The 57,477-nt window shown below is 69.6% G+C and carries 46 protein-coding genes and 1 pseudogene (2 of these 47 cut by a window edge); 21 read left to right on the top strand and 26 right to left on the bottom strand.

Translation table 11 applies throughout. The features are described from left to right. From ACAV_RS20870 to ACAV_RS20830, 9 genes are all read left to right on the top strand, one after another. Positions 1-936: the 3' portion of a CaiB/BaiF CoA transferase family protein gene (locus ACAV_RS20870; protein ID WP_049791165.1), read on the top strand. The gene continues 345 nt to the left of window position 1, outside the view; only the last 936 of its 1,281 coding nucleotides appear in the window; its start codon lies off the left edge, out of view; its stop codon occupies positions 934-936. 88 nt (positions 937-1,024) lie between these two features. Further along, the gene (locus ACAV_RS20865; RefSeq protein ID WP_013596567.1) at positions 1,025-2,035 is read left to right on the top strand and encodes a Bug family tripartite tricarboxylate transporter substrate binding protein; all 1,011 of its coding nucleotides are present in this window, start codon (positions 1,025-1,027) and stop codon (positions 2,033-2,035) included. 143 nt (positions 2,036-2,178) lie between these two features. Then, a complete protein-coding gene (locus ACAV_RS20860) occupies positions 2,179-3,210 on the top strand; it encodes a Bug family tripartite tricarboxylate transporter substrate binding protein (protein ID WP_013596566.1) in 1,032 nt (343 codons plus the stop codon). A gap of 67 nt (positions 3,211-3,277) precedes the next feature. Continuing rightward, positions 3,278-4,027: an electron transfer flavoprotein subunit beta/FixA family protein gene (locus ACAV_RS20855; RefSeq protein WP_013596565.1), complete on the top strand. Its 750-nt coding sequence runs from the start codon at positions 3,278-3,280 to the stop codon at positions 4,025-4,027. A 26-nt stretch (positions 4,028-4,053) separates the two neighbouring features. Beyond that, positions 4,054-4,986 carry an electron transfer flavoprotein subunit alpha/FixB family protein gene (locus tag ACAV_RS20850; protein ID WP_013596564.1) on the top strand — a complete coding sequence of 311 codons (933 nt, stop codon included), beginning with the start codon at positions 4,054-4,056 and terminating at the stop codon, positions 4,984-4,986. Between the two features lie 57 nt (positions 4,987-5,043). After that, positions 5,044-5,814, top strand: coding sequence for a class II aldolase/adducin family protein (locus ACAV_RS20845; protein ID WP_013596563.1), 771 nt, complete (start codon positions 5,044-5,046; stop codon positions 5,812-5,814). A 57-nt stretch (positions 5,815-5,871) separates the two neighbouring features. Then, positions 5,872-6,867 carry a tripartite tricarboxylate transporter substrate binding protein gene (locus tag ACAV_RS20840; RefSeq protein ID WP_013596562.1) on the top strand — a complete coding sequence of 332 codons (996 nt, stop codon included), beginning with the start codon at positions 5,872-5,874 and terminating at the stop codon, positions 6,865-6,867. Between the two features lie 108 nt (positions 6,868-6,975). Next, on the top strand, positions 6,976-8,562 hold the full coding sequence (locus tag ACAV_RS20835; protein WP_013596561.1) for a methyl-accepting chemotaxis protein: 1,587 nt from the start codon (positions 6,976-6,978) through the stop codon (positions 8,560-8,562). A 117-nt stretch (positions 8,563-8,679) separates the two neighbouring features. Beyond that, positions 8,680-9,060, top strand: coding sequence for a YXWGXW repeat-containing protein (locus tag ACAV_RS20830; protein WP_013596560.1), 381 nt, complete (start codon positions 8,680-8,682; stop codon positions 9,058-9,060). Between the two features lie 137 nt (positions 9,061-9,197). Here the strand turns inward: ACAV_RS20830 and ACAV_RS20825 are convergent, their stop codons facing one another. The 5 genes from ACAV_RS20825 to cysK all read right to left on the bottom strand — a co-directional run bounded on the left by ACAV_RS20825 (position 9,198) and on the right by cysK (position 15,404). Further along, positions 9,198-10,931, bottom strand: coding sequence for an NAD(P)/FAD-dependent oxidoreductase (locus ACAV_RS20825; RefSeq protein WP_013596559.1), 1,734 nt, complete (start codon positions 10,929-10,931; stop codon positions 9,198-9,200). 142 nt (positions 10,932-11,073) lie between these two features. Further along, entirely contained in the window at positions 11,074-12,153 is a 1,080-nt protein-coding gene (locus ACAV_RS20820; protein ID WP_013596558.1) for a lysylphosphatidylglycerol synthase transmembrane domain-containing protein, read from the bottom strand. Between the two features lie 25 nt (positions 12,154-12,178). Further along, entirely contained in the window at positions 12,179-13,561 is a 1,383-nt protein-coding gene (gene clsB / locus ACAV_RS20815; protein ID WP_013596557.1) for a cardiolipin synthase ClsB, read from the bottom strand. After that, the gene (locus ACAV_RS20810; RefSeq protein WP_041828838.1) at positions 13,558-14,337 is read right to left on the bottom strand and encodes an endonuclease/exonuclease/phosphatase family protein; all 780 of its coding nucleotides are present in this window, start codon (positions 14,335-14,337) and stop codon (positions 13,558-13,560) included. Before ACAV_RS20810 ends, clsB begins: the two co-directional genes overlap by 4 nt. A 149-nt stretch (positions 14,338-14,486) precedes the next feature. Next, positions 14,487-15,404: a cysteine synthase A gene (gene cysK / locus ACAV_RS20805; RefSeq protein WP_013596555.1), complete on the bottom strand. Its 918-nt coding sequence runs from the start codon at positions 15,402-15,404 to the stop codon at positions 14,487-14,489. A 400-nt stretch (positions 15,405-15,804) separates the two neighbouring features. Between cysK and ACAV_RS20800 the strand changes: the two genes are divergently transcribed. Together ACAV_RS20800 and ACAV_RS20795 are read left to right on the top strand one after the other, a co-directional pair. After that, complete coding sequence (locus ACAV_RS20800) at positions 15,805-18,114, top strand: glycoside hydrolase family 98 domain-containing protein (RefSeq protein ID WP_013596554.1); 2,310 nt, start codon at positions 15,805-15,807, stop codon at positions 18,112-18,114. 75 nt (positions 18,115-18,189) lie between these two features. After that, a complete protein-coding gene (locus ACAV_RS20795) occupies positions 18,190-19,002 on the top strand; it encodes a Crp/Fnr family transcriptional regulator (RefSeq protein WP_013596553.1) in 813 nt (270 codons plus the stop codon). Positions 19,003-19,082: 80 nt separating this feature from the next. Here ACAV_RS20795 and ACAV_RS20790 read toward each other — a convergent pair whose 3' ends face one another. Further along, the gene (locus ACAV_RS20790; RefSeq protein ID WP_013596552.1) at positions 19,083-20,699 is read right to left on the bottom strand and encodes a methyl-accepting chemotaxis protein; all 1,617 of its coding nucleotides are present in this window, start codon (positions 20,697-20,699) and stop codon (positions 19,083-19,085) included. Positions 20,700-20,992: 293 nt separating this feature from the next. Between ACAV_RS20790 and ACAV_RS20785 the strand changes: the two genes are divergently transcribed. From ACAV_RS20785 to ACAV_RS20775, 3 genes are read left to right on the top strand one after another with little or no spacing between them, the layout of a single operon-like run. Further along, on the top strand, positions 20,993-21,619 hold the full coding sequence (locus tag ACAV_RS20785; protein ID WP_013596551.1) for a hypothetical protein: 627 nt from the start codon (positions 20,993-20,995) through the stop codon (positions 21,617-21,619). Further along, a complete protein-coding gene (locus tag ACAV_RS20780; RefSeq protein ID WP_013596550.1) occupies positions 21,616-23,955 on the top strand; it encodes a putative bifunctional diguanylate cyclase/phosphodiesterase in 2,340 nt (779 codons plus the stop codon). The genes ACAV_RS20785 and ACAV_RS20780 overlap by 4 nt, the downstream gene beginning before the upstream one ends. A 4-nt stretch (positions 23,956-23,959) precedes the next feature. Further along, on the top strand, positions 23,960-25,003 hold the full coding sequence (locus tag ACAV_RS20775; RefSeq protein ID WP_013596549.1) for a pseudouridine synthase: 1,044 nt from the start codon (positions 23,960-23,962) through the stop codon (positions 25,001-25,003). Here ACAV_RS20775 and ACAV_RS23885 read toward each other — a convergent pair whose 3' ends face one another. Beyond that, positions 25,004-27,499, bottom strand: coding sequence for a PAS domain-containing protein (locus ACAV_RS23885; protein WP_244875495.1), 2,496 nt, complete (start codon positions 27,497-27,499; stop codon positions 25,004-25,006). It lies immediately after the preceding gene. A gap of 201 nt (positions 27,500-27,700) precedes the next feature. Here ACAV_RS23885 and htpG point away from each other — a divergent pair, with 201 nt between their 5' ends. Next, positions 27,701-29,650 (top strand): molecular chaperone HtpG, encoded by a 1,950-nt coding sequence (gene htpG, locus ACAV_RS20765; protein ID WP_013596547.1) that lies wholly within the window; start codon positions 27,701-27,703, stop codon positions 29,648-29,650. Between the two features lie 123 nt (positions 29,651-29,773). Here the strand turns inward: htpG and ACAV_RS20760 are convergent, their stop codons facing one another. From ACAV_RS20760 to ACAV_RS25155, 5 genes are all read right to left on the bottom strand, one after another. After that, complete coding sequence (locus ACAV_RS20760; RefSeq protein ID WP_157768801.1) at positions 29,774-30,139, bottom strand: hypothetical protein; 366 nt, start codon at positions 30,137-30,139, stop codon at positions 29,774-29,776. Between the two features lie 187 nt (positions 30,140-30,326). Beyond that, positions 30,327-30,962 (bottom strand): hypothetical protein, encoded by a 636-nt coding sequence (locus tag ACAV_RS24780; RefSeq protein WP_157768800.1) that lies wholly within the window; start codon positions 30,960-30,962, stop codon positions 30,327-30,329. Next, complete coding sequence (locus ACAV_RS25250; RefSeq protein WP_353611306.1) at positions 30,941-31,039, bottom strand: hypothetical protein; 99 nt, start codon at positions 31,037-31,039, stop codon at positions 30,941-30,943. The genes ACAV_RS24780 and ACAV_RS25250 overlap by 22 nt, the downstream gene beginning before the upstream one ends. A gap of 270 nt (positions 31,040-31,309) precedes the next feature. Next, a complete protein-coding gene (locus ACAV_RS20755; protein WP_167539387.1) occupies positions 31,310-31,714 on the bottom strand; it encodes a hypothetical protein in 405 nt (134 codons plus the stop codon). Next, on the bottom strand, positions 31,663-32,136 hold the full coding sequence (locus ACAV_RS25155) for an RHS repeat-associated core domain-containing protein (protein WP_244875566.1): 474 nt from the start codon (positions 32,134-32,136) through the stop codon (positions 31,663-31,665). Before ACAV_RS25155 ends, ACAV_RS20755 begins: the two co-directional genes overlap by 52 nt. Between ACAV_RS25155 and ACAV_RS25205 the strand changes: the two genes are divergently transcribed. Beyond that, positions 32,131-32,256 (top strand): hypothetical protein, encoded by a 126-nt coding sequence (locus ACAV_RS25205; protein WP_280512901.1) that lies wholly within the window; start codon positions 32,131-32,133, stop codon positions 32,254-32,256. The genes ACAV_RS25155 and ACAV_RS25205 overlap by 6 nt on opposite strands. A gap of 18 nt (positions 32,257-32,274) precedes the next feature. Continuing rightward, positions 32,275-33,306: pseudogene (locus ACAV_RS24245) on the top strand (IS5 family transposase); the annotation flags it as partial. Position 33,307: 1 nt separating this feature from the next. On the opposite strand, the gene ACAV_RS20750 reads toward ACAV_RS24245, so the two are convergent. Further along, a complete protein-coding gene (locus ACAV_RS20750; protein ID WP_244875494.1) occupies positions 33,308-37,930 on the bottom strand; it encodes a DUF6531 domain-containing protein in 4,623 nt (1,540 codons plus the stop codon). A gap of 243 nt (positions 37,931-38,173) precedes the next feature. Between ACAV_RS20750 and xrtH the strand changes: the two genes are divergently transcribed. The 3 genes from xrtH (at position 38,174) to ACAV_RS20735 (ending at position 41,082) form a co-directional block, all read left to right on the top strand. Then, positions 38,174-38,716: an exosortase H gene (gene xrtH / locus ACAV_RS20745; RefSeq protein ID WP_013596545.1), complete on the top strand. Its 543-nt coding sequence runs from the start codon at positions 38,174-38,176 to the stop codon at positions 38,714-38,716. A gap of 15 nt (positions 38,717-38,731) precedes the next feature. Beyond that, the gene (locus ACAV_RS20740) at positions 38,732-39,553 is read left to right on the top strand and encodes an exosortase H-associated membrane protein (RefSeq protein WP_013596544.1); all 822 of its coding nucleotides are present in this window, start codon (positions 38,732-38,734) and stop codon (positions 39,551-39,553) included. A gap of 86 nt (positions 39,554-39,639) precedes the next feature. Beyond that, positions 39,640-41,082: a carbohydrate porin gene (locus ACAV_RS20735; protein WP_013596543.1), complete on the top strand. Its 1,443-nt coding sequence runs from the start codon at positions 39,640-39,642 to the stop codon at positions 41,080-41,082. Positions 41,083-41,094: 12 nt separating this feature from the next. Here the strand turns inward: ACAV_RS20735 and ACAV_RS20730 are convergent, their stop codons facing one another. Both ACAV_RS20730 and ACAV_RS24775 read right to left on the bottom strand, forming a co-directional pair. Next, positions 41,095-43,968 carry a hybrid sensor histidine kinase/response regulator gene (locus ACAV_RS20730; RefSeq protein ID WP_013596542.1) on the bottom strand — a complete coding sequence of 958 codons (2,874 nt, stop codon included), beginning with the start codon at positions 43,966-43,968 and terminating at the stop codon, positions 41,095-41,097. A gap of 71 nt (positions 43,969-44,039) precedes the next feature. Beyond that, complete coding sequence (locus ACAV_RS24775; RefSeq protein ID WP_174270283.1) at positions 44,040-44,213, bottom strand: hypothetical protein; 174 nt, start codon at positions 44,211-44,213, stop codon at positions 44,040-44,042. A gap of 235 nt (positions 44,214-44,448) precedes the next feature. On the opposite strand from ACAV_RS24775, the gene ACAV_RS20725 reads away from it, so the two are divergent. Continuing rightward, positions 44,449-48,138: an IPTL-CTERM sorting domain-containing protein gene (locus ACAV_RS20725; RefSeq protein WP_049791161.1), complete on the top strand. Its 3,690-nt coding sequence runs from the start codon at positions 44,449-44,451 to the stop codon at positions 48,136-48,138. 154 nt (positions 48,139-48,292) lie between these two features. On the opposite strand, the gene ACAV_RS20720 is transcribed toward ACAV_RS20725, so the two are convergent. The 11 genes from ACAV_RS20720 to ACAV_RS20670 all read right to left on the bottom strand — a co-directional run. After that, positions 48,293-49,003, bottom strand: a complete 711-nt coding sequence (locus ACAV_RS20720; RefSeq protein ID WP_013596540.1) for a response regulator transcription factor — start codon at positions 49,001-49,003, stop codon at positions 48,293-48,295. Between the two features lie 177 nt (positions 49,004-49,180). Next, positions 49,181-50,224, bottom strand: a complete 1,044-nt coding sequence (locus ACAV_RS20715) for a serine/threonine protein kinase (RefSeq protein ID WP_013596539.1) — start codon at positions 50,222-50,224, stop codon at positions 49,181-49,183. Further along, complete coding sequence (locus tag ACAV_RS20710; protein WP_013596538.1) at positions 50,193-51,638, bottom strand: serine/threonine protein kinase; 1,446 nt, start codon at positions 51,636-51,638, stop codon at positions 50,193-50,195. Before ACAV_RS20710 ends, ACAV_RS20715 begins: the two co-directional genes overlap by 32 nt. Positions 51,639-51,654: 16 nt before the next feature. Next, complete coding sequence (locus tag ACAV_RS20705) at positions 51,655-52,413, bottom strand: metallophosphoesterase family protein (protein WP_013596537.1); 759 nt, start codon at positions 52,411-52,413, stop codon at positions 51,655-51,657. Between the two features lie 290 nt (positions 52,414-52,703). Next, positions 52,704-53,120 carry an organic hydroperoxide resistance protein gene (locus ACAV_RS20700; protein ID WP_013596536.1) on the bottom strand — a complete coding sequence of 139 codons (417 nt, stop codon included), beginning with the start codon at positions 53,118-53,120 and terminating at the stop codon, positions 52,704-52,706. A gap of 58 nt (positions 53,121-53,178) precedes the next feature. Further along, positions 53,179-53,649 carry a MarR family winged helix-turn-helix transcriptional regulator gene (locus ACAV_RS20695; RefSeq protein WP_013596535.1) on the bottom strand — a complete coding sequence of 157 codons (471 nt, stop codon included), beginning with the start codon at positions 53,647-53,649 and terminating at the stop codon, positions 53,179-53,181. Positions 53,650-53,743: 94 nt separating this feature from the next. After that, positions 53,744-54,550, bottom strand: a complete 807-nt coding sequence (locus ACAV_RS20690) for an aldolase/citrate lyase family protein (RefSeq protein ID WP_013596534.1) — start codon at positions 54,548-54,550, stop codon at positions 53,744-53,746. A gap of 40 nt (positions 54,551-54,590) precedes the next feature. Further along, a complete protein-coding gene (gene hpaH / locus ACAV_RS20685) occupies positions 54,591-55,421 on the bottom strand; it encodes a 2-oxo-hept-4-ene-1,7-dioate hydratase (RefSeq protein WP_013596533.1) in 831 nt (276 codons plus the stop codon). After that, positions 55,418-56,287 carry a fumarylacetoacetate hydrolase family protein gene (locus tag ACAV_RS20680; RefSeq protein WP_013596532.1) on the bottom strand — a complete coding sequence of 290 codons (870 nt, stop codon included), beginning with the start codon at positions 56,285-56,287 and terminating at the stop codon, positions 55,418-55,420. Before ACAV_RS20680 ends, hpaH begins: the two co-directional genes overlap by 4 nt. Then, on the bottom strand, positions 56,284-57,174 hold the full coding sequence (locus tag ACAV_RS20675) for an amidohydrolase family protein (protein ID WP_013596531.1): 891 nt from the start codon (positions 57,172-57,174) through the stop codon (positions 56,284-56,286). The genes ACAV_RS20680 and ACAV_RS20675 overlap by 4 nt, the downstream gene beginning before the upstream one ends. Before the next feature lie 45 nt (positions 57,175-57,219). Next, positions 57,220-57,477, bottom strand: partial view of a RidA family protein gene (locus tag ACAV_RS20670; RefSeq protein WP_013596530.1) — the 3' portion only. It continues 159 nt past the right edge of the window; the window shows 258 of its 417 coding nt (coding positions 160-417); the start codon falls outside the window, past its right edge; its stop codon occupies positions 57,220-57,222.

Below are 57,477 nucleotides of genomic sequence, written 5' to 3'. Positions count from 1 at the left end.
TTCAAGACCGGCGGCGCCGAGAAGCTGGGCCTGGGCTACGAGCAGCTCAAGGCGATCAAGCCCGACCTGATCTACTGCGCCGTCGCCGGCTACGACGTGACCGGCCCGGAGGCCAAGCGGCCGGGCTACGACCTGGTGATCCAGGGCGAGACGGGGCTCATGGCGCTCAACGGCGAGGCTGGCCAGCCGCCGCTGAAATTCGGCGTGGCCGTGGTCGACCTGATGACCGGCATGTACGCCGCGCAGGCCGTGCTGGCGGCGCTGTTCCAGCGCAGCCGCACCGGCCGGGGCCGCCTGATCGAGATGGCGCTCTACGACTGCGGCCTCATGGTCACCGGCTACTACGGGCTCGACGCGATGCAGTTGGGGCACGATCCGGCACGCTACGGCAACGCCCATCCCTCCATCGTGCCCTACGGCATGTTCGAGGCGGCCGACGGCCCGCTCATCATCGCCGTGGGCAACAACGCGCAGTTCGACAAGTTCTGCCGCCAGGTGATCGAGCGGCCCGACATCGTGGAAGACCCGCGCTTCGCCACCAACGTGCAGCGCGCCAAGAACCGGCAGGAGATCGGCCCGATGCTCACGGAGCTGATCCGCGCCTTCCCGCGCGACGTGCTGCTGGAGCGCATGACCGCCTGCGGCATTCCCTGCGGCAAGGTGGCCGGCCTGCACGAAGCGCTCACCAGCGAGCGCACGCGGCGCGGCGGCCTGCTGCAGGACATGCCGCACCCCGTGGTGGGCACCACGCCCGTGTTCGCGCCGCCTTACCGCATCGACGGCCAGCGCCTGCCGATCCGCCATGCGCCGCCCACGCTGGGCGAGGGTACGCGCGAGGTGCTGCAGCGCCTGCTGCAGCTGAGCGACGAGGCACTGCAGGGCCTGCAGCAGCGCGGCGTGCTGACCCTGCCGGAGGTGCCCCTGCCGCCCGCTTGATTCCCCCCGCCGGCCCGGTGCACCAGGCCGCCCGCAGAGGCGGCGCACCGGGGCCGATCTTCCCCAGAGAACCCCCGGAGACAACACCATGACAGGTTCCCGATTCAACCGCCGCGCCGTGCTGCACAGCATGGCCGCGCTCGGCGGCGCCGGCTGGCTGGGCACGGCCCCCGCCCAGACCACCAAGGCGGCCGCCTGGCCCACCAAGCCCATCAAGCTCATCGTGCCGTTCAACGCTGGCGGCGCCACCGACATCATCGCCCGCAGCGTGGGCGAAGCCCTGTCGCAGCGCCTGGGCCAGCCGGTGGTGGTGGACAACCGGGGCGGCGCGGCCGGCATCCTGGGCACCGACGCGGTCGCCAAGGCCGCGCCCGACGGGTATACGCTGCTGCTCTCGCTCAGCACCTCGATGCTGATCAACCAGTTCCTCTACACCAAGCTGCCCTACGACCCGCAGAAGGACCTGACGCTGATCACGCAGATCGCGGCCGCGCCCGTCACGCTGGTGGTGCACCCTTCGGTGCCGGCCAGCAACATGAAGGAACTGCTCGCCTACGTGAAGGCGAACCGGGGCAAGGTCTCGTACGGCTCCTGGGGCGTGGGCTCGTACGCGCACCTGGGCGGCGCCTACATGAGCAAGACGCAGGATGCCGACATGGCCCACGTCGCCTACAAGGGCGAGGCGCCCATGATCCAGGACCTGATCGGCGGGCAATTGCAACTGTGCTTCTCCAGCGCGCAGAACACCAAGCCCTTCATCGACTCGGGCCGACTGAAGGCCATTGGTGTGACCGGCACGGAGCGCATGGACATCCTGCCCCAGGTGCCTACCATCCACGAGCAGGGCGTGACGGACGACGCCTATGCCGTCTTCGGCTGGGTCGCCATGGGCGGCCCCGCGAACCTGCCCAAGGAAGTGATGGACGTGCTCCAGGCGCACCTGCGCGAGATCGCCCGCGATCCGAAGCTGCTCGAGCGCATCCGCGGCGCGGGCTTTATGCCGCTCATGAACAGCCCCGAAGCCTTCCAGGCCAACTATCGCCGCGACATGCCGGTCTGGAAGGCCCTGGTCGAGGCGGCCGGCGCCAAGCTCGACTGACCATGGGGCGGGCCTGCGCGCAGCCGCGCCGGCCGCGTGCCCGGTGAGTGCGGGCCCCTGCCACGGCGGCGCTGGAATGGCGCCGCATCCATTGTTCTTTCCCTGCTTTTCCTGAACCCAGAACCGAACCGGAGACCCGACGAATGCCTTTGTTCCCCACCGCCCCCCTGGCCCGCGCGACCCGCCGCACGCTGCTGGGCTTCGCCGCTGCCGGGCCGCTCGCGCTGCTGTCGGCCGGCCACGCCGGGGCGCAGCCGTCCGCGCCGGGCGGCGCCTGGCCCGGCAAGATGATCCGGCTGGTGGTGCCGTTCCCCGCGGGCGGGCCCACCGATACGGCGTCGCGCATCGTGGGGCAGAAGCTGGCCGAGCGGCTCGGCCAGGCCGTGGTGGTGGACAACCGGCCGGGCGCCTCGGGCTCGATCGCCGCGCTGCAGGTGGCCAAGTCCGACCCCGACGGCTACACGCTGATGATGCTCGCCACGCCCACGTTGCTGGCGCCGCACCTCTACAAGAAGACCGGCTACGACACGCTGAAGGATTTCACGCCCGTGGCCACGGTGTACGACCTGCCGATCGTGGTGGTGGTCAATCCCGCGCAGCTGCCCGACGTGAAGACCCTGCCGCAGCTCATCGCCCACGCCAGGGCGCAGAAGACGCCGATGAACTACACCAGCTCGGGCACCGGCAGCTTCGGCCACCTGAGCATGGAGCTGCTCAAGCAGATGGGCGGCTTCGACATGCAGCACGTGCCCTACAAGGGCGGCGTGCCCGCGATCACCGACACCATCGGCGGCCAGGTGCCCGTGATGTATGCCGACCTCGTGGCCGCGCTGCCGCACGTGCAGGCCGGCAAGCTGCGCGCCCTCGCCGTGGGGTCGCCGCGCCGCGTGGCGATGCTGCCCGACGTGCCGACGATCGCCGAGCAGGGCTTCCAGGGCTACGACGCGGTCTCGTGGGGCGGCCTGATGGCGCCGCGCGGCACGCCGAAGGCGGTGGTGGACCGGGTGGCCGGCGAGGTGCGGCAGATCCTGGCCGAGAAGGATGTGCAGGACCGGCTGCTGGGCGCAGGCGCGATCGCGCACTTCCAGGATCCGGCGCAGATGGCCGAGCGCGTGCGGCAGGACTACGCCAAGTGGGGCGCGATCATCCGCGACAAGGGCATCGCATCCGAGTGACCGGGCGCCCTGATTCCACCTGCATCTCCTCCTTTTTCTTCGATTCTTTATCCAACGAGGTCATCCCATGAAAATCCTGGTCCCCGTCAAGCGCGTGGTGGACTACAACGTGAAGGTCCGCGTGAAGTCGGACAACACGGGTGTGGACATCGCGAACGTGAAGATGAGCATGAATCCGTTCGACGAGATCGCGGTGGAGGAGGCCGTTCGGCTGAAGGAAAAGGGCGTGGTCACGGAGGTGATCGCGGTCTCGTGCGGCGTCACGCAATGCCAGGAGACGCTGCGCACGGCGATGGCGATCGGTGCGGACCGCGCGATCCTGGTGGAGACGTCGGAAGAGCTGCAGCCCCTGGCCGTGGCCAAGATCCTCAAGGCCCTGGTGGACAAGGAGCAGCCGCAACTGGTCATCCTGGGCAAGCAGGCGATCGACGACGACTCGAACCAGACCGGCCAGATGCTGGCCGCGCTCGCGGACCTGCCGCAGGCGACCTTTGCCTCCAAGGTGGAGGTGAGCGGCGACAAGGTGAACGTGACGCGCGAGGTCGACGGCGGCCTGGAGACGCTGGCGCTCACGCTGCCGGCGATCGTCACCACCGACCTGCGCCTCAATGAGCCGCGCTACGTGACGCTGCCCAACATCATGAAGGCCAAGAAGAAGCCGCTGCACACCGTCAAGCCCGAGGACCTGGGCGTGGATGTGAAGCCGCGCCTGAAGACCCTCAAGGTGACCGAGCCTGCGAAGCGCGGCGCCGGTGTAAAGGTGCCGGACGTCGCCACGCTGGTGGACAAGCTCAAGAACGAAGCCAAAGTGATCTGAACGGACTGGGACAAGGAACACACGACATGACCGCACTCGTCATTGCAGAACACGACAACGCTTCGATCAAGCCCGCCACGCTCAACACCGTCACGGCCGCTGCCGCCTGCGGCGGTGACGTGCATGTCCTGGTGGCAGGCCAGGGCGCCGAAGCCGCCGCCCAGGCTGCCGCGCAGATCGCGGGCGTCTCCAAGGTCATCCTGGCCGACGGCGCCAGCCTGAAGGACGGCCTGGCCGAGAACGTGGCCGCCCAGGTGCTGGCCATCGCTTCCAGCTACAGCCACATCCTGTTCCCGGCCACGGCCGGCGGCAAGAACGTGGCTCCGCGCGTGGCCGCGAAGCTGGATGTCGCGCAGATCAGCGACATCACCAAGGTGGACGGCCCCGACACGTTCGAGCGCCCGATCTACGCAGGCAACGCGATCGCCACGGTGCAGAGCAGCGACGCCGTGAAGGTGATCACCGTGCGCACCACCGGCTTCGACGGCGCGGCCGCCACGGGCGGCTCGGCGGCGGTGGAGAAGGCCGATGTGGCTGCGGATTCGGGCAAGAGCCAGTTCGTGGGCCGCGAGGTGACCAAGAGCGACCGGCCCGAACTCACGGCGGCGAAGATCATCGTCTCGGGCGGCCGGGCGCTGGGCAGCGCGGAGAAGTTCAACGAGGTGATGACGCCGCTGGCGGACAAGCTGGGTGCTGCGATCGGCGCGAGCCGCGCGGCGGTGGACGCGGGCTACGCGCCGAACGACCTGCAGGTGGGGCAGACGGGCAAGATCGTGGCGCCGCAGCTCTACATCGCGGCGGGTATCTCGGGCGCGATCCAGCATCTGGCCGGCATGAAGGACTCCAAGGTGATCGTGGCGATCAACAAGGATGCCGAGGCGCCGATCTTCAGCGTGGCCGACTACGGGCTGGAGGCGGATCTGTTCACCGCCGTGCCGGAACTGGCCGGCCGGCTCTGAGAGCCGCTCCAATGCGCGTGCCAGCGCACCCGTCCTGAATGCAAGAAAGGTTCCACCATGAATGCAATCCCTGAAGCTTCCAGCGTGCGCAGCCAGGTCACGCCCGAGGAATGGCAGACCCGCGTCGAACTGGCCGCCGCCTACCGGCTGGTGGCCCATTTCGGCTGGGACGACCTGATCTTCACGCACATCTCGGCGCGCGTGCCGGGCCAGGCGGACCAGTTCCTCATCAACCCCTACGGGATGCTGTTCGACGAGATCACGGCGTCCAGCCTGGTCAAGGTGGACCACCACGGCGAGCCCGTGATGGCGACGGAGTACGACGTGAACCCGGCGGGCTTCCTGATCCACAGCGCGATCCACGAAGGCCGGCCCGAAGTGCAGTGCGTGCTGCACACCCACACGCAGTACGGCGTGGCGGTGTCGGCGCAGGAAGGCGGGCTGCTGCCGATCTCGCAGCAGTCCATCTTCCCGCTCGCGCGGCTGGCCTACCATGGCTACGAGGGCGTGGCGCTGCGCGACGACGAGCGGCCGCGGCTCGTGGCCGACCTGGGGGACGCCAGCTTCCTGATCCTGCGCAACCACGGCCTGCTGACCTGCGGGCGCAGCGTGCCCGAGGCCCTGCTGTCGATGTACACGCTCGAATCGGCCTGCCGCATCCAGATCCTGGCGCAGGCCGGCGGCGGCGCACTCACGCGCATTCCCGACGAGATCGTGGCGACCTCGGTAGAGCAGTCGCGCCAGGTGACCAAGGGCAAGGGCGCGGGCCTGGCCTGGCCGGGGCTGCTGCGCCGGCTGGACCGCATCGATCCGGGCTACCGGACTTGAACCGCCAAAGCCGCCAGAGCCGAACGATAGAACGAGAACGACAGGAGACAACACCGCATGCCGTCCATATCCTCCCGACGCCACTTCCTCCAGGCGGGCTCCGCCGTCGCGGCCGGTGCCGTGCTGCCGCTGGCGCCGGCCCGTGCGCAGGGCACTTGGCCCGCCAAGCCCATCCGCATCGTCGTGCCCTACACGGCCGGCGGCTTCACCGACCAGATGGCGCGGCTGCTGCAGGTCGGCCTGCAGCAGCGCCTGGGCCAGCCCGTGGTCGTGGACAACAAGCCCGGCGCCAACAGCATCATCGGGGTGGATGCGGTGGCCAAGGCCGCGCCGGACGGCCACACCTTCGGCGTCTTCATCGCCGCCTACGCCGCCAACACCACGCTCTACCCCAGGCTGCCCTATGACCCGAAGAAGGACCTGACGGGCGTTTCGCTGATGGGCGTGTCGCCGCTGGTGGCGGCCGTGTCGATGAACGCGCCCTTCAAGACGATGGCCGAACTGGTCGCCTACGGCCGCGCGAACCCCGGCAAGATCAGCTACGCCTCGTCGGGCAGCGGCTCGGCCGCGCACCTGACGTCGGAGCTGATGCGCATGGTCACCGGGGTCGAGATGGTGCACGTGCCGTACAAGGGCGCATCGCCCGCGCTGGCCGACCTGATGGGCGGGCAGGTGCCGCTGTTCCTGGATCCGCCGCCCAACCTGATCCAGCCCGCCAGGGCCGGCAGGATCCGCCTCATCGGCGTGGCCAGCGACAAGCGCGTGCCGGCGCTGCCCGACGTGTCCACCTTCGCCGAACTGGGTTATCCGGCCCTGGTCGGCAGCACCTGGGCCGCGATGCTGGCGCCCGCCGGCACGCCGCCTGACATCGTGCAGCGCATGTCCGCGGAGGTGGCGCGCATCATCCGCAGCCCGGAGGTGTCGCAGCGGCTGGAGCAGGCCATGGGCACCTTCCCCGAGGGCTCCACGCCCCAGGAGTGCAATGCCTTCATCGCCGCGGAGACCGCCAAATGGGCCAAGGTCATCCAGGCGGCCGCGGTGGTGGTGGACTGAGCCTTCCGGCCGGCAGGGGCGAAAGACCTTGACGCAGGCATTGCTGTCATCAAGTCTTCAGCCGGCGTGCCGATAAGCTGAGCACCGGTTACACCCCCCCTTGCTTCCATGTCCCTGAACAACGCCCGCCTTTCCCTTCGCCTGGCCCTGGCCTTCGGCGCCATCTGCCTGGTCATGTCGCTGGCCTCAGGCGTCGGCATCTGGCGGCTGATGAACCTGCAGGACATCGCCGACGACCTGGGCGGCGACTCGGCCGAGCGCGCGCTGCTGGCCCGGGAACTCCATTCCATCGTGGTGCTGAGTTCGGCGCGCGCCGAGGCGCTGCTGGAAGTCGGCAGCCCCGAATACACCGCCCGGGTGGATGCGGACCGCAAGCAGACCTCCGCGCGCTCCACCGAAGTCCGCAAGCGGCTCGAAGCGCTGGCCGAGGATGCGGAGTCCCGGCGCATCTTCAAGGACATCGACACTGCCGGCAATGGCTTCCGCGCCGCGCGGGACGACCTCGTCAAGCGCCGCCGCTCCGGAGAGACGCTGCCGCCCGACGCCGTGGGCAAGCTGCTGCGGCCTGCCGCCGACCGCTATGCGGCCGCCGTGGAAGAGATGGCCGACTACCAGCGCAAGCGCGTGGCCGAGGCCCGCGCCCGTGCCGAGGCGAGCGAACAGCAGGGCATCGTGCTGCTCGTGGGCGGCTGCCTGCTGGGGCTGCTGCTGAGCCTGGGCTGCGCCCTGCTGCTTTCGCGCTCCATCCTTGTGCCGCTGGCGCGGGCGTCTTCCGTATCCGACCGCATCGCCGAGGGCGACCTGACGTCGTCCGTCCCGCCCGCGGAGGCCGGCAACCGCGACGAGGTGCGCGCCCTGCTGGAGCGCCTGGGCGGCATGCAGCAGCGGCTCGCGGGCCTGGTGGTGGGCATGCGGCAGGCGAGCGCCTCGGTGGCGGGGGCCAGCGCGGAGATCGCGGCGGGCAACTCCGATCTCTCCGCGCGCACCGAGCACACGGCCTCCAACCTGGAGGAGATCGCCGCGAGCATGGAGGAACTGATTGCCACCGTGCGCCACAGCGCCGACGCGGCGCAGCAGGCGAGCGCCCTGGCTGCCACCGCCAGCGATGTCGCGCGGCGCGGTCGCGACGCCGTCGGCCAGGTGGTCTCCACCATGGATGGCATCGCGCAGGCCTCCCGCAGGATCGCCGACATCACCGGCGTCATCGACGGCATCGCCTTCCAGACCAACATTCTCGCCCTCAACGCCGCGGTGGAGGCCGCCCGGGCCGGCGAACAGGGGCGCGGCTTCGCCGTCGTCGCGGCGGAAGTGCGCAGCCTCGCGCAGCGCTCGGCCACGGCCGCCCGCGAAATCGGCGCTCTCATCGGCGACAGCGTGCGGCAGGTGGGCGAAGGCACGCAGCAGGTGCATGCCGCAGGCAGCACCATGGGCGAGATCGTGGGCTCCGTGGAGCAGGTGGCGACCATCGTCGGCGAGATCAGCACTTCCGCGCGCGAGCAGAGCACCGGCCTGGGGCAGGTGGGCGAGGCCGTGAGCCAGCTCGACCAGATGACGCAGCAGAACGCGGCCCTGGTGGAGGAGTCCTCCGCCGCTGCCCAGGGCCTGCGCATGCAGGCGCAGCAGCTGGCCGACCTCGTGGCCGCCTTCCGGCTGCCCGAGGGCGCGCCCGGCCAGGCGCCGGCCCTGCCGCGCTGAAGCCGGCCGCGCGGGCGGCTTCGTCCATCTTTCCTTTTCTTTACACGGCGGTTGTCGGCGGGAGGGATACGGCCGCGTTCAATGGGCATGCGTTTTCCTTCCCGATGGAGCCCAACGATGCCCTTCTCCCTTCCCGCATCCCCTGGCCGTGCATCCGGCCGCATCCGCGCCGCAGGCGCCCTGGCGATCCTCGCGGCCGCAGCAGCCCTGTCCGGCTGTGTCGTGGCGCCGCCCCGGCAGGTCGTGGTCGAGCAGCAGGGTGCCGTGGTGGTCGCCCCCACCGCGCCCCCGGCACCGTACGTGGAGACCGTGACCGTCGCCCCCTCGCCGGTACACGTCTGGGTGGGCGGCTTCTGGGAATGGGGCGGCGGCCGCTATGTCTGGCGCCCCGGCCACTGGGCCGCCCCGCCGCGGCCGGGCTGGGTCTGGGTTCCCCACCGCTGGGAGCCGGGCCCGGGCGGCTGGCACATGCGCCCGGGGCACTGGGCAATGCGCTGATCCGCCTGCGTCAAGATCCACTGCGGCCTCACCCTTCGAGAGGCCGCGGAGCAGGCCATGCCAGCAGACGCCGTGGAACCGGCTCCGCCGGGCCACCGGCGGCGTCCCCCTTCCAGGGGGAAGGCACCGCAGGCGACTCAGGGGGTGAACATCTTTTTGGCCACCGCCTCGCCCACCTTGATGCCGTCCACGCCGGCCGACAGGATCCCGCCGGCGTAGCTCGCACCTTCGCCGGCGGGGTAGAGCCCTGCAGTGTTCAGGCTCTGGAAATCCTCGCCGCGACCGATCTTGAGCGGTGACGAAGTGCGCGTTTCCACGCCCGTCAGCACGGCGTCGTGGCGGTCGAAGCCCTGGATCTTGCGGCCGAAGGCCGGCAGCGCTTCGCGCAGCGCGGCGATGGCGTAATCCGGCAGGGCGGCGTGCAGGTCCGCCAGGGTGACGCCGGGCCGGTACGAAGGTTCCACCTCGCCGAACTCGCGCGACACGCGGCCCGCGATGAAATCCCCGACCAGCTGGCCGGGTGCGTTGTAGTTGCCGCCCCCGAGCGCGAAAGCGCCGGACTCCAGCTGCCGCTGCAGCACGATGCCGGCGAGCGGGTGGGCCTGGCCCGGGGGCAGGGCCTCGACGCCATGGGTGTCCCCCAGCGCCGCTTCGAAGGCGGCCGGGTCCGTGGGGTAGTCGGCCGGATCGATGCCCACCACCATGCCGGCATTGGCATTGCGCTCGTTGCGTGAATACTGGCTCATGCCGTTGGTCACCACGCGGCCGGGCTCGCTGGTGGCGGCCACCACCGTGCCCCCGGGGCACATGCAGAAGCTGTACACCGCGCGGCCGTTCGCCGCATGGTGCACGAGCTTGTAGTCGGCCGCACCCAGCAGCGGGTGGCCGGCGTGCCGGCCCCAGCGCGCGCGGTCGATGAGCCCCTGCGGATGCTCGATGCGAAAGCCCACAGAGAACGGCTTGGCTTCCATGTGCACGCCGCGCCCGTACAGCATCGCGAAGGTGTCGCGCGAACTGTGGCCCAGGGCCATGACGACGTGCGACGCTTCCAGTTCGTGGGTCTGGCCGGTGGCCTGGTCCAGCACGCGCAGGCCGCGCAGGTGCCGGCGGCCGGCGGCGTCGGTATCCACCGCGATGTCGGTCACGCGCTGCTGGAAGCGCACTTCGCCGCCCATGGCGATGATCTGCTCGCGCAGCGTCTCGACCACCTTCACCAGCTTGAAGGTGCCGATGTGGGGATGCGCCGCATAGAGGATCTCGGGCGGCGCGCCCGCCTGCACGAATTCCTCCATGACCTTGCGGCCGAGGTGGCGCGGGTCCTTGATCTGGCTGTAGAGCTTGCCATCGCTGAACGTGCCCGCGCCGCCCTCGCCGAACTGCACGTTGGATTCGGGCTGCAGTTCGCGGCGGCGCCACAGGCCCCAGGTGTCCTGCGTGCGCTCGCGCACGGCCTGGCCCCGCTCCAGCACGATGGGGCGCAGCCCCATCTGCGCCAGCACCAGCGCGGCGAAGATCCCGCAGGGGCCGAAGCCCACTACCACCGGGCGCTCGCGCAGGCCGCCGGCCGGGGCATGGCCCACGGGCTTCCAGGCCATGTCGGGCGTGGGCTGGATGTGCGGGCGGCCCGCATGGCGCGCCAGCAGCGCGGCTTCCTGGCCGGGATCGGCGAGGGCGACGTCCACGATGTAGACGGCCAGCAGCTCGGGTTTGCGCGCGTCGAAGCTGCGCTTGAAGACGTTCAGGCGGGCGATGTCGCCGGGCGGGAGGTCCAGGATGCGCGCGACGGCGGCGCGTAGCGCGGGCTCGGGATGCTGTGTGCCATCGGCCGGCAGGGCGGCCAGCGGCAGCTTGATTTCAGAGAGGCGGATCATGGGGCGTGCGGCCCGTGGTCATCGGGCGGTGCGGGGAAAAAGGCCAGAAATCATACGCCTGCGCGCGGAAATGCGCTCATCTGCCGCGCAAAGACGGCCCTAGAGGCAGGGCGGGCCGCCCAGCCCGCGCAGGCGTCTGCGGTCAGGCGGGGGCTTCGCCAGGTTCCTTGCTGGCAGGGCTTGTTTCTTCCGTTTCCGCCTTCTGTGCCGCGCCGCGCCCGAACCATTCCACCGCGCCGAAGGCCAGGGCCGCGAGCACCAGCGGAGCGAAGAAGTAGAGCGCCCGGTAGGCCAGCACCGCTGCCAGCGCCTGGGAGGTGGGGATGTACGCCGAGAGCACGGCCGTGCCCACGGCCTCCAGCACGCCCAGGCCCGCCGGTATGCGCGACACCAGTCCCGCGACGGCGCCCAGCAGCACCGTGGCGAGCGCGGCGGCATACGGCGTGTCGCGCCCGGCCAGCACCCACACGGCGGCGCCCATCACCGCCCAGTTCACCGTGGACACCAGCACCTGCAGCAGGGCGACGCGCCAGTCCGGCAAAGGAAAATCGTGCCCGCGCCAGGCGATCGGCCGGCCGCGCCGCACGGCGCAGGCGGCGACGTAGGCCGCGGTGAGGGTGGCCAGCGCGGTGCCGGCCCAGCGCAGTTCCTGCGGCCCCACGTGCCAGCCTTCCGGCAGCTTGGGCGACCAGATCCAGAACACCGCGCCCGCCAGCACAAAGTAGCCCAGCCAGTTGGTGACGATGCTCTGCCCGATCACCTGGCCGATCGCGCCCACGGACACGCCCTGCCGGGAGTAGAGCCGGTAGCGCACCGACACCCCGCCGATGATCGAGCCGAGGTTCAGGGTGAACGGATAGGCGATGAGCGTGATGCCCACCGTGCGCCCCACGGACAGGCCGTGCCGCGTGAAGTACCGGCCGAACAGGTCGAAGGTGCTGTAGAGGCCGTGGCTCGCGAGCGCCAGGGCGGCGGCCGTCAGCAGCGTGGGCGTCGGCAGCGCGAGGAAGGCTTCCCATACCGCGCCCCAGTCCACGTTGCGCGCCTGCCGCACCAGCAGGGTGATGACGAAGGCGATGAACGCCCCGGTCACCAGCGTCATGGCCCAGGGCCACCAGCGCTGCGAGCGCAGGCGCTGCCACCGGCTCTTCTTCTCGCCGGCCCGGCCCGCGCCATCGGCGTGGTCGCGGGGAAGGGCGGGCGTGGGCGAGGCGGGGGGCATGGAGGACCGATCGGGCGCCGCGCGCTCAGGTCGTGGATGGCCGGTGGCCGTGGTCGCCGCCATGCGCGTCGGGCTGCACGAGCGAGATCTCCGGTTCGTGGCGCGGCAGCCATCCGGCCCACGCCGGGAACCAGCGCATCAGGTGGAACAGGCAGTAGCTGCGCAGCAGCCGCAGGCCGTCCCAGCGGCCCGGCGGCGTGGGCTCGACCTGCCGGCAACTGTGCTCCATCAGGTGCGCGAGGCGCCCGTGCAGCGTGGCGTTGAACTCGCGGTCGCGGATGACGACGTTGGCTTCCAGGTTCAGCGACAGGCTCAGGGGGTCGAGGTTGCTCGACCCCACGGTGGACCACTCGCCGTCCACCAATGCGACCTTGCCGTGCAGCGGCCGGTCGCAGTATTCGTAGATGCGCACCCCGCCGCGGATCAGGTGGTCGTAGAGCATGCTCGCGGCCACGCGCACGATCGGCATGTCCGGCTGGCCCTGCAGGATCAGGCGCACGTCCACCCCGCGGCGCGCGGCGCGCCGCATCTCGCGGATGAAGCGGTAGCCCGGGAAGAAGTACGCATTGGCGATCACCACGCGCTCGCGCGCCGCACGCAGCGCGACACGGTAATGGCGTTCGATGTCGTTCGTGTGGGCGTGGTTGTCGCGCGTGACGAAGATGGCGTCGGCATTGCCGGCGGCGGGATGCCGCTCCACGGCGGCGCGGGCGCCGAAGGGCCACCGGCGCCGCTCGGCCGCGGCGCGCGGCCCGCCTGCCGGCCTGCCTGCCTGGAACGGGGGCCGGGCTGTGTCGCCAGGGTGCGCCGTGCCGGCCCCGGCTTCCGGCTCGGCGCTGGAGGTGGCCTGCGGGTTGGAGCGCCGGCCGTCCTTCCTGTCGCCTTTGTCCACCACGCTGCGGGCGAAGGCGCGCATCTGCGCCACGATGGGGCCGCGCACCTCGACGGAATAGTCCTGCTTGGCCTCGGGCCCGAAGTCCGCGACATGGTCGGCGGAATAGTTGATGCCGCCGATGAAGCCGACCTCGCCGTCCACCACGACGATCTTGCGGTGCATGCGGCGCAGCAGGTTCAGCCGCTGGCCGAAGATGCGCAGCCCGCCCGGATCGAAGATGCGGAAGCGCACGCCCGCTGACACGAGCGACCCGACGAAGGATTCGGAGAGGTCGGGCGAGCCGAAGCCATCCACGAGCACATGCACCTCGGCGCCGTTGCGGGCCGCCTGCAGCAGCGCGGCGTGCAGGCCCTGGCCGATCTTGTCCTCGAACAGGATGAAGGTCTCCAGCAGCACTTCGCGCTTCGCCGCGGCGATGGCCTCGAACACGCGCGGGAAGAAGGCCTCGCCGTTCTCCAGCAGTTCGAAGCGGTTGCCCGGCACCCAGCGCGAGGAACGGCCCGGCCGTGTCATAGCGCGATCTCCGCCGCCAGGGGCGCGTGGTCCGACAGTTTGTGCCAGGGCTTGCGCGGCAGCACCACGGGCGCATGCACCGACGCGTTGCGCACGTAGATGCGGTCGAGGGCCAGCAGCGGCATCGAGGCCGGGAAGGTGCGCACGGCCCGCCCGCCCGCATGCACGAACACCTCGTGCAGCCCCGCGCCCTTGCGCAGCACCTCGTGGGCGCGGCCGCGCCAGTCGTTGAAGTCGCCGGCCACGATCACGGGATCGTCGGCAGGGAAAGTGTTGACCAGGTCGCACACGCGCCGCAGCTGGCGCTGACGGTGCGCCTCCTGCAGGCCCAGGTGGACGCAGATGGCATGTACCTGGCGGTCATGCCCCGGCGGCTGCAGCACGCAGTGCAGCATGCCGCGCCGCTCCGGGCCGCTCACGGAAATGTCGTGGTTCTCGTAGTGGACGATGGGAAACTTGGACAGCAGCGCATTGCCGTGGTGCCCGCTGTCGTACACCGCATTGCGGCCATAGGCGTACTGGCCCCAGATCGTGTCGGCCAGGAATTCGTAGTGCGGCTCCTGCGGGAAATTGGCCACGCGGCTGGCGTGGCGCTGGTGCGTGCCCAGCACTTCCTGGAGGAAGACGATATCGGCCGCCACGCCGCGCACGGCCTCGCGCAGCTCATGCAGCATGAAGCGGCGGTTGAAGGAGGTGAAGCCCTTGTGCACGTTCACGGTCAGCACCTTGAACGCGACGGGCGAGGGGGATTCTGCGTGGGTATCCATGGATGCCATCGGTGGAAGGGCACCGCAGCCATGGCGGACGGGCCGCCGGCCGCGGCGCGGGGTTCAACCGATTGTTCCGACCCCTGCACAGCCATGCTGTAGGACTGCGGGCCGACCGCGTGCGCGGCCCATGAACCGGCGCGGCACCTCCGGGGGCATCAAGCCGGGAGAAAACCCTCTACCGAGAGGTAGCGCTCTCCCGTGTCGTAGTTGAAGCCCAGCACCCGCGCGCCCTGCGGCAGCTCGGGCAGCTTCTGGGCGATGGCCGCGAGCGTGGCGCCGGAGGAGATCCCCACGAGCAGGCCTTCCTCGCGGGCGGCGCGGCGGGCGTATTCGCGGGCTGGCTCGGCATCGACCTGGATCACGCCGTCCAGCAGGCTGGTGTCCAGGTTCTTCGGCACGAAGCCCGCGCCGATGCCCTGGATGGGGTGGGGCGCCGGCTGGCCGCCGGAGATCACCGGCGAGGCGACGGGCTCCACGGCGAACACCTTGAGCTGGGGGAATTTCGGCTTGAGCACGCGCGCCACGCCCGTGATGTGGCCACCGGTGCCCACGCCCGTGATGAGCGCATCGATGCCTTCGGGGAAGTCGGCGAGGATCTCCTGCGCCGTGGTGCGCACGTGCACGTCGATGTTGGCAGGGTTCTCGAACTGCTGGGGCACCCAGGCGCCGGGCGTCTGCGCGGCCAGTTCCTGCGCGCGGGCGATGGCGCCCTTCATGCCCTTTTCGCGCGGGGTGAGGTCGAACTGCGCACCATAGGCGAGCATCAGGCGGCGGCGCTCGATGCTCATGCTCTCGGGCATCACGAGGACGAGGCGGTAGCCCTTCACCGCGGCGACCAGCGCCAGCCCGATGCCGGTGTTGCCCGAGGTGGGCTCGATGATGGTGCCGCCGGGCTGCAGCGCGCCGGAGCGTTCGGCGTCCTCGACCATGGCCAGCGCGATGCGGTCCTTGATGGAGCCGCCCGGGTTGCTGCGCTCGGACTTGACCCAGACATTCGTCCCCGCCCCGAAGAGCCGGTTGATGCGCACGTGCGGCGTGCTGCCGATGGACTGCAGGATGTTGTCGATCTTCATGGCGTCTCCACGATGGAAAAAGGTTCCTGAGGAACGGGAACGGGCCATTGTGGACCAGTCCAACGACACGGGCTGCATATGGATATGCCGCAGCCGACGTCCGACGGGATCGTCATGAAAGCCAAAATTTAATTTATGTAATACATAGATTGAATGTAGAGAAATTCATCGTTTCACGATGGATGAGCGTCCGGGCGCGCGGATATTCTCCGAGCCGCCCGTGCAGGGGAGCCCTTCCTGCAGACACGCGGACCGTGGCATGCGCCTGCATGGCGGAGCGCCGGGCGGGCGGCGGCACGCCGCCCGGAAACCGCCACCGGAGGCGGTGGAGGAGACAACCGCCCGCAGTGTCCCGGCCCCGCCGTGGCCTGCGCCCTGCATCCGTCATACGAAATACACCATGCGGAAAAACCTGCTCCCGCGCTCCCGCGCTCCCCTGGCCCTCGCATTCGCCGCCGTGCTCACGGCCTGCGGCGGCGGCGAATCTTCTTCCATGCCGTCCGGCGCGGCCGCGGCGACGGCCGACACCCGTGTCAGCACAAAGGACTCCGCGGCGCCGGGCGCACCGCTGCGGCGCCCCGTCTCGCCGCAGCAACCGATGTTCCTGGTGCATGTGGACACCTGGAATTCGGCGGATCCCCAGAAGATCATCGACCTCATCCCGCAGGACGTCCGTCCCTACACGGTGCTGGTGCTCTCGCTGTCCATCCTCCACGATGACAAGACGTCCACGCCCACCCAGTGCCGCTGGCGGCAGGTGGAGAACGGCATCGAGACGGCCCGCTCCTGGATCAAGGTGGCTGCCGACAACCGGATGTGGGCCATGGTCCAGCCGTCCAGCGGCGGGTTCACCCATTTCCCCGACTACGACGGCAGCGCCGACCTGGAATCGACCGTCTACGGCGAGTTCTTCCGGGACTATCCGAACTTCCTCGGCTTCAACTACGCCGAGCAGTTCTGGGGATTCGACCAGACCTGCTCCCCGTCGGCGGACAAGCGCTGGGAGCACTGGGCGAACCTGCTGAAGCTCACCAACAAGTACGGCGGCTATCTCGACGTGAGCTTCACCGGCGGGTTCTGGGGCGCGGCACTGAATCCGCTGGCCATGGCCAAGCGCAGCCCCGTGCTCGAAGGCGCGCTGCGCACGTATGCCAGGAATTTCATCATCGAGGAGAAATTCACGGCGAACTACGGCTTCCACGACAACGAGAGCGTGAGCCTGGGCATGTACCTGTCCGGCTACGCCGGCAACTACGGCATCCGTACGGACCGCACGGGCTGGTACAACGCCGACGGCTCCACCACGTACCCGGTGCCCGCGGGAGCGCCCCACCTCGTCGAGCACCTGGCGCTGACGGGGCAGACCGTGTTCGACGGCCCTGAACTGATCATGCTCGACATGGTCAGGAACCTGCCCAACGGGCAGACCGCCGACGGCTACTCCACGCGGCGCTGGGATTTCCATCCCCAGTTCCGGAACATCCACCTGGACATCTACCGCAAGATCCTCGACGGCACGCTGCGCATTCCCAGCCGCAAGGAAGTCATCGACCGCACGCGGATCGCCATCGTCAACGACGTGTCCTCGGGCAGCGACCGCGCCCTCTACTCCACGCCGGAAACCCTTTTCTCCGGGCTGTACGCGATGGACGGCGACGGCACCTACCTGAACCAGCACAGCTGGACCAAGAAGACCGGCCGGTATCCCGCCATCCCCACGGTCTGGCGGCTGGCGGATGACCTGGCGCAATCGTTCCAGACCACCGTGAAGAAGTCGGAGTACGCGAGCCGCTGGTCCAGTCCGGCGGCCAAGGTCGCCGAGTTCGACGCGCTGTTCCCGCAGGAGTACACGGGCGACATCTATGCCGGCCGCCTGGAGAACACCTGGGTGACCTACAACCCCTACCGCACCAGCCAGGCCGCGAGCGGCAGCATTCCCTTCAAGTACAACACCTGCGCAGGGCTGGACGTGACATATCCGCCCTTCACGACGGGCGTGGTGAAGGAGTATCCGGACAAGGTCACCATCTATCTCACGAACTACGATCCGGACAATGCCGCGCTGAAGAAGAGCCGCATCGCGTTCCGGGGTGCCGCTGCGCAGCCGGCCTTTTCCTTCCAGGACCGCGGCGACCATCCGGCGAGCCAGGTGTCGGGCACCTGGGCGGACGGCGTGCTCACGCTGGACGTGGCGCACAACGGAGCGCTGGATCTCACGGTGAACTGCTCGGGGACCGCTGGCGGCCGGCTTTCCGGCGCCACGGACGCCGCGATCCTGGCACCCGAACAGCCCCCGGTCTATACCGGCACGCACCAGTACGAGGCGGAGCATTTCGACTTCCGGAACACCGCCCGGGTGGTCGCCAACGGGGTGAACGAGGCCGTGCGCAATTACCAGGGGCTGGGCTACGTGAATTTCGGCACCAGCAGCGCAGCGAGCCTGCGCGGCCGCGTCCAGGTGCCCTCGGCCGGGAGCTACCAGCTCCTGACCCGCTACGCGGTGGCGGGTGCGGATGTGGGAACGATCGACGTGTACGTCAACGGCGTGCGCGCCGGTTCGCCGGTGTTCACGCAAACACCGACGGCCAGCGACTGGGCGGTCGTTCCGCTCACGGTGACCCTGCAGGTCGGAGTGAACACGATCGAGTTCCGGGCGCGGGCAACAGCGCCGGCGTCCGTGTACATCGACAACGTCGCCTTGCAGCAGTGACGGCGGGGATGCGGGTGCCGGGCCTCGTGGTTTCCCCTGAACCACCCGGGCCCGCGTTTCCACCATCCTCGGCGCATGTCCGAAGAACTCTCGCTCCACCAGCGCCGCCGGCGGCCCACGCCGGCCGAGCTGCAGGGAATCCCCTGGCTCGCCGCCCTCGCACCCGCTGAACGCGACCGGGCGATGGATGCGCTGGTGGTGGGCGATGCGCAGGTTGGCGACTTCGTGTGCCGGCGCGGCCGGCCCGTCACCTACTGGTTCGGCGTGGTGGAGGGCCTGCTCAAGATGAGCACCGACAACGCCCAGGGGCAGACCATGACGTTCGCGGGCGTGCCGCCCGGCGGCTGGTTCGGCGAAGGCACGGCCGTGAAGCGCGAGCCCTACCGCTACGACATCCAGGCGCTGCGCCGCAGCGTGGTGGCCGGGCTGCCGATCGACACCTTCCACTGGCTGCTGGACCACTCCCTGGGCTTCAACCGCTTCGTGATGCAGCAGCTCAACGAGCGGCTGGGCCAGTTCATCGCCGCGCGGGAGATCGAGCGCCTGGGCAGCCCGGACGCGCGCGTGGCACGGGGGCTGGCGGCGCTCTTCAATCCGCTGCTCTATCCCGGCGTGGGCCACGTGCTGCGCATCACGCAGCAGGAACTGGGCTACCTGGTGGGCCTGTCGCGCCAGCGCGTGAACGAGGCACTGGCCGCGTTACAGGCGCAGGGGGCCATCCGCGTCGAATATGGCGGCCTGCGGGTGCTGGACCTCCAGGCCCTGCGCGAGAGCGTGTTCGCGGCGGCGGCAGGAGACGGCGTGCCACCCGCAGGCACGCCGCCAGCGAAGCCCGTCCCCCGCCGGACGCCGCGCCACCACCCGGTCCGCGGAGCGGCGCGGGCTTGAAGGGCGGGCGGGGGCCGTGCTCCCACCACGTTCCGGGCCGATCCGCAGAGCGTGGCCACGCTGGTGAGCGAATAACCCCTTCAGCCCGGAAGCGCGGGCACCGTGCCCGCTTCGCCGGGGGTGCGCTGCAGGCGGAAGGCGCCCACCATCTCGGTCAGGCGGCCTGCCTGCTCGCGCAGGCTGCCCGCCGCCGCGCTGCTCTCTTCCACCAGCGCGGCGTTCTGCTGGGTCATGTTCTCCAGGGCGCTCACGGACTGGCTCACCTGGCCGATGCGGTCGCTCTGCTCGTGGGCCGAGGTGGTGATCTCTCCCATGATGGACGACACCTTCTGCACGGATTGCACGAGTTCCCCGATGGTGGAGCCGGCCTGGGCGACCAGGCTGGAGCCTTCCTGCACCTGCCCGGAGCTGGCGAGGATCAGCGCCTTGATCTCGCGGGCAGCCTCGGCGCTGCGCCCCGCCAGGGCACGCACCTCGCCCGCCACCACGGCGAACCCACGCCCCTGTTCGCCTGCGCGGGCGGCCTCCACCGCGGCGTTGAGCGCGAGGATGTTGGTCTGGAAGGCGATGCCGTCGATTACCCCGATGATGTCCGAGATCTTGCGGGAGCTGGCGCTGATCACGTCCATGGTGCGCACCACCTGGGAGACCACTTCGCCGCTGCGCGTGGCGACCTGGGCGGCCGAGGCCGTCATCTGGTTGGCCTGCCGGGCGGCGTCGGCGCCCTGGTGGACGGTCTGGGTCAGGTCTTCGAGGGCGGAGGCGGCCTCCTGCAGGTTGCTGGAGGTCTGCTCCGTGCGGTGGCTCAGGTCCAGGTTGCCGGAGGCGACTTCGGAACTGGCCAGGAGGATGGAGTCGGCGGTGGTGCCGATGTGCCCCACCAGGGCGCGCAGTTGCTCCTGCATCGCCGCGATCGCGTCCAGCAGGCGGCCGGTCTCGTCGTGGATGCGGACTTCCACGCGGGAGGTGAGGTCCCCGCGCGCGATGCGTTCGGCCACCACCACGGCGCGCCCGATGGGCTGGGTGATGGTGGCAGTGGTGCGCCAGGCGATGAACAGGCCCAGGGCGATGGCGATGGCCACCAGCGCGCCGCCGGTCAGGCGCGAGCGGGTCTGGGTCTGCTGCGCGTCCGCGGCGGCGTCGGCGTTCAGGGTGTTCTGCAGTTCCACGAGCTGCGCCAGCTTGTCGCGCCATACGGCCTCGGGCGGCGCCACCCGGGTCATCAGGCCGAGCGTGGCGCTGACCGTGTCGCCGTCGGTGACCAGCTTGACTGCGCCTTCGATCTCGGGGCGGGTCTTGCGGGACTGCGCCTGGATGTCCGCCATGAGCTGGCGCTCCTCGGGTGTGGCACCGCCGGATTCCAGCAGCGCAGCGAGTTCGGCCTCCTGTTTGGCGTAGCGCTGCAGGGTGTCGGCCGCCTTGCGGGCCTGGTCCTCGGCGTTGCGGGGATCGATGTCGCCCAGCATGGCGGCCGAGCGTGCATGGATGCCCGTGGCGCTCACGGTCTGCAGCATGCCGTTGGCCAGCCGCGCCTTGGCCGCGCCCGGGCCGGTGATCTGCTGCATCTGCCGGGTCATGGCCGACATGGAGAAATGGCCCAGGGCCGCCACGGCCGCCAGCAGGGCCAGCATGCATCCGAAGCCGAGGAACAGCCGGCGCGAAATCGAGAGGGAGCGAAGGAATGTGACGGCCTGCATAGTGTGTTTCCGGTAGCCTGTTCCGATGTCAGGGGTTCATTGCAAGATGAGTGCCAGTAGAAAACCTGGTGTTGTTACAAATACGGGGCGCAGGCCTGGCACTTTCACTGGCATGCTCCGCATGGCGCGAGCTGCGTCTGGCGAAACCATTGGATCATCCTGTGCACCGCCTGCCCCATCGTTTTACGCTATTTTTTTGATAGCTTTCTTTCGCATGAAGGCCATCGTGCCAGAGTCCGGGGGCACCCAGGCCCGGCTTGGTAATTTTGTTACATATGTCCGCTGGAGGTGACATGGTGAAGACAGGTGTGATGCGCTCGGCGTGGATCTCCACCCTGCTGCTGGCGTTGTTCGCCGGCACCGCTGCGCGGGCCGCACTGGTCCAGGTCCTGGTGCAGGACGGCACGGGCAAGCCGCTGCAGGGCGCCGTGGCGTTCCTGGACTCGGCGCAGGCGCGGCGCCAGGCGAAGCCGCTGGCGTCCGCCGAGGTCGCCCAGGAAAAACGGACCTTCGTGCCCGACGTGCTCGTGGTCACGGCCGGCACGCAGGTGCAGTTCCCCAACCACGACACGGTGCGCCACCACGTCTATTCCTTCTCGCCGGCCAAGAAGTTCGAGCTCAAGCTCTATTCGGGCACGCCCGCCAATCCCGTGCTGTTCGACCAGCCGGGTGTGGTGGTGCTGGGCTGCAACATCCACGACCAGATGGTGGGCTGGATCCTGGTGGTGGAAACGCCGTACTACGGGCGCTCCGATGCGTCGGGTACGGTGCGCCTCGACAAGGTGCCGCCGGGCGAGTACACGCTGCGCGTGTGGCACCCGGGGCTGCCGGTGGGGGCTCCCGCCCTGGCCCAGCCGATCGCGGTCTCCGAGCCGGGTGGGGCGCCGGTGGCCGTGCGGCTGGCAGGGGCCGTGCAGTGACCTGGCGCGCGTTCGGCCAGAGCCTGATGTTCCGGCTCGCCGGGGTGTCGCTGCTCCTGCTCCTGCTGGTGCAGGCGGCCGGCTTCCTGGTGGTACGCGCGTCCATCGAGCGCAATGCCCGGGCGCAGATCGCCGTGGGGCTGGATGCGGACGAGCGGGTCTGGCGGCGCCTGATCGGGCAGAACGCGGAGCGGCTGCAGCAGGCCTCGGCGCTGCTGGCGGCCGATTACGGCTTCCGTTCGGCCGTCAACTCCGGCGATGCCGAGACCATCGCGTCGGTGCTGGCCAACCACGGCGGTCGCATCGGTGCGGCGGTCGCGGCCCTGCTGGACACGGAAATGCAGCTGGTGGTGTCCTCCGCCTCGGACGCATCCAGTGATTCCCGCTCCGTGCTGCTCGGTGTGCTGCCCCTGCTGGCGCAGCACCCGGGCCGCAGCCAGATCGCGGTCGTCGGCGGCGTGCCTTACCAGTTCGTGATGGTCCCCATGCGCGCGCCCCTGCTGATTGGCTGGGTGCTGATGGGATTCCCGGTCGGGCAGGCGCTTGCCGCCGAAATGCACCAATTGCAGTCGATCGAGGTGGCCATCGTGGTGCGCGGCCCCGACGGCCAGCGGTCCGTGCCCGTGACCACCCTGCCGGAAGACGACCGGCAGCGGCTCGGCGGGCTGGCGGGCGACGGCGAAGTGGAAACGGAGGCTGGCCCGATGCTGGTCCGCCGGGTGCCCCTCGAGAGCGCCAACGGCGAGACCGAGGTCATGCTGATGCGCTCCCTGGACGGCGTGCTGGCGCCCTACCGCCACCTGCAGGTGCTGCTCGGCGCCATCACGCTGGCAGGCGTGGCGCTGTTCGCGGTCGGCTTCGCGCTCATGGCGCGGCGCGTGGCGGCTCCGCTGCGGGCGGTGACGGAGGCTACGCAGCGCATCTCGCGCGGCAACTATGCCGAGCCCATCGAGCACACGCACCGCAAGGACGAGATCGGCCGCCTGGCGCGCTCTTTCGACCGCATGCGGCTGGGCATCGCGGCGCAGCAGGACGAGATCCGCCAGCTCGCCGACACCGACCGGCTCACCGGCGTGCCGAACCGGGAGCGGTTCCGCCGGCTGCTGATGGAGGCCATGGAGCACGGAGGGCGTTCCGGGGAACCGCTGTCGGTGATCACCCTGGACCTCGACCGGTTCCAGCAGGTCAACGACGTGCTGGGCTACGCGCTCGGCGACCGGCTGCTGCAGGCGGTGGTCGCGCGCATCGCGGCCCACCTGCGCACGGAGCGGGAACTCGTGGCGCGGCTCGGGGGCAACGAGTTCGCCGTGCTGCTGCCGGGCGCCGACGAGGCATCTGCCCGGGATACGGCGCAGCGCATCACGCGGGCGTTCGAGTCGCCCCTGGTGTTCGACGACCAGATGGTGGACCTGAGCGCGGGCATCGGCATCGCCTGCTGGCCGGGGCCGGCGGATGACGCCGACACGCTGCTCAGCCACGCGGAAATCGCGATGTACGCGGCCAAGCGGCGCCTGCATGGCGCGCAGATCTACGACCCTTCGATGGAATCCTCCAGCGCGGCGGCGCTGTCGCTGCTGTCCGAGCTGCGCCATGCGGTGGAGGCCGGCGAGCTGCGGCTTTTCCTGCAGCCCAAGCTCCGGCTGGACGGCCAGGCCGGCTGCGGGGCCGAGGCGCTCGTGCGCTGGCAGCATCCCGTGCGCGGCCTCGTGCCGCCCATGCAGTTCATTCCCTTCGCCGAGCAGACCGGCTTCGTGCGGCAGCTCACGCTCTGGATCTTCGAGCAGGCCGCGCGCTACCTCGCGCGGCCGCAGGTGCGGGGCCTGGGCCTGCGCATCTCGGTGAACCTGTCCACGCGCGACCTCATGGACACGGACCTGAGCACCCGCCTGGGCACCCTCATGGCGCGGCACGGCGTGGAGCCGGGGGATTTCTGCCTGGAGATCACCGAAAGCGCCATCATGGACGACCCCGGCCGGGCCGAGGCCATGCTGAACCGGCTGTCCGCGCAGGGCTTCAAGCTGTCCATCGACGACTTCGGCACGGGCTACTCCTCGCTGGCCTACCTCAAGCGCCTGCCGGTGGATGAACTGAAGATCGACAAGTCCTTCGTCATGGGCATGGCAGCGGATGCCGGCGACGCGCAGATCGTGCGCTCCACCATCGACCTGGCGCACAACCTGGGGCTCTCCGTCGTGGCCGAGGGCGTGGAATCCGCCGCGATCCTGGAGCAGCTGCGCGGACTGCGCTGCGACGAAGCCCAGGGTTACCACATCGGCCGCCCGATGCCCGCGGACGACTTCCTCGCCTGGCACGCTGCCGCTGCCGCGCGAAAATAGCGCCATGTCCGATTCCGCCCCCCGCCGCCGCCTGTCGCTCCCGCCCAGCGGCCCGCGCGCCAGCCAGCCCGATCCCGCTCCCCGCTCCGCACCGCCCCCCGCGGGCGGCCCCCGGCCCGCAGGCCGCTTCACCCTGCGCGCCCCGGAGGCCGGCGCAGGCGAGGCGCCGCGCGCTGCCGCCCCGCGCAACGCTCCCGCAGGGCGAGGCGCGCAGGCGCCCTCGCGCCCCGGCCCCGCGCGCGCTCCCGCTCCCATGGCTGCGCCCACCGGGGCACACCGCGGCGACGCGCCATCCGGCACCTCGCGCCTGAACAAGCGCATGGCCGAGCTGGGCCTGTGCTCGCGCCGCGAGGCGGACGACTGGATCGCCAGCGGCTGGGTGCGCGTGAATGGCCAGGTGGCCGCCATGGGCCTGCAGGTGGCGCCCACGGACCGCATCGAGGTGGACCCCGCCGCCCGCGGCCAGCAGGAGCGGCAGGTCACCATCCTGCTGCACAAGCCCATGGGCTATGTCAGCGGGCAGGCCGAGGACGGCCACACGCCCGCCGTGGCGCTCATCAACCCGCGCACCCACTGGCGCGAGGACCCGAGCCGCCAGCGCTTCTCGCCCCCGCAGCTGCGCGGGCTCGCGCCCTGCGGCCGGCTGGACATCGATTCCGTCGGGCTCCTGGTGCTCACGCAGGATGGCCGCGTGGCGCGGCACCTGATCGGCGAGGATTCCGAAGTGGAGAAGGAATACCTCGTGCGCGTGCACTACGGCGACGTCGCGACGGACGTGCAGTCCGTCTTCCCGGCCGCGCAGCTGGCGCGCCTCTGCCACGGCCTGTCGCTGGACGGCCAGGCCCTCAAGCCGGCGAAGGTGGACTGGCAGAACCCGGAGCAGCTGCGCTTCGTGCTGCAGGAGGGCAAGAAGCGCCAGATCCGCCGCATGTGCGAACTGGTGGGACTGAAGGTGGTGGGCCTCAAGCGCATCCGCATCGGCCGCGTCGTGCTGGGCAACCTGCCTGTGGGGCAGTGGCGCTACCTGGGGCCAAACGAGCGGTTCTGATCAGCCGCCGCCGGGCTGGATGCCTGCGTCGGACGCATCCAGCGCCTCGCGCACCCGCTGCGCCAGGTCTTCCAGGGTGTAGGGCTTGCCGAGCAGGTGCACGCCCGCGTCCAGCACGCCGTTGTGCACGACGGCGTTGCGCGTGTAGCCGGTGGTGAACAGCACCTTCAGCCCCGGGCGGCGGCGCAGCGCTTCCTCGGCCAGCTTGCGGCCGTTCACGTCGGGCATGACGACGTCGGTGAAGAGCAGGTCGATCTCCGGGTGCGCGTCGATCAGCTTCAGCGCCGCCGCTGCGCCGTCGGCCTCCAGCACGCGGTAGCCGAGTTCGCGCAGCGCCTCCACGGAGAACTGCCGCACGGCGGCCTCGTCCTCCACCACCAGCACCACTTCCTGCGCATCCCCCAGAGGCAGCGGTGGCGGGGCGACCGGTCCGGCGTCTTCTTCGATGGCATTCACCATGCGCGGCAGGTACACCTTGACGGTGGTGCCTTCGCCGACCTCGGAATAGATCTTCACGTGCCCGCCGGACTGCTTGATGAAGCCGTACACCTGGCTCAGCCCCAGGCCCGTGCCCTTGCCCACCTCCTTGGTGGTGAAGAACGGGTCGAAGGCCTTGGCGATCACCTCCGGCGGCATGCCCGTGCCGGTGTCGGTCACGGCGATCAGCACGTACTGCCCGGGCGCCACGCCCAGGTGCTCCGCGGCGTAGCGGTCGTCCAGGTGGGCATTGGCGGTTTCGATGGTGAGCCGCCCGCCGTCGGCCAGCGCGCCCATGGCGTCGCGGCCGTTGACGGCGAGGTTCAGGATCACGCTCTCGAGCTGGTTGCGGTCGGCATGGATGCGCCACAGTCCGCCGGCGAGCACCGTCTCCAGCCGGACCGCGCCGCCCAGCGCATGGCGCAGCATGTCGGACATGCCGGCGACCAGCTGGTTGGCGTCCAGCGGCACCGGGCTGAGCGGCTGCCGGCGCGAGAAGGCCAGCAACCGCTGCGTGAGCTGCGCCGCGCGCCGGGCACCGCCACGGGCTGCGTCGATGTGGCGCCTGGCGCGCGGCTCGCCCGCGGCGAAGCGGCGGTCCAGCAGTTCCAGCGACCCCAGCACCACCGCCAGCATGTTGTTGAAGTCGTGCGCGATGCCGCCGGTGAGCTGGCCCACCGCCTCCATCTTCTGCGCCTGGCGCAGGGCCTCTTCCGTCCTGAGGCGCTCGGCCACCTCCAGCGCCACGCGCTGCTCCAGGGCCTCGTTCAGGTCGCGCAGCGCGCGCTCGGCGCGGTGGCGCTGCGTCACGTCCTGGAACAGCACGGCCACCTGGCGGCGTTCGGCCGGCTCCACGCGGAAGGCGGACAGCTCCAGGTAGCGGCCGGTCTTGACCAGCTCCCGCTCGAAGCGCACCGGCTCGCCCGTGACCAGCACCTTGCGGTAGATCTCCACCCAGGCGTCGGCTTCCTCGGGCACCATGTCGCGCACGCGCTGGCCCACCACGTCGGCAATGCCGGCGTTGGCAAGATAGGCCGGGTTGGCGGACACGTGCACGTAGTCGCTCAGCGGGCCGTGCGGGCCGTCGAGGAACTCGATCACGCAAAAGCCCTCGTCCATGGTCTCGAACAGCGTGCGCAGTTGCAGCTCGCTCTCGCGCAGCGCCTCTTCCGCGGCCTTGCGGGCCGTGAGGTCGGTGGCGGTGCCGAACCATTCCACCACCTCGCCCCGTGCATCGAGCAGGGGCATGGCGCGCGACAGCGTCCAGCCGATGCTGCCGTCCACGCGGAACACGCGGTGCTCCAGCTCGAGCAGGCTGCGCGTCGCCATGGCCTGTGCGATGGCCGCGCGCACCCGGGGCTGGTCCTCCGCCGGCACGTATTGCTCCACCCAGGAGCGCATGGGTTCCGCGGTGTCGGCCACGAAGCCCTGGCCGTTGACTTCCAGCAGCCGGCTCCAGTCGGCGTTCATGCGATAGACCGCGTTGGCCGTCGCCAGCGTCAGCGCCCGCAGGCGCGATTCGCTGTCGGCCTGCCCGCGTTGCGCGAGCATCTTGCCGGTGGTTTCCGCGACGGTGCACAGCACGCCCTGCACGCGCCCGTCGTCGTCGCGCAGGGGCGTGTACGAGAAGCTGAACCAGGCGGGCTCGGGGTGGCCGCGGCGGTTGACGACCAGCGGAAGGTCCTCGCGGTGCAGCGCCTCGCCCGACAGGGCCCTGGCCACCAGATCGGCCACGTCGGGCCAGACCTCGGACCACACCGCCTCCAGCGCGGCGCCCATGGCCCAGGGGTGCTTGTTGCCCAGCATGCCCACGTACGGCGCGTTGTACACCATGCCCAGGCCCGGACCCCAGGCGAGCCACGTCGGGGCCAGAGAATCCAGCACCAGGGAGGCCGCCGCGCGCAGAGGCCGCGGCCATCCGGCCGGGTGTCCCAGCGACGATGTTCCCCAATCGCATTCGCGCAGCAGGGTATGCGCCGGCGTGCCGTCGGGCAGGAAATGGGGCTCAGCAGCAGTCATGTCAGCGAATGTAATCGTGGAGCGCTGCATGATCCGAAAGTCTGTTTCGGGGCTCAGGCATCGACGCCCCTCAGGGGTGGACGGAGGAGGCATTTTCCCGCCAGACCGGATCCGGAAGGCCTTGATAATCCGCGGCCGGCCCCCAGATGGCCGGGCGTTCCCCTTTTCGTTGCGAACCTCTACAAGAGCCATCCACCAACCATGAGCAAGCACACCCATTCCTTCCAGGCCGAAGTCGCGCAGCTGCTGCACCTGGTCACCCACTCGCTGTATTCCAACCAGGAAATCTTCCTGCGCGAGCTGATCTCGAATGCGTCCGACGCCTGCGACAAGCTGCGCTTCGAGGCCCTGAACAACGCCGCGCTGTACGAGGATGCGCCCAACCTCGAAGTGCGCGTGTCCTTCGACAAGGCCGCCAGGACCCTCACGATCACCGACAACGGCATCGGCATGAGCGAGCAGGAGGCCATCGACCACCTGGGCACGATCGCCAAGAGCGGCACCAAGGACTTCATGAGCCGCCTCTCGGGCGACCAGAAGCAGGACGCCCAGCTCATCGGGCAGTTCGGCGTGGGCTTCTACTCGGGCTTCATCGTCGCCGACAAGATCACCGTGGAATCGCGCCGCGCGGGCCTGAAGCCCGAAGAGGGCGTGCGCTGGACCAGCGGCGGCACGGGCGATTTCGAGGTGGAGACCATCACGCGCGCCGAGCGCGGCACCAGCATCATCCTGCACTTGCGCGAGGAGGCCGAGGAGTTCCTGAACGCCTGGAAGCTCAAGCAGGTCATCGGCAAGTACTCCGACCACATCAGCCTGCCCATCCTCATGGAGAAGGAGGAGTGGAAGGAGAGCGAGAAGGAAGGCGAGCCCGGCCAGATGGTGAAGACCGGCGAGTGGGAGGCCGTGAACAAGGCCAGCGCCCTGTGGACGCGCCCCAAGAAGGACATCACCGACGAGCAGTACCAGGAGTTCTACAAGGCCATCAGCCACGACCACGAGAACCCGCTCACCTGGAGCCACAACCGCGTGGAGGGCAACACCGAATACACGCAGCTGCTCTACATCCCCGCGAAGGCGCCGTTCGACCTGTGGAACCGCGACAAGAAGGCCGGCGTGAAGCTCTACGTGAAGCGCGTGTTCATCATGGATGATGCCGAAGCGCTCATGCCCACATACCTGCGCTTCGTGAAGGGCGTGATCGACTCGGCCGACCTGCCGCTCAACGTCAGCCGCGAGCTGCTGCAGGAAAGCCGCGACGTGCGCGCCATCCGCGAGGGCTCCACCAAGCGCGTGCTCTCCATGCTCGAAGACCTGGCCAAGCACGACCGCCACACCGCCGGTGAAGGCGCCGACGGCGTGACCGACGTGGTGAGCGAGGAGGACAAGGCCAAGGAAGGCAAGTACACGCAGTTCTACGCCGAATTCGGCTCGGTGCTCAAGGAAGGCCTGGGCGAGGACTTCGGCAACCGCGAGCGCATCGCGAAGCTGCTGCGCTTCGCCTCCACCACCACGGACACCACCACCGTCTCGCTGGCCGACTACAAGGCCCGCATGAAGGAAGGCCAGGAGGCGATCTACTACATCACCGCCGACACCCTGGCCGCCGCCAAGAACAGCCCGCAACTCGAGGTCTTCAAGAAGAAGGGCATCGAGGTGCTGCTGATGGCCGACCGCGTGGACGAGTGGGCGCTCAACTACCTGCACGACTTCGACGGCACGCCCCTGCAGTCCGTGGCCAAGGGTGCGGTGGATCTGGGTACGCTGCAGGACGAGGCCGAGAAGAAGGCCGCCGAAGAGGCTGCCGAGGCCTTCAAGCCCGTGCTGGCGAAGCTCAAGGAAGCCCTGAAGGACCGGGCCGAGGACGTGCGCGTGACCACGCGCCTCGTCGATTCGCCCGCCTGCCTCGTGGTGCAGGAGCACGGCATGAGCACCCAGCTCGCACGCCTGATGAAGCAGGCCGGCCAGTCGCTGCCCGACGCCAAGCCCGTGCTGGAAGTGAACCCCGAGCATGCGCTGGTGAAGAAGCTGGACGGCAGCGTGCACTTCCACGATCTGGCGCACATCCTCTTCGACCAGGCCCTGCTGGCCGAAGGCGGGTTGCCGGAAGACCCGGCCGCGTACGTGAAACGGGTGAATGCGCTGCTGGTGTAAGACCAGGCGAGCGGGCTGACAGGCCTGCGCTGCAGGCCGCCCCGCCTGCACACCGGAGCCGCGGAAGGCAGGCATGCCTTCCGCGGCTTTTTCGTGGGCGCGTTTTCGCGTTGGTGCGCGCAGTCAGTTCGCGGGCAGGCGGTCCGGCAGGTCCAGCAGGTCCAGCATGCCTGCGCACTCTGCGCAGCGGAGGTAACGGCCCTGTGCCTGTTCCCTGCTGCCCTCCACGATGGGGGTCAGCAGGGCCGTGCCGGCATCGTTGGCGATGCCCAGGCTGGCGGTGCGGCCGTCCTGGAAGCGGATGCGGGCTTCCGTATAGCAGTCGCCCACGAGGAAATCTTCGTGCAGGGCCGCCCGGCGGGTGACGGGGCGGGCGTGTGCGAGAAACCGGCGTACGTCGCTTTCGGCCAGCGGCCGGACGCCTGCACAGGGAGCCGCGTCTCCTGCCGCGGTTTGCGCGTTGGCGCGGGTGATCTGGATGGATGCCACGGGAGCGATGGCATGGGTTTTATCGACGGCGCGCGGTGGCTCGGGTGCCTGCCCCGCGTTGCATAGATGCGCGGCCAGGCATAGGGCCGCGGCGGAATATATTTTTAACGCCATACTGCAGTATTTTGAAAATTTGTAAGCGCTGGCGGTTTTTCAGATCAAAATCCCGCTACACATAGATATAGATCTACAGTGAACGACATGGCAGATCAGAAAAGCAGGAAATTTCCCCAGTAGTTGGTGAGTGCGCGTTGAGCTTGCTTGCCCTCGTAGCTTTCCGCCGGGAGAAGGTTGCTGCATTGACTAAAAATGTGGCCACCAGTTTAGACTGTATAGGATTGATCTTTTCAAAAGAAAGATATTTTATTTCCAGCTTTTTCTTTCCTTTCAAGGAGTCGTCCAGGTTTTCTGGCGTATGCTCATCGAATCCATTCTCCAAGTCAAACATCAGGTAAATGAAAAACTCGTTGTCTATATTATTGAGATCGAAGAAATATTTGAGAAATACAGGTAAATAATAGATGCCACCGATGGTTGTTAATCTGGAGTGTTGTATATAAATATCTTCAATTTTTTCGATGTCTACTTCGGTCCACTTCTTTCCATTAAATAATGAGAGAAACCGTAGATAATCTTCTCTGTCATCTTCTGTAAAAGTGTTTTTTATAAATAATTCACCTTCTGGGTAACTTTCAGGGAAGGCCGCTAGCAGCATGCTTTCATAGCGCTTTGCTAGAGATGGCGCTAAAGAAGCCGCCTTCTTTCTTTCCTTTAGGATTTGAAGGTTGACTGGATTATTCTCTACCATTGGCGTCCCGTACATTTACCGACGATTCTCATAAGTTCATTGATTTGCTTGTTGTGACCAGCGTCGCCACCTGCAAAGCATTTTTTTGCAATGTTGATTCTTGCGTCAATGCATCTTTGTAATTTTTCTGTCTTCTGATGCTGAATTCGGATTCAGTGCAGATTCAGTCGTAGGAACGCGGCTCAGGTTGTCTGCCAAATCCTCCTGTCTGGTGCTCTGCGAACCTCATTGGGTTTCAGAGCAGCGGAGCACCACCGAAAGTGGCTGCGCGAGACCGCTACACGGGCTTCATGAGAGCGCGCCATTGGCGGTGGAAGATACCCTGGGCAGCAGCAAGGGCTGTTTCAATTGCATCATCTGCCTCACCGGATTAATTGGAATCCGTAGTCAGTCTCGCGCACACGATGGATATTCAGTTCAGTCACAGCTGCTGGGTCGATATCCCTCTCGGACGCACCGTACACATCAAACGTGCCGCATTGGTGATGTTCGTCAACGTCGAACAAAACCCGAGAAAACATATCCATTCTCGATTCGCCAGGATGTGCAAAAAAAATGGTCAGCGGGAACTGGTGCTGCTGCCTTGCATCGTCAATCGCCTTCGCATTTGCCGTGCTGTCAATAGCCCACACAGGCATGAATGCCGCCAGTTTCATGATTTTCTCTCGCGCATCCATCTCAAAGATGACCGCTACAGATTGCGCCTCAGTAGAATTCATGGATTTTGCCCCGAAGTTCTGCCATGAGGCCATGACGATATAGGCCAACCATTGTCACGTTTGTCCCCATCCCAGTTATGCCCATGAGGGCTGCCTTGTCCATGGTCATGATCCCAATCGATATCGTACTCTGGCTTGCCATCACTTCCGTATTTTCGCTCTTGGCCGCTACCAGGGTTCACATGACAAGAGCCTGGCTCTCCGGTATTGGGCGTCTTCCCTGGCCTGTTAAATATCTTGTCCAGTCCTATAAGCGCCCCACCAAGCCCCGCGCCAATTAGCAGGTCGGTGCCGGTGATGGCTGGGATGAGCGGCAGCAGCATCGCGAACTGCCCAGTCGGGTCAACGTACTTAATCGGATTGCCAGTTGCATATGCATAATAGTTCAAACCACCGTTCAATCCAACCGGGTCCTGCGTTACATACTGACTAGCCCTGGGGTCGTAGTATCGGAAGCGGTTGTAATGCAGCCCCGTCTCTACGTCGAGCTGCTGGCCCTGGAATCGGATGGGCTGGCCAATACCGTGCGGATCGTATTCCTGGGAACCTCTCAAAACCCGGCCACTCCCTTGTTCACCGACAAGACCTGAGCCGTCCTCCTTGCCATGATCTCTCCTCGCAGCGCCTTGAAGTTCGATCTGTTTGCCGAGGCGTCGCGCCAGCATAAGAGAGATGAAGTGGGCGATCCGTTGCAGGTGATCGCGCGGCACATCGACTTCGCCGAGCTGGCGCGGCTGGTGGATGCACTCATCGAGCGCGGCGATGGCCGCAAGGGTGGTCGGCCGGCCTATCCCATCGAGGTGATGGTGCGCATCCTGGTCTTGAAGCGCCTGTACAACCTGTCGGACGAGCAGATGGAATACCAGTTGCTGGACCGGGCGAGCTATCAGCGCTTTTGTCTGCTGCAAGACGCGATGAACGTGCCGGACCGCAACACGATCTGGCGCTTCGGCGAGCGGCTGGGCGTTGACGGGGCGACGGCGTTGTTCCAGGGTGTGGATGCGCAACTGCACCGCCATGGCTACATCGCCCGTGGCGGACAGGCCATCGATGCCACGCTGGTGCCCGCGCCCCGCCAGCGCCTGGACAGGCAGGAGCGCGAGGCCCTGGCCGAAGGCAGAACGCCCGATTGGAGCGAGGCCGAGCGCCGGCAAAAGGATGTGGACGCCACGCACACGAAGAAGCACGGCAAGGGCTACTTCGGCTACAAGCTCAGCGTGAGCGTGGACCTCAAGCACGGCTTCATCCGCAGGATCGCCACGGGCACGGCCAGCGAGCATGACGGACACCACTTCGACGAGGTGCTGGACCTGCACAACACCGGGCGTGCAGTGCATACGGACAAGGCCTACGCGAGCCGGCAGCGCCAGCAGCTACTCAAGGTGCTGGGCTTGGTGGACGCGATGCAACGCAGGGCTCGGCCGGGCAAGCCACTGAGCGAGTGCCAGCAAAGGCGCAACCAGCGCATCGCAAAGAAGCGTGCCAAGGTGGAGCATGTGTTTGCCGGTCTCCGTCACCTGGGCGGCAAGTTCGTTCGCACGATCGGGCAGACCCGCGCCACGGTGGCGATGACGATGATGGCTGCCTGCTACAACCTCAAGCGCCTGGCGTCGTTCCTGCATCGGCAAGTGGATGCGTTCTTCAAGCCATCGGCTGCCAAGGCACGGGTGCGCCTGCAACCGTCAAAAAGCGTGAGCCTTGCGGGGGGCAAAGGCCCCTGTACATGGGCTGCGTCCCACCCACCGAGCAGGTGTCCGAGCGCATTCGGGGCGCTGGAATCTGACGACACGCCGGAAAAACTGGCTGGTGGCGGTTGTGAGAGGCTCCCTCCTCGCGCACGGCGCCCCACGCGTGATAGGTCGCGGCCCAGGTGACCAGGCCCGCCTGCGGGCCATTGGCGTCCACCAGGGCGATGGGCGTGCCCAGGTGGTCGCACAGGAAATGGCGGATGAGCGTCGGCGCGGACCGGGCAGCGGACAGCTGGCACCTGCCGACCTCCTGCAGTCCGGATGCCAGCAGCGTGGCCACCTCGGCGGGAAGCACGCCCTGCATACGCGCGATCAGTCCCTCACCGTCCGGTCCCATGGCGCCGTGCAGCGCATCCTGCAGCATTTCGCGCTGCGATGGCGGCAGCGCCGCGAAGAACGCCTGCGCTTCGCCGAGGCCTTCACTCCCCTCCATGGCGAGCAGGGCCTGCATGGCCGTGGGGATGGCCTGCTCACGCTCCAGGCGCAGCAGCGGCGCGAAGGAGCCGGGCTCGTAGAGCACGTGCTGCAGCCCCTGCGGGCTTTCGGTGTGCACGAGGCGGTCGCCGTCCCAGCCGGCATAGGTGGTGGTCGAAGGCTCCGCAGCTGCGTTGCTGTTGTCGTTGCCATGACCGAAGACGGTCTTGGCCAGCCGACGCCCGAAGGGGTCGTAGCGGTAGCAGGCCACCCGCTGCCAGGCGCCACCCGCTGCCTCGCGCTGCCAGACTTCGCGCAACTGGTGCAACGCGTCGTAGCGCAACCGCTGCGCCCGGCCGGCGGCGTGCAGCGCCTGCACCCGGTTGCCGAAGGCGTCGTAGCGGTAGCGGATCAGGATGCCCTTGCCGTCGCTGCCGGCTCCATCGGCGTCCGGTTCGGGCGTGTTCCATCCGATGCGGTTGCCCGGCCAGCGCGTGACCGGGCCAGCACCTTCACCGGGCCCGTCGCCCGCGCGCAGCAGGTCGAAGCCCGCATCGTGCAGGTTCTTGCGCACCTGCCGCGCCCAGTCCTGGCGCTCGGCGCTGGAGGACCCGGCTGCCCGCGCCTCCACGGGCGCGGGCAGGCGGTTGCCCGCTGCGTCCAGCGTCCAGTGCGCCTGTATCTCCGTCGAGCCCGGGCCCGCGCGGTGCAGCCCGCTCAGGCGCTGCCAGGCGTCGTAGCCGTAGCGCGTGGCCTCGCCCGGGGTCTGCACGCCCACCAGTTGGCCCAGCGGGTCGTACCAGTAGCGGCGCTGGGCGAGTGTGGAGAGGGGACCCAGCGCCGGGGCGATGCGGCCCGCGGCGGACGAGGGGCCCGTATCGGAGTCGTTGGCGTCACCGGTCGTTGGCATGGGCGCCCCATGGCGCAGGCCGCGCCAGTCCTGGTGCAGCATCCGGCCCATCGGGTCCAGCTGCCGTGCATGCACGATCGCCGTCAGGTCTGCGTTGTCCTGGCCTTCCAGCAGGTGCAGCGTGCGCCCCACCTCGCGGTGCAGGGCATCGCGCTCCCAGTCCACCAGCGGCTGGCCGTCCAGCAGCAGCCCGTGCACGTGGCCCGAACCGTAGGCCAGCCACTGCAGCGTGCCCAGCCCTTGCGCCTGCGTGGCCGTGCGCTGGCCCAGCGGGCCCAGGGTGTGGGTGATCGCGTGCTCGAACTCCACGGGGGGCTCGCCCCCCGTATGGGATGCCTGCGGCTGGGTGGCTTGGCGGTACAGCGTCTGCGTCTCTCCGCAGACGCGCCCGAAGGCATCGCGCGCGAGGGCCACGCGGGCCTCGGGTTGCAGACGCTGCGCCTGCAGCGCGGCCGCCAGCGGAGCCTGGGCCGGGTCGCCCGGGCGGTCCAGCAGGGACAGTAATCCTTGCGTGTCCAGCGCCAACCACCGTTCGGCGAGGGGGATGGGTCGATCCGTGGCAGCGCCTGGGAGTGCGGAGCTGACAGGCAATGCCATGGGCTCGATCCCGTGCGGCAGTTCTGCCTCCCAGGTGCGCGTCTGCTGCAATGCTCCGGCTGGGCTGTGTTCAAAGCGCTGGATTTGCAGCACGGCGTGCGGTTCAGCCGCTGGGTTGTCGGATACATCCACACTGGACGCTGCTCCCGGTGCCGGCAGCCGCACGGCGACACGCGCCACCAACCGGCCGCCCAGATCGTAGTGCAGCCGCGTGCGCACCACTGCGCCCAACTCCGGCCGCGCCGCCGCTCCCGGGTGGTGGCCCTCGCCATGCCCATCACCCGTGTGCGTGAGCTGGCCCGCCGCGTCGTAGCCATACACCTGGCTGCGCCCATCGAAGCCCACTTCCTGCACCAGCCGGTCGGCCGCATCGTGCACGAAGCGTGTCACGTCGCCGTTCTCGTTGACGAGCTCCTGCAGCCGCCCGGCCACGTCGTAGCGCAACTGCACGCCCCGGCCCGCCTGCGACTGTTCCACCACGCGGCCCCACAGGTCGTGCCGGTAAGCGATGGTGGTGCTGGTGCCCGCGGGCTCGCCCGTGCCTTCCAGCACGTCGTGCGTGCCGTGGGTGACGGCCTCCATCCGTCCGGCTTCGTTCCAGCGGTAGCGCACCGCCGTGTTGCCCGGCTGCTGCACGCCCACCAGCCGCAGCGCGCCTTGCTGCATCGCGTGGCGCAGTCGTGTGCACTGGCCCAGCGCGTCCACCGCTTCCACCACCTCGCCCCAGGCGCCGTGGCGCCATGTCTGGCTGTGGCCGGAGCAGTCCGTGTGCCGCGCGAGCTGGCCGCAGGCGTTGTAGGCGTACTGGCTGCGCCCGCCCTGGGCGTCGATCATCGCCACGGGCTGGTCGCACCAGGCGAGCGTGTGGGGCGGGAATGTCGTCGCGCCGGTCTCAGCATCCTGCTGGGGTTGTGCGTATTCGAAGCGTGTGGTGAGGGCCTGCAGCGTTGCCGCCTCGTCCGTTCCTCCTTCCGGCAGTATCGCGACCTCCACCAGACGGCCCCAGTCGTCGTAGCGGTAGTGCGTGCGCAGGCCTGCCGCGTCCTGGCTCGCCAGCAGCAGCCCGTCCTGCGCACTGCCCGCCGCGCCCCAGCGCTGCTGGGTGCTGCGGCCATCCGGGCCCTGCACGCCCAGCAGCCGGCCTGCGCCGTCATAGCGCCACCACGTGGTGCGGCCCAGCGCATCGGTGGCAGAGAGGCGGCGGCCGGCGCTGTCGTAGCTGTAGCTGTGTTCGGCCCCGTCCGGGGCCACGAGACGCACCAGGCGCTTGAGCCCGCCTTCGCCCTCGAAGTGGTAGGTCGTGGTGCGCCCCAGGCTGTCGCGCACTACCGTGCTGCTGCGCACCGAGGCGGCAGGTCCATTGCCGTCGGTTATCGGAGAGTGGCCGTAGTCGAAGAAGTACGACAGCCCTTCCTCGTTGTGCTGCTCGGCCACGCGTGCGCCCGGGCGCGCAGGCAATCCCTTGCGCCGGCCTTGCGCGGTCTGGTCCTCGTACACGTAGCGGTGCCGCGGGCCCTGGCGCACCTGGTGTTCCGTCATGCGGTGCCATGCGTCGTAGCCGAAGCGGCGCAATACCGTGCCGTCCTGGCCCAGGACTTCGGCGAGGTTGCCCGCGCCGTCGTAGCGGTAGCGCACCAGCGGTTGCGGGCGCGGGGCCGTGTCGGGTATCAGGCCGGGGTCGAGCGGGTTGAACGTGCAGTCCACGGCCACGAGCCGCACGCCGTCGTCGGGTTGCAGCGAGGGGTGGGGCGCCTTCGGTTTGGCCGATGGGAATGCGGATGCACCGGAGGCGATGCGTTCGTAGTGCAGCGCGTAGCGGCGTCCACTGCCATCGGTGATGCCCACGACGCGGCTCCGGTGCGGGCCTTCGTTGCCCCACTGGTAGCGCTGGCTTCGGCCGAAGCGGTCGATCACTGCATGCAGGACATGATCCGGGGCACTGCCTGCCGGGGTACCGGGCGCTGCCGTCTGTGCGGGCAGGAACACCCAGGCTGTTGCCCCCGCACCGGCAGAGCCCGGCGCGGCGATCACGCAGCCGGGGTTTGCGCGCAGCACCGCCGGAACGTGCGACCACCGGGGCTGCTGCGCCCAGGGCAGCAGTTCGGCCGGGATGGCTGGAGCGGTGGAGGTGTCCGCAACAACCATCCCGCCGCCACGCATCAACCACAGATTCTCACTGCTGCTGTAGAGGGCCTGACCTGGCTCAAGGGCTTCATCGAACGTGATCGCCCGCCCCGTCGCATCGAAGAGCACCGCGCGCTCTTCCTGCAGCACCACCCGCAGTTCCAGCGGCAGCTTCCAGCCGTACCCCAGCAGCCCGCACGCCGCGCCGTGCTCTGCATTCACATAGCTGCTGTACACCCGTTGCCACGCCAGCGGCAGCGGCCCCGGCAGCGCGAAGTCCAGTTCATCGGCCCCGGTCAGCACCTTTGCGCCCAGCGATGGGTTCACCGGGTTGCCCACCGCCATTCCTCCGGGGCACTCCGAGCACGCCACGCCGCCTGCCGAGCCGATCAGCACCGTCGCCGAGCCCTGGACGATCGTGCCGCCTTTTTTGGTCAGGTCGCCCTGGCGGGCTGCGGGTTTGCCGCTCATGTCATCACTCCCTCGTCAGTTATCGTTATGGACCGCAACCTCCCGGACTGCGGTCGAGTCCATTGAAACGGCCGGGATCATAAATTTCTATAATTGATCGAAAGGTTGCGCCAGGTAACTTTTGTTCCTGAAGGTGGATGGGTTGGGTCTGCACCAAACATGCATGAGGCGCTGACCGGGCGGCTCCCCAACGCTCCCGGATAATGCGCAGCGATCCCCACCCCCTCCGCGGAGCCCCACGCCATGCTGCGCTTCTTCCTCATCTTCCTCACCCTCCAGCTCACCCTGTTCGGCATCAACATGCTCAACTGGGTGCAGGAGCACCTGGTGCTGCCGTGGACGGCGCTGCTCGCGCGCATCTGCGCGACGATGGTGATGTGGTTCGACAGCTCGGCCGCGGCGGCGGGCAAGGTGCTGTGGAACCACCAGACAGGCTTCGGCGTGTCGATCGAGGCGGGCTGCAACGGGATAGAGGCCTGCATCGTGCTGTTCGCGGCGGTGATGGCGTTCCCCTCCACCTGGCGGCACAAGCTGGTCGGGCTGGCGGCGGGCTTCGTGGCGGTGCAGGCGCTCAACATCGTGCGGGTGATCAGCCTGTTCTACCTGGGCCAGTGGAGCACGACGGTGTTCAATTTCGCGCACGAGTACCTCTGGCAGGCGCTGATCATGGTGGACGTGCTTATCGTCTGGCTGCTGTGGGTGCGCGCGGGCAGCAAGCCGTCCGCCGGCTCCCCGCCCGGCCCGGGCGCGCCGCCGGCCACGCCCCCGGCCGCGGCCCTGGCCTGAGGCAGCGCGACCGCGATGCGCCGCGCCGCCAGCCTGAAGGCCTTCGTCATCGGCCTCTTCATCGGGGTCGTCGTGCTCACGCTCGCGTGGACGCGGGTGTCGCCCTGGACGTCCTACCCCGCCGGCATGGTGGCCGGCGTGGCGCTGGAGCGCACGGCCCCCGGCTGGGTGCGCGAGGCGCGGCTCGCCCCCGGGCGGCTGGAGGTGGACACCTCGGTGGCCATCGCCACGCCCCAGACGGGCAACCAGCCGGTGGAGATCACCCTCGAATCCGACCCGGGCCGCTACGCCTACGGGCTGCCGATCTTCCTGGCGCTGCTCCTGGCCGCGCGCGGGCCCGGGCGCACGGTGCGCGCGCTGGCCGGCTATGCGCTGCTGCTGCCGCTGCAGGCCTTCAGCCTGTGCATGCAACTGCTGATGCAACTGCTGCTGACGGCGCAGTTCGACGTGCGCACGCTGCGCGTGGCGCAGTGGCAGATGGAGGCCCTGGTCTATGGCTACCAGCTGGGCTCGCTGGTAGTGCCCACGCTCGCGCCGATCCTGGTCTGGCTCTGGCTGGACCGGGCGTTCGTGAACGAGGTAGTGATCGGCGCATGGAAGCGTTCGCTGTCCGGCCGGGTTGCGGCGCCTGCCGGTGCGCCTGCGGCACCGGCTTCGGCGCCCGAGGCCACGGCGGTCCCTGGCAAGGACGCAGCACAGGTCCCCGCCACGGCTTCCGGACCGGCTGCAGAGGCTCCCGCAGCCGGCACCCCGCTGGCGCCCGAGCGGTCCATCGGTGGCGTTCCGGTGTCGTCTAGCGCCTCTGCGGGCCTGCCCCCGCGCCGGCCCCTGCGCTGACTTTCCTGCCCGGCAGTGTGGCGGCCGAGTCACACCGGGGCCGGCCGACACGGCCGTGCCGCCGGGCGCTGCCAGAATGCCGGCCCATGCGTAGCTTCCTGCCCCTGTCCTTTCCCGCGCCGGCCCGTTTCCGCGTTCCGTTCCTGACCGCCGCCTTGCTGGCCATCCCCGCCGCCGGAGCCTGGGCCGCGGCCCCGGACGACTCCCCCGCCGCTGCGCCCGCGGCCGCCGCAGCAGCAGAGGATGGTGACTCCTCCGCCGAGCCGCGCGTGGCCCTGCACGCCCAGACCACCTATGTCTGGCAGCGCAAGCCGGCCTTCGATGCGGCCTACACCGGCCCGAACAGCCTGGTGCCCACGCGCGAGCGCTCGTATTCCTTCACCGCCACGGCCGACCTGGCGGTGCGGCCCTGGGAAGGGGGGCAGCTGCACTTCAACCCGGAGGCCGCGCAGGGCGTGCCGCTGTCGCGCCTGACGGGGGCGGGCGGGCTCTCGAACGGCGAACTGGCGCGCTCTTCCGGGGCGCAGCTCAAGGCCTACCGCGCGCGGCTCTTCCTGCTGCAGCGCTGGAACGCGGGCGGCGAAACGGAGAAGATCGACGCGGATTTCAACGAGATGGGCGGCACGGCCACCGCGCGCCGCTGGACGCTGGTGCTGGGCAACGTTTCGCTGCTGGATTACTTCGATCCGAACCCCTATGCCAAGGACCCGCGCGAGCAGTTCTTCAACTGGTCGTTCCTGGCGCCGGGGCCATGGGATTACGCCGCCGATGCGCGCGGCTACACCTGGGCCGGCATCCTCGAGTACCGCACGCCGCAGTGGGCCGTGCGCGGCGGCCGGGGGCTGCAGCCCCGCGAATCCAACGGGCCGAAGCTCGACCGCGCCTGGCTGCGCCACTACGGCGACCAGATCGAGGCCGAGTCGAACCTGCCCGTGGCGCTGCCGGCGGGCCCGCTACGCGGTCGCGTGCTGTGGTTCCGCAACCGGGCGGTGATGGGGGCCTTCGACGATGCGGTGGCGCTCGGGCAGGCGACCGGCACGGTGCCGGACGTGGGCGCGGTGCGCCGGCTGCAGACCAAGACCGGCTGGGCCGTGACCCTGGAGGCGCCGCTGGGTGAGGATGCCGGCGTGTTCGTGCGTGCGGGCCGCAGCAGTGGCCGCCAGGAAACGTACGCGTTCACCGAGATCGACCGGCAACTGTCGGTGGGCGGCCAGTGGTCCGGCGCGGCCTGGGGGCGGCCGGCGGACCGCATGGGCGCGGCCCTGGCGGTGAATGGATTGTCCGGCAGCCACCGCGACTACCTCGCGGCCGGCGGGCAGGGCGCCTTCCTGGGCGACGGCGCGTTGAACTATGGCAGGGAGCGGGTCTGGGAGGTGTATTACCGCGTGGCCATGCCGCCGGTGCAGACGGCCGCCGGTGCGCTGCAGTCGGCCGTGTCGCTGGGCGCCCAGCGCATCCAGAACCCGGGCTACAACCGCGACCGCGGTCCGGTGGATATTTTCTCGGTACGGCTGCACGCGGAGTTCTGAGCACTCCTTTTTTCACGCCGTGGCGCCGGCCTCCTCGGCGCGGGCCCGCCACCCGTGGGGCCGCAGCGCATGGGCCTGCAGTTGCTCCAGCCCTTCGCCGAGGGCTTCGCGCACGGCCTCCAGCAGCCCGGCGGGGGGCGCCTGCCCGTCGCCCGCGGCCAGTGACTGCACGGCGGCCTCTTCCAGCAGCCGGGTGAGGCCGCCCAGGCGCTCGAGTCCGAAGCTGCCGGCCGTGCCGCCCCAGTCGTGCGCTTCCTGCCGCAGGGTGGGCCAGTCGCGCTCCCGCCAGGCCTGGTCGATCCGGCGCATCCGTGCGTCGCATTGGCGGACGAAGCGTTCGCGCAGTGCTGCGAGGTGATCGGACGACAGCAGGCCTGCCAGGTCTTCCAGCGGGGCCGCATCGAAAGCGGGCAGGGACCGGACCTCCTGCAGGCCGGGGCCCGCTGCCCCCGTGTCCGAAGTCGGTGTGTGCGCTGGCGCAGGCGGCGCCCCGCGGGCGCCGGAGGGCGCGATCCAGCGGGCCAGCATCGTCCACAGCGGCAGTTCCAGCACCGGCTTGGGCAGGTGGTCGTCCATGCCGGCCGCGCGCGCCCGCTCCACGTCCAGCGCCGCGGCATTGGCGGTCATCGCGATCACCGGGAGGGCGGCGAACCGCGGGTCGTCGCGCAGGCGGCGGGTGGCGGTGAGGCCGTCCATGACGGGCATCTGCATGTCCATGAGCACGGCGTCGTAGGTGCCGTCGGGCGCCCGGGCCAGCCGTTCGAGTGCCTGCGCGCCATCGTTGGCGGTGTCCACCTGCAGGCCGCCGGCCTCCAGCAGGCCGGTGGCGACGAGGCGGTTGAGTTCGTTGTCGTCCACCAGCAGGACGCGCCGGCCCGCCAGCGCGGCCGGCGTTCCCGATGGGAGCGCCGGGGCCACGGCCGCCGGGGCGGTGCCGTCCGCGGCGCGCCGTACCCGGACGGTGAACCAGAACGTGCTGCCCAGGCCCGGCGTGCTGTCCACGCCCGTGTCTCCGCCCATGTGGCGCGCCAGACGGCGCGAGATGGCCAGGCCCAGCCCGGTGCCGCCGAAGCGGCGCGTGATGGTCGCGTCGGCCTGGTGGAAGGGCTGGAACAGGTGCTCCCGCTGCAGCGGCGTGAGGCCGATGCCGGTGTCCCGCACGGTACCCCGCAGCACGACCGTGCCATCGGGCTCCTGCGCCGCGGCCTCCAGCGTGACGGCCACCTCGCCCGTTTCGGTGAACTTGATGGCGTTGTTCACGAAGTTCATCAGGATCTGCGCGATGCGGTGCGCGTCGCCCACGAGGTGGGCCGGAAAGGCGTCCGGCAGCCCGACGCGCAGCGCCAGGCCCTTGTCGCGGGCGCGCGGCTCGAACAGCTCGCTCAGGTCGGCCAGCAGCTGGCGTGCGTCGAACTCCGCATGCTCGAGCACGAGGTGCCCCCCGTCGATCTTGGAGAAGTCCAGGGTGTCGTCCACGATGCCCAGCAGGCGCCGGCCGGCGCGGTAGAGCTGCTCCACGCGCTCCTGCTGCGCGGGCGGCAGGGGCTCCTTGAGGGCGAGCTGGGCCAGCCCGAGGATGGCATTGAGCGGGGTGCGGATCTCGTGGCTCATCACGGCGAGGAACGTGGCTTTCTCCTCGGCCACCTGCGCGAGCGCGCGGGCCTGGTTGCGCTGCTCGGTCACGTCGAGCCACACGCCGTTGAACAGCACGGCGCCGTCGGGCAGGGCCCGCGCGGTGGCCAGTGTCTTGATCCACCGGGTGTGTTCTCCGCGCTGCACCTCCACGTCGAAATCCAGGGGTTCCAGCGTGCGCAGGCTGTGCGCGAAAGCCTCGTGCAGCAGGGCGCCGGAGGCTTCGTCGAGGCCGTAGGCAGCGTGCAGGGGCTCCTGCAAACCGAGCAGTTCCTGGGCACTGCGGCCCTGCAGGTCCCCGGCCTTCTCGCTCACGAACAGGAACCGGTGGTCCTTGCCGCCCGCCTCCATGCGCAGCTGGAACACGGCACCTGGAATGGCGCTGGTGAGGTCGATCAACTGCTCCGACAGGCGCCGCGCCTCGGCGCTGGCCGCGAGTTCGACGGCGAGCCGGTCTTCGCGCTGCATGCTGTCCTTGAACACTTTCAGGGCCTTGGCCATGGTGCCCACCTCGTCGCGCCGGTCGGTGCCGGTGATGGGGTCGTCGTAGTGCCGGTCGGTGAGGCGTTCCATGTGCCGTGTGAGCAGCGTGATGGGGCGCGAGATCTGTGAGACGGCCACCCAGGTGGACAGCGCGATCACCAGCGCCAGGCCGCCGGCCACCGCCAGCGCGGTGTAGAGGATCGTGCTGCTGGTCAGGCGCCCGAGCTGCACCGATGCCGTCCGGAAGCGGTCGGTGGATTCGTCGCGCTGCCGGTTCATGGCCTGCTGCAGCGTGCGCAGCGCGGGCTCGAATTCGCCGTGGATGATTTCCAGCGCCCGGTCGCCGCGCCAGCGGGCGGCGGCCTCCACTATGCGTGCGGCCAGCGTGAAGGCATGGGCCGCCTGCCCGCGGATCGATCCCAGCGCGCCGGCATCCCCGGGCACGAGCCGCTCGGTGGTGTCGATCTGCGCCTCGAACTGCGCCTGCAGCCGCTGCAGCGTGGCGAGTGCCGCGCGCATGGTGTTCTCGTCCTGTTCGGTGAGCACCGCATAGACGAGGCGGCTCGACTCGCCGAGCAGCAGGGCCGCATCGCTCACGTGCAGGGCGCTCTGGGCCTCGCGGTCGATGAGGCCCTGGTAGTCGTCGGTGATGTGCCCCATGGTCCGGGTGGTGTAGAGCGCGGTCGCGATGGAAATCACGCCCATCAGTGCCACGAGGAACACGATCTTGGCGGTGAGCGGCAGGTGAGACAGCGGGCGGGTGCGGACCATGCGGCGGCTCCGGGCAAAGGTGGCGAAAGATGACGGGCGGGCGGGACGTGACGGCGGGGCCGCCGGGCGGCTCAGCGGTCGGCTCCGCGGTGGCGGGCGATCGCCTGGCGCAGCTGCGCCACCGCGGCCGGTGTATCGATCCGGCATTGCAGGTGGCGCGTGACCACATCGTAGATGGCGATTTTCACGCTGGATGGATGGGCGTTGCCCATGCCGATGGATCCGAGCAGGCCACGGGAATGCATGGGTGCGCGAGGGCGGAATGGCAGCACAGCGTGCGAAGCCCGCACGTTGTGGCAGGGAACGCACGGCAGAGCAGGGATTGTCAACAATTGTTGAATTCCGCAATCGTGGTGATCCATCTCATAGATTCTGCCAACTCCTCGCGCCATGCCGCTCCCCACTCCCGACGCACCTCGCGGTGCTGCAGTGGTGTCGCGGCGTGGCCGGGTCCAGTCCATCACACTCAGGGAGACCGGCATGAATCATTCTTCTCCAGGGCGGGCAGGCGCTTCGGCGCCGCCCGGCACCTGCCGCACCATGCTCGCCAGGGCCGCCGGAGCCACGCGCAGCCTCCGCCTCGGCATCGTCACTGCCGCGCTGGCCCTCGCCGCTGGCGCGGCCCAGGCCCAGAACCAGACCACGGACGTGCTCGTCAACCAGGATGCCGTGCCCGCGTCCGCTTCCGGCCCGGCGGGCGGTACCTTCCACTACGTGGTCAAGGTGCACCACAACACCGGCATCGCCGCCACCGGCGTGCAACTGACGGACACGCTGCCGCTGGGCGCCGTATTCCAGTCCGTCACCACCAGCCCGGCCGGCGCGTCCTGCCTTCCCGCCATCGCGCCCGGCACCACGATCACGGCCGCGAACCAGACCGTGCAGTGCGACCTGGGTACCCTGGCGGTGAACGCCACCAAGGCCGTGGACTTCGCGCTGGTGCTGCCCACCGTGTCCACCAACTGGATCAACAGTGCGCGCGTGACGCGCAACGAGACCGATTCCGACCCCAGCAACGATGCGCTGGACCGCCGCATCACCACCACCGAGGCCGCGGACCTGTCGCTTTCGGTGGCGACCGATCCGCTCGCGCCCCCGGTCAACCCGATCGCACCCGGACAGCAGTACGCCTACCTCGTGGACGTGGGCAACCAGGGGCCCACGGACATCCCGGCCGACGGTCGCGTGCAGGTGACCTTCAGCGTGCCCACCGGCGTCGCGGTGACGCGCGCGGGCGGCACCAACGGCTGGAGCTGCACGCCCGCGGCGTCGAACGCCTCGCCGCTGGTCTCGCCGGGTGCACCCGATCCGGCCACGGTGGTGACCTGCTCGCGTGCCGGAGCGCTCGCGGCAGGCGCCGTGGCGCCCCAGCTTCGCGTGGAGGCCGCGCCCAACGTGACCGGCTCCATCACCACGTCGTTCTCCGTGCAGGGCTACAAGGACGGCTCCACGCAGATGCCCGACGGCCAGCCATCCAACAACACGGATACGGCCGAGGTCAACGTCGCCGGCACGGGCTCGGACGTGTCCATCGCCAAGGCGGTGAACGGCGGCACGACCTACGGCATCGGCGACCAGGTGGCCTACACCCTCACGCCACGGCTCAACGGCGGCATGGCGCTCGACGGCGTGCCCGTGCGCGTGGTCGATACGCTGGGCACGGGGCTGTCCTTCGTGTCCGCCACCGGCACCGGCTGGACCTGCGCCGCCGCGGGCCAGACGATCACCTGCGACCTGCCCGCTGCCACGGTTTCCACCTACACCAACCTGCCGGCGATCACCGTGCGGGCGCAGGTGCTGCAGACGGGCACGCTGGCCAACAGCGCGACCGTGGCGATGACGGGCCGCAACGACCCGAACACCAACAACAACGCCACGCCCGACGTGTTCATCACGGCCACCGACGTGGCCGATCTGCAGATCACCAAGTCCGCGTCCAACTACCAGAACGGGCAGGGCGTCGCCATTCCCATCGGCCAGACCTACCAGTACCGCCTGCGCGTGCGCAACCTGGGGCCGCTGGCCGTACCCGCGACCTCGGGCGCGACGCCGCAGATCCCTTCCATGGTGGTGAGCGATTCCGTGCCTGCGGGCGTGACGCTCACGGGGTTGAACGCGGCCTCCGGCGCGGGCTGGTCCTGCAGTGCCCTGCCGCTCGCCGGGCCCGGCACCTTCAGTTGCGAGCGCGTCGCAGGGCTGGCCGTGAACAGCAATGCGCCGGACATCGTGGTGGATGCCGTGCGTACCACCGCAGGCTCCGCCACCAACAACGCCTGCGTGAACTTCAGCCCCGCCAGCGGCGGCACGCGGCAGGACCCGTGGCTCAACGACCCCGCCCACGGCATCAACTGCCAGGGCATCGGCGTGGGCGCCTCCGACCAGACGCCGGGCAGCGAAGTGTCCGCCGACGTGAGCGTGGTCAAGACCTTCGACAAGGCCTCGGTGCCGGCCGGCGACGTGCTCACCTACACCATGGTGGTGACCAACCAGGGCCCGAATCCTGCCACCAACGTGAGCCTGCGCGATGCGCTGGGCAGCCTGGTATCGAGCAGCGGCTCGCCGGGAGTCGTGTCGGTGAACACCACCGCGGGCACCTGCACGCCCTCGGGCGCGACCAACGCCACCTCGTCCACGCTGCTGTGCCAGCTCGGCACGCTGGCGAGCGGCGCGAGCGCCACGGTGACCGTGGCCGTGCGGCCCACGGTGGCCACCACCGCGCAGCGCAGCAACACCGCCACCGCGTTCTCCGCCGACGTGGTGGACCCGGCGCTGGGCAACAACACCTCGACGGTGCAGAGCGAGGTCACGGCACGCGTGGACCTCGTCGCCTCCAAGACGGTCTCGCCCACGCCGCGCGCCATCTCCGGCGAACCCATCACCTATACGGTGCGCGCGAAGAACAACGGCCCCTCCTCGGCCGAGAACGTCTGGCTGAAGGACACGCTGCCCGCGGGCACCGTGCTGATCGGCACGCCCACGCCCACCGGCGGCGGCACCTGCGATCCGGTGGGCGAGGGCGGCACGCTCAACTGCCGCTGGGGCACCACGGGCGCGAGCATGCTGCTGGCGAACGGCGGGCAGTACGAAGTCACCTACCGCCTGCGGCCTACCACCGCGTGGGCGGCCGGACAGGTGCTGAACAACGAGGTGGAGATCGGTACCGCCACGGACGAGCCCAACCTTGCCAACAACAAGGCCCAGGCCCAGGTCGAGCTGACCCAGCCCGAGCTGGACGTGCTGGTGTCGATGGCGCACAGCGCGGACGCCATCGCGCTTGGCACCGAGACGACCTACACGATCACGGTGAAGAATTCGGGCCCTTCGTACGGCACGAACGTGGTGATGACCGATACCTTCCCGGTCACACACCCGACCAACGGCGCCCCCTCGGCCACCTTCGCCTATACCGGCAACCTGACGGTGGACCGGGGCGGCTCCTGCACGCAGCCCGCCGTGGGCGCGACCTCCGGTAGCGTGGTGTGCACCTTCCCCGGGCTCGCCAAGGACGAGGTCGCGACCATCACGTTCCGCATGAAGGCGCTGAGCCTGCCGGCGGGCGCCGAATCGGGCACGGTGTTCCACAAGGCCGTGGTGGCGGTGCGCGAGACCGAGTTCCTGCGCGGCGGCCAGGACGTGGTGGTGAACAACACCACCTACGACCAGACCTCGACCAAGCGCGACGCGATCGCCACCGACCTGTCGATCACCAAGACCGGCCCCGACGGCCCGCTCGCGCCCGGCGCGGACGTGGACTACGTGCTCACCGTGCGCAACCTCGGACCGCTCACGAGCCAGGGCGCGCAGGCGATCGACGTGCTGCCCCAGGGCCTCGCCTTCGTATCGTCCACCGACTGCACGTTCGCGTCCGGCACGGTGAACTGCACCGTCGGCGAACTGCTGCCCGGCGCGAGCCGCGACTTCCGCTTCAAGGCGAAGCTCGCGTCGCCCTACGACGGCGCACGGCCACTCGTGAACACCGCCACGCTGGACGCACCGGGCGACACCAACCCGGGCAACAACAGCTCGTCCAAGACGACCACCGTGCAGTCGCCGCCGGACCAGCTCGCGACGATCCCGACGCTGTCGCAATGGGGCCTGATCGCGCTGTCCTGCCTGCTCGGCCTGCTGGCCCTGCGCCAGTCCACGCCCGGCCAGCGGCGCGGCCGGTGAGAATGAACGGGGCCGTGAGGCCCTCGTTCAGTGCGCTGCATACGGTCTGCTGCTCTCGCTCTGACGCTGCCTGTCCCGTCAGAAGGCCGCGGAGCAGGCCACGCCAGCAGACGCCGTGGAACGGGCTCCGCCCGGCCACTGGCGTCGTCCCCCTTCAGGGGGAAGGCGCCGCAGGCGACTCAGGGGGTGTCGCTGGCTCCAGTCGATACCCCACCCCATACACCGCCGTGATCACATACCCGTGGTCCGGCACCAGCGCCAGCTTCGCGCGCAGGCGCGAGACGTGCGTGTCCAGCGAGCGCGAGGGCGCGTCATGGATGTCGCCCCACACGGCCTCGCGCAGGTGCTCGCGCGAAAGCAGCCGGCCCGCGTTCTGGAACATGAACAGCGCCAGTTCGTATTCCTTGTTCTTCAGCTCCACGGGCGCGCCATCCACCCGCAGGCTGCGCTGCTCCGGATCGAACCGGTAGCGGCCGAACACCAGCGTGCCGGCCGCCGCCTGCGGGTAGGCGCGGCGCAGCAGGGCGTTGCAGCGCGCCATGAATTCGCCCATGCGCAGCGGCTTGGTCATGAAGTCGTCGGCACCACAGGCCAGGGCCTCCACCAGGTCCTGCTCGGCATTGCGGCGGGTGATGAAGAGGATGGGCACGGTATCCGATGCCGCGCGCACGGTGCGGATCACCTCCAGCCCCTCCATGTCCGGCAGGTGCCAGTCCACCACCAGCAGGTCATAGGTGTCCGTGCGCAGGGACTTCAGCAGTTCCCTGCCTTCCTGGTAGAGCTGGCAGGTGTGCCCGGCCCGTGTGGCCGTGGCCTGCAGGAGTTCGAGAAGGATCGGGTCGTCGTCGAGAACGGCAATGCGCATGGAAACGGGAGCGGAGCGATGGAGGCACGGCCATGCAGGCCGGCCGCAGCGCACCACGGAAAATACGAAGCGCCCGAAACTAACGGCCTGCGTGCGCCAGGCGTGGAATTTGACAATTGTTTGCGTTTGCTGCGCGGCCGTGGCGTGCTGCGGACGCTACCGCTGCTGCCCCCGGTTTCATGCCGCCAGCGGCGCTTCCTGCATCGCCTCGATCTGCTCGCGCAGCATGTCCACCTGGCCCCGCCAGTAGTCGCTGCTGCCGAACCACGGGAAGTTGATCGGGAAGATCGGATCGCTCCAGCGCCGCGCGAGCCAGGCACTGTAATGGATGAGGCGCAGCGTGCGCAGCGGCTCGATCAGCGCGAGTTCGCGGCGGTCGAAATCCCGGAACTGCTCGTAGCCGTCCAGCAGGGCCGAGAGCTGCTGCGTGCGCTGGCGCCGCTCGCCCGACAGCAGCATCCACAGGTCCTGCACGGCCGGGCCCGTGCGCGCGTCGTCCAGGTCCACGAAATGCGGACCGCCGCCCGGCAGGTCGGTGGGCGTCCAGAGCACGTTGCCCGGGTGGCAGTCGCCGTGCAGGCGCAGCACCGTCCACGGCGTGCCGCCGCCGGTGCCGGTGCCCGCCATCTTTTCCTCGATCAGCGCGATGGCATCGCCGCAGGCGGCGGTCCAGGCCGACTGCTGGTCCAGCGGGATCGCTTCGGCCTGCAGCAGGGCGTCGCGCGGCTCGATGGCGAAGCTGCGCACGTCCAGCGCCGGCCGCTGCACGAACGGCCGCGCCGCGCCCACGGTGTGGATGCGCGCGAGGAAACGGCCGATCCATTCCAGCGTGTCGAGATCCTCCAGGTCGGGCGTGCGGCCGCCGCGCCAGGGGCTCACGGAAAACGCGAAGCCCGCGTGCGTGTGCAGCGTGCGGCCTTCCACGACGAGCGGCGCGACCGCGGGCACCTCGGCGGCGGTGAGTTCGGCGGAAAAGGCGTGTTCCTCCAGGATTTGCGCCTCGCTCCAGCGGCCCGGGCGGTAGAACTTGGCGACCACGCGCGCGCCGTCCTCCAGGTGCACCTGATAGACCCGGTTCTCGTACGAGCCCAGGGCCATGAGGCGGCCGTCGCCGTACAGGCCGATGGACGCGAGCGCATCCAGCACGAGGTCGGGCGTGAGGTGGGCGTAGGGGTGGAGGGCGTCGCCTTCAGGCGCTGGTGGATGGTGCATGGCCGGCATTGTCGCCGCCAGGCTGCTGCGGCTTCACCAGGATGACCGTGCAGGGCGCGTCCCGCACCACCCGCAGCGGGATGGTATCGATGAAGCGCTGCAGCGGCACGCCGTGCGTGGCCGCGCCGAGGATCATCACGCCCACCCGGTTGCCCGCGGCGTAGCGCACCAGCGCCTGCGCCACGTCGCCGGATTCGAGCACGTGGAAGCTCGCGCCGTGGCCGCGCAGGTCCAGCCCCGCGGCCCATTGCCGCAGCCGCACGAGGTGGCGCCGGTGCAGCGTGGTCTCGCTGCGCGCGTGGTCGGTCGCGCTGCTGGCGGAAGGGGACACCACCGTCACGCAGGCCAGGCGCGCCCCGGGCCGGATGCCCAGCGACCGCGCCGCCGCCTCGCGCAGCGACTGCAGCGTCGCGTCGGCGGCGTCCTCGCCGGGCAGCGCGACCATCAGGATGGGGGCGGCCTCGATCAGCCGCGCCGGCAGCGGGCTGGGCTGGTAGTGCATGCCGGCAGCCCGCAGCCAGCGGCGCAGGTGGGTACGCAGGCCTGGTCCGCGCAGCCGGTGCGCGCGCTCGGTGAGCGGCACCTGCTCCGGGTTCGCGAGATCGAACGCGAGCTGCGCGGCCGACGGATAGCGCAGCGCGGCCTCGGGCTCCAGGCAGCGCAGGATCACCTCCTGGAGCCAGGGCGGGATGTCCGGGCGGTGCTGGCGCGGCGGGCGCGGCGTCATCCACAGCCGCTGGCGCAGGCCGCCGCGCGTGGCCGGTGCGCCGAACGGCAGTTCACCTGTTGCGAGTTCGTAGAGCATCACGCCGATGGCGAAGACGTCGCTGCGCAGGTCGCCGCGCACGCCCACCACCTGCTCGGGCGCGATCCAGGCCGGCGAGCCGACGGCCTCGCGCATTTCCTCGGCCAGCAGGTCGGGGTAGTGCGCGTGGAACGAGAGCCCGAAGTCCAGCAGCACCGCGCTGCCGTCGGGCCGCAGCAGCACGTTGGCGGGCTTGAGGTCCAGGTGGCAGACGTTCTGCTGGTGCAGGCTGTGCGCGGCGAGGGCCATGGCGGTGCCCCGGCGCGCGATCTCGTCCGCGCCGGGGCGGCCGCCCGCGTCCAGGCGGTGCTGCAGCGTGTCGCCCTCGACGTATTCCATCGCGAGATAGGGCAGGCGCGCCAGGTCGCCCGCGGCCACGAAGCGCGGCGCATGCGGACCCTGCAGCGCGGGCAGGATCTGCAGTTCCACTTCGAAGCCGACGATGTTCTCGGCGCCGTCGCCGGCCGTCATGCGCGGCACCTTCATCACGAGCGGGAACCCAGGGTCCTGCGCGGGATCGGCGCAGGACACGCGGTAGATGTGCGCCATGCCGCCCGCGTGCAGGCACTCGTGCACCACGAATCCGTCCACCGCGGTGCCGGGAGCGAGCAGTTTCATGGATGGGCGGGCCGGGTCAGCGGCCTTCCTCGAGCCGGTCCGCGAAGAAGGCGGGCAGCCCTGCGGCGCGCACGGCCGCTGCCGCCGCCGCGTGGTCGTAGGGCACGCGGTGGAAGGTGATCGTGGCCGCGCCGTCGTCGAACAGCGCGTACATGGCGCGCACGTCGCGGTCGCGCGGCTGGCCCACCGAGCCCGCCACCGCCAGCCACTGGCGGTGCGGCGGCACGGGCACGGCCACGCCGGGCTGCGGCGCGAAGCGCATGAGCTTGGCCGTGGGCGTGAGGAAGTACAGCGCCTGTTCGTGCACGTGGCCGCAGAACACGTAGCGGATCGCCGGGTCGATGGCGCTGGCAGCCGCCATGCTGCGCTCCGCCGCGCCCGCGTCGTGCACGTAGTGCCAGTGCGCAGGATCGTCCACGCTGGCATGCACCAGCAGCGCCGAGGCGCCCAGCCGGCGCGTGAGCGGCAGGCCCGCGAGGAACTCGCAATGCCGGGGTGCCAATTGCGCGTGCGTCCACTGCGCGCTCTGCTCGCCCAGCAGGGGCGAATCCACGGGCGGGTCCAGCGCGGCCGCATCGTGGTTGCCCAGCACGCAGGGAGCACCCTGCGAGGCCAGTTCCATCACGGTATCGACCACGGCCACCGGATCGCCGCCGTAGCCCACCAGGTCGCCGAGCAGGGCGAACTGTTCCGCACCCTGGGCGCGCGCATGCGCGAGGCAGGCCTCGAGCGCCTGGCGGTTGGCGTGGATGTCGGACAGCAGGGCGATCTTCATGGCGTCACGCGCGCAGGGCGTTCACGAAAGCGGAGGGAGCGGGGGGCGGAGTGGGGAGCGCCGGGCGACATGATGGCGTGGAAACGCCTGGTTTTGCGGGCGCATGGCGCAAAAAAAGCGGCAAGCCGAGCCTTGCCGCCTTTGCCATGGCCGAATATGAACGTTGGAACGGCAGAGACGCTATTTCTGCAAGGGGAAAGCAGCCATTCCGGCAGCGGCAGGCAGAAAAAAGCCGCCCGCCCCGGGCTGCATCGAGCCTGGGGCGGGCGGCCGGCCGGCGATCGCGGGGATCAGGCCAGCGTGATCGTCACGTCGATGTTGCCGCGCGTGGCGTTGGAGTAGGGGCAGACCTGGTGGGCTGCATCCACCAGTTCCTGCGCCTTGGCCTTGTCCACGCCCGGCAGGGACACCTTCAGGCGGACGGCGATGCCGTAGGCGTTGGGGATCTGGCCCAGGTCCACTTCGGCGTCGATGGCCAGGTCCTGCGGAATGGTGACGCCGACCTTGCCGGCCACGGCCTTCATGGCGCCGATGAAGCAGGCGGAGTAGCCGGCGGCGAAAAGCTGCTCGGGGTTGGTGCCCGTACCGCTGGTGCCGGGGGAGGACAGCTTGACGTCCAGGCGGCCGTCATCGGTGCGCGAGGCGCCGTCGCGGCCGCCGGTGGTGTGGGCGCGGGCGGTGTAGAGAACTTTGTCGAGCGTGGTCATGTGGACTCCTTGGGTGGGTGGACGAAAGAAAAAAGGAACGGGCGCGCCGCGGCGGCGGTCAGCCCGGGCTGCGGGAAAGCCGTTCGCGCAGCTGCGTGAGCTGCGCGGTCAGCGCCTCCAGTTCGGGGATGGTGCACTGGCTGCGCTCCAGCACGCAATGCGGGATCGCTTCGGCCCGGCCGCGCAGGGCCCGGCCGGCGGCCGTGAGGGTGATGCGCACGCGCCGCTCGTCCTGCGGATCGCGGCTGCGGGCGACGAGCCCGGAGGATTCCATGCGCTTGAGCAGAGGGGTCAGCGTGCCCGAGTCCAGGCACAGGCGTTCGCCCAGCTCGGACACCGTGATCCCGTCCTGCTCCCAGAGGGCGAGCATGGCGATGTACTGCGGATAGGTGAGCCCGACGGCATCGAGCAGCGGCTTGTAGAGCTTGGTCATCGCCAGCGACGCCGAATACAGGGCGAAGCAGACCTGGCTGTCCAGCCGCTGGAGGGCGGGGAGCGGGGCCGTGGCTGGGATGGTGCTGGAAAGCATGGGTTGAATTATTGTTGTTAATTAAATTGCGTGCAATTTAATTGCACGAGTAACCCTGCTGCGCCAGGGGCCGGAGCCTGTCTCGTTCCGCGCTTCAGTAGCCAGGGGCCGGGCCGGGCGCTGCGCCTGCTCCGTCACGGAACCGCGCCGCCGCAGCATCGGCGCCCTGGCGCAGCAGCAGCATGTCGATGGCCACAGCCACGAAGAGCGCGCCAAGCTCCAGGCACTCGCGGGCCCGGGCCTCGTCGGCCATCAGGATGCCGGGGGCCTTGCCGCGGGCGCGGATGCGGCGGATCGCGCCGTCGATGGCCGAGCGCACCTCGGGGTGCTGCGGCCGGCCTGCATGCCCCATGCTGGCCGAGAGGTCCGCCGGGCCGATGAAGATGCCGTCCACGCCGTCCACCGCGGCGATCTCCTCGATGCGCTCCAGCGCCTCGGCCGTCTCCACCTGCACGAGCAGGCACAGCTCATTCTCGGCCTGCGCGAGGTAGTCCGCATCGCGGCCGAAGCGCGTGGCGCGCACCGAGCCGCCCATGCCGCGGATGCCGCGCGGCGCATAGCGCATGGCCTCCACCGCGGTGCGCGCTTCGTCGGCGTTCTGCACGAAGGGCAGCAGCAGGCTCTGCGCGCCGATGTCGAGGTAGCGCTTGATGAGCACGGGGTCGTTCCATGCGGGCCGCACCACGGCCGCCGTGTGCCCTTCGCGCTCGGCGGCCACCGCCTGCAGTTGCTGCAGCATGTGGGGCACGTCGCTGGGGGAATGCTCCGTGTCCAGCAGCATCCAGTCGAAGCCCGAACCCGCGAGCAGTTCGCTCGCGTAGGGCGAGGCCAGGGTGGACCAGAGTCCGATCTGCGGCTGGCCGGCGGCGAGCGCGCGCTTGAAGCGGTTGGGCTGGGGCATGGGCAAAGGGGCTTGCGGGGGACGGAGCATGGGAATCGGTTCAGCCGAAATGGCACGCGACGGTGCCGAATTCGCCGTAGTCCGCCACGATGGTATCGCCACGCGCCACGTCGATCGGCCGGATGAACGAGCCCGCGAGCACCACCTCGCCGGCCTGCAGCGCGATGCCGTGGCGGTGCAGCCGGTTGGCGAGCCAGGCCACGCCGTTGGCCGGGTGGTTCAGCACGCCGGCCGCGAGCCCCGTCTCTTCCACGTCGCCGTTGCGCGTGACGATCGCGCCGATGCGCCGCAGGTCGGCGTCGAGCAGCGCGGGCCTGAAGGGCCGCCCGCCGAGCACGAGCGCCGCATTGGCTGCGTTGTCGGAGATGGTGTCGATGACGGTGCGCGTGCGGCCGGTCTCCGGGTCCACGCGCTGGATGCGCGCGTCCAGGATCTCCAGCGCGGGCGTCACGTAGGCCGTGGCGTCGAGCACGTCGTAGAGCGTGCAGTGCGGGCCTTGCAGGGGCCGCGCGAGCACGAAGGCGAGTTCGGCCTCGATGCGCAGCTGCAGGAAGCGGTCGACCGGCAGGCTCGCGCCATCGCGAAACGGCATGTCGTCCAGCAGCGTGCCGAAGTCCGGCTCCGCGATGTTCACCGCGCGCTGCATCGCCTTGGACGTCAGGCCGATCTTGTGGCCGATGACGCGCCGCCCCTGGGCCTGCTTGCGCTGCATCCAGGCATGCTGGATCGCGTAGGCATCGTCGATGCCCATGCCCGGGTACCTTTGCGAGAACTGCGCGCAGGGCACGCGCGTGCGTTCGGCCTCGTCCAGCTGCCGCGCCGCTTCGGCGAGCTGCTCCGCCGACAGGGTAAGGACAGGGACGTTGCTCATGCCTCGGCCTCCACCGCGTTGCGCAGCACGCCGACGCCGTCCACTTCCACCTCGACCACGTCGCCGGGCTGCAGGAAGCGCGGCGGATCGAAGCGGATGCCCGCGCCCGTGGGCGTGCCGGTCACGATCACGTCGCCGGGCTCCAGCGTGGTGAAGGTGGAGAGGTAGTGGATGAGCTGCGCGAAATCGAACATCAGGTGCTCGGTCGTGTCGTCCTGCCGGGTCTCGCCATTGACGCGCGTTCGCAGGCGCAGCCGGCCGTAGCCCTGCGGGAATTCGTCGGCCGTGGCGATCCACGGGCCCATCGCGCCGGAGGCATGGAAGTTCTTGCCCTGTGTGACGTTGAACTTGGCGTGGTGCACCCAGTCGCGCACGGTGCCCTCGTTCACGCAGGTGAGCCCGGCGATGTGGCCCAGGGCCTCCTCGCGCGGGATGCGGCGTCCGCCGCGGCCGATCACCAGGCCGATCTCGCCTTCGTAGTCGAGCTGCCGCGATTCGTGCGGCTGCAGCAAGGGCTGGCCGTGGCCGACGAAGGAGTCCGGCACGCGCAGGAAGATGCTCGGGTAGCGGGGCAGGTCGCTGCCGTCGCGGTACTCGGCATTGCGGTGCGCGTAGTTCACGCCGATGCAGAAAATCTTGCGCGGTGCGGGAATGGGCGGCAGCAGCGTGACGGCGTCCAGCGCATGGTCGGGAACTGCCGCGCCGGCAAGCGTCTCGCGCGCCTGCGTGAGGACTGCTTCCCCGCCTTCCAGCAGCGCGAGCACGCTGCCGAAGGCGGGCAGGCGGCGGCCCAGGTCCACGATGCCGTCCGCCGTGGCGGCGCCCCAGCGCGCCTGGCCATCGATGAGAAAGGAAACCAGCTTCATGGCGTATCGAATCCGAAGAGTTGCGCCGGGTTGGCGACGAGGATGCGTTCGCGCACGGCGGCGTCGGGCGCGAAGCGGTAGAGCAGTTCCAGCAGGTCACCTTCGTTGGGCGGCTGCTTGACCGAGACGGGATGGGGCCAGTCGCTGCCCCAGATGCAGCGCTCCGGCGCCGCCGCGATCAGTTGCTGCGCGAGCGGCACCACGTCGTTCCACGGGTGGCCATCGTGCGAGAGCTTCTCGGAGAGCGACAGCATCACCCAGTAGTTGCCGCGGGCCAGCAGTTCCCGCATGCAGGCGAGGTTCGGGTCCGCTTCGCCGAGCGCCGGGTCCGCGCGGCCCATGTGGTCCATGACCACGGGCACGTCCCGCAATGCGTCGAAGGCGTGCATCTGCCCGGCGATGCCGGAGGGCTCGGGCTGTACCTTCACGTACCAGCCCAGCTCGCGCACGCGGGCCAGCGCCCGGTCCATCTGGTCGGCCGTGAACTGGATGCCCAGGCCGCCGCGCGTGAAGCGCGCACCGCGCACGCCCGCGTCGTGCAGCGTCTGCAGGTAGGCATCGTCGCGCTCCAGGAGCACGGCCGCGTTGGCGCAGCCCATGTAGCGGCGCGGCCCGCCGGCATTGAGCGCGGCGAGCGCGTCCAGCACCACGGCATGGTCGGCGCCGTAGGTGGTGGCCTGCACGATCACGCCGCGCGCGATGCCGAGCGTGGCATGCAGGCGTTGCGCAACCTCCCACGTGGCCGTGGGCATCTCGTAGGCCGCGCCGGCGCGCACGGGGTAGCGGTCGCGCGGGCCGAACACGTGGAACTGGCTGTCGCAGGCCAGGGGGGGCGGCAGCGGCACGGGAGCGCGGGGATGGGGGTCGAAGGGAAGGTAGTCGGGCATCGGGTCGTTGTCAGTGCGGTGGATCGGAACGCGAGGGGCCGCCGCTCAGGAGATGTAGGCGGTGAAGCTGCATTCGATGAGCTTGCCCATGTCGAGATCGGGCGCATGGATCGCATGGCGCGCGGGCCGCGAGGCCGGGTCGGGGAACATCTCGAGCCAGGGGTCGTTGAGCGCGGGCCGCTGGCTGCGGTCCTTCATCCACACCGTGACCTTCACCACATCGGCCGTGCTGCCGCCCGCGGCCTCGATGATGCGGCGCAGGTTGTCCAGCATGAAGCGGCATTGCGCCTCCATCGTGGACGC

The sequence above is a fragment of the Paracidovorax avenae ATCC 19860 genome, from assembly GCF_000176855.2.
GTDB classification, from domain to species: domain Bacteria; phylum Pseudomonadota; class Gammaproteobacteria; order Burkholderiales; family Burkholderiaceae_C; genus Paracidovorax; species Paracidovorax avenae.
Note: the sequence above shows the minus strand (reverse complement) of the source record. Positions and strands in the feature narration are given on the sequence as shown.

Bases quoted from the DNA above. Each gene is read 5' to 3' on its own strand.
- ACAV_RS20690 (WP_013596534.1), bottom strand. From the start codon at position 54,550: ATGCCCCAGCCCAACCGCTTCAAGCGCGCGCTCGCCGCCGGCCAGCCG.
- ACAV_RS20845 (WP_013596563.1), top strand. From the start codon at position 5,044: ATGAATGCAATCCCTGAAGCTTCCAGCGTGCGCAGCCAGGTCACGCCC.
- ACAV_RS20700 (WP_013596536.1), bottom strand. From the start codon at position 53,120: ATGACCACGCTCGACAAAGTTCTCTACACCGCCCGCGCCCACACCACC.
- ACAV_RS20705 (WP_013596537.1), bottom strand. From the start codon at position 52,413: ATGAAGATCGCCCTGCTGTCCGACATCCACGCCAACCGCCAGGCGCTC.
- ACAV_RS20775 (WP_013596549.1), top strand. From the start codon at position 23,960: ATGTCCGATTCCGCCCCCCGCCGCCGCCTGTCGCTCCCGCCCAGCGGC.
- ACAV_RS20830 (WP_013596560.1), top strand. From the start codon at position 8,680: ATGCCCTTCTCCCTTCCCGCATCCCCTGGCCGTGCATCCGGCCGCATC.
- ACAV_RS20795 (WP_013596553.1), top strand. From the start codon at position 18,190: ATGTCCGAAGAACTCTCGCTCCACCAGCGCCGCCGGCGGCCCACGCCG.
- ACAV_RS20695 (WP_013596535.1), bottom strand. From the start codon at position 53,649: ATGCTTTCCAGCACCATCCCAGCCACGGCCCCGCTCCCCGCCCTCCAG.
- ACAV_RS20865 (WP_013596567.1), top strand. From the start codon at position 1,025: ATGACAGGTTCCCGATTCAACCGCCGCGCCGTGCTGCACAGCATGGCC.
- ACAV_RS20835 (WP_013596561.1), top strand. From the start codon at position 6,976: ATGTCCCTGAACAACGCCCGCCTTTCCCTTCGCCTGGCCCTGGCCTTC.
- ACAV_RS20675 (WP_013596531.1), bottom strand. From the start codon at position 57,174: ATGCCCGACTACCTTCCCTTCGACCCCCATCCCCGCGCTCCCGTGCCG.
- ACAV_RS20855 (WP_013596565.1), top strand. From the start codon at position 3,278: ATGAAAATCCTGGTCCCCGTCAAGCGCGTGGTGGACTACAACGTGAAG.
- hpaH (WP_013596533.1), bottom strand. From the start codon at position 55,421: ATGAGCAACGTCCCTGTCCTTACCCTGTCGGCGGAGCAGCTCGCCGAA.
- ACAV_RS20725 (WP_049791161.1), top strand. From the start codon at position 44,449: ATGAATCATTCTTCTCCAGGGCGGGCAGGCGCTTCGGCGCCGCCCGGC.
- ACAV_RS20860 (WP_013596566.1), top strand. From the start codon at position 2,179: ATGCCTTTGTTCCCCACCGCCCCCCTGGCCCGCGCGACCCGCCGCACG.
- ACAV_RS20800 (WP_013596554.1), top strand. From the start codon at position 15,805: ATGCGGAAAAACCTGCTCCCGCGCTCCCGCGCTCCCCTGGCCCTCGCA.
- ACAV_RS20785 (WP_013596551.1), top strand. From the start codon at position 20,993: ATGGTGAAGACAGGTGTGATGCGCTCGGCGTGGATCTCCACCCTGCTG.
- clsB (WP_013596557.1), bottom strand. From the start codon at position 13,561: ATGACACGGCCGGGCCGTTCCTCGCGCTGGGTGCCGGGCAACCGCTTC.
- ACAV_RS23885 (WP_244875495.1), bottom strand. From the start codon at position 27,499: ATGACTGCTGCTGAGCCCCATTTCCTGCCCGACGGCACGCCGGCGCAT.
- ACAV_RS20825 (WP_013596559.1), bottom strand. From the start codon at position 10,931: ATGATCCGCCTCTCTGAAATCAAGCTGCCGCTGGCCGCCCTGCCGGCC.
- ACAV_RS20720 (WP_013596540.1), bottom strand. From the start codon at position 49,003: ATGCGCATTGCCGTTCTCGACGACGACCCGATCCTTCTCGAACTCCTG.
- ACAV_RS20740 (WP_013596544.1), top strand. From the start codon at position 38,732: ATGCGCCGCGCCGCCAGCCTGAAGGCCTTCGTCATCGGCCTCTTCATC.
- ACAV_RS20710 (WP_013596538.1), bottom strand. From the start codon at position 51,638: ATGAAACTGCTCGCTCCCGGCACCGCGGTGGACGGATTCGTGGTGCAC.
- ACAV_RS20820 (WP_013596558.1), bottom strand. From the start codon at position 12,153: ATGCCCCCCGCCTCGCCCACGCCCGCCCTTCCCCGCGACCACGCCGAT.
- ACAV_RS24780 (WP_157768800.1), bottom strand. From the start codon at position 30,962: ATGTACGGGACGCCAATGGTAGAGAATAATCCAGTCAACCTTCAAATC.
- ACAV_RS20735 (WP_013596543.1), top strand. From the start codon at position 39,640: ATGCGTAGCTTCCTGCCCCTGTCCTTTCCCGCGCCGGCCCGTTTCCGC.
- htpG (WP_013596547.1), top strand. From the start codon at position 27,701: ATGAGCAAGCACACCCATTCCTTCCAGGCCGAAGTCGCGCAGCTGCTG.
- ACAV_RS20850 (WP_013596564.1), top strand. From the start codon at position 4,054: ATGACCGCACTCGTCATTGCAGAACACGACAACGCTTCGATCAAGCCC.
- ACAV_RS20840 (WP_013596562.1), top strand. From the start codon at position 5,872: ATGCCGTCCATATCCTCCCGACGCCACTTCCTCCAGGCGGGCTCCGCC.
- ACAV_RS25205 (WP_280512901.1), top strand. From the start codon at position 32,131: ATGCAGCCCCGTCTCTACGTCGAGCTGCTGGCCCTGGAATCGGATGGG.
- ACAV_RS20680 (WP_013596532.1), bottom strand. From the start codon at position 56,287: ATGAAGCTGGTTTCCTTTCTCATCGATGGCCAGGCGCGCTGGGGCGCC.
- ACAV_RS20810 (WP_041828838.1), bottom strand. From the start codon at position 14,337: ATGGCATCCATGGATACCCACGCAGAATCCCCCTCGCCCGTCGCGTTC.
- cysK (WP_013596555.1), bottom strand. From the start codon at position 15,404: ATGAAGATCGACAACATCCTGCAGTCCATCGGCAGCACGCCGCACGTG.
- ACAV_RS20790 (WP_013596552.1), bottom strand. From the start codon at position 20,699: ATGCAGGCCGTCACATTCCTTCGCTCCCTCTCGATTTCGCGCCGGCTG.
- ACAV_RS20750 (WP_244875494.1), bottom strand. From the start codon at position 37,930: ATGAGCGGCAAACCCGCAGCCCGCCAGGGCGACCTGACCAAAAAAGGC.
- ACAV_RS20715 (WP_013596539.1), bottom strand. From the start codon at position 50,224: ATGCCGGCCATGCACCATCCACCAGCGCCTGAAGGCGACGCCCTCCAC.
- ACAV_RS20730 (WP_013596542.1), bottom strand. From the start codon at position 43,968: ATGGTCCGCACCCGCCCGCTGTCTCACCTGCCGCTCACCGCCAAGATC.
- xrtH (WP_013596545.1), top strand. From the start codon at position 38,174: ATGCTGCGCTTCTTCCTCATCTTCCTCACCCTCCAGCTCACCCTGTTC.
- ACAV_RS24775 (WP_174270283.1), bottom strand. From the start codon at position 44,213: ATGCATTCCCGTGGCCTGCTCGGATCCATCGGCATGGGCAACGCCCAT.